This window comes from Pseudescherichia sp., assembly GCF_031998825.1.
In the GTDB taxonomy this organism is placed as follows: domain Bacteria; phylum Pseudomonadota; class Gammaproteobacteria; order Enterobacterales; family Enterobacteriaceae; genus Pseudescherichia.
In genome coordinates this window covers 1-57,671 of the sequence record NZ_DAMACX010000017.1, presented here as the reverse complement: position 1 = coordinate 57,671, position 57,671 = coordinate 1, and the positions used below count along the sequence as shown (strand labels likewise).

The window sequence follows — 57,671 nt, the reverse complement described above, 5'->3', positions numbered from 1 at the left end:
GAGCAGGTTGAGATCCAGCGATCTGATATCGTTGTTCATATACACAGGTCATAAGCGATAAGCATTTGCTCTGCATGCTAGTGGCTAATCCGGTGCCTGTCTAATCAATGTAAAACTACTTCAGAACCTGGCGAGAGCTACCCGCGCGGTCTACGGTTAAGTGACACTACAAGACAATATAGCGGGTAACCTTGCAATGGTGAGTGGCAGTAAAACGGTCGTTTCGCCCCATCGCGAAATTGAAGTAATGAGACAATCCATTGATGAACACCTGGCTAGCCTGCTTCCTGAAACCAATAGCCAGGATGTCGTCAGCGTTGCCATGCGTGAAGGGGCGATGGCGCCGGGCAAACGGATCCGTCCGCTGCTGATGCTGCTGGCCGCCCGCGATCTACGCTATCAGGGCAGCATGTCCACGCTGCTCGATCTCGCCTGCGCCGTTGAACTGACCCATACCGCGTCGCTGATGCTCGACGATATGCCCTGCATGGATAACGCCGAGCTGCGCCGTGGGCAGCCTACCACCCACAAAAAATTTGGCGAGAGCGTGGCTATCCTCGCCGCCGTTGGGCTGCTCTCTAAAGCCTTTGGTCTGATCGCCGCCACCCGCGATCTGCCGGGGGAGAGACGCGCCCAGGCGGTCAACGAACTCTCAAACGCGGTGGGCGTGCAGGGCCTCGTGCTGGGACAGTTTCGCGATCTCAACGATGCGGCGCTGGACTGTACTCCCGACGCTATCCTCAGCACCAACCATCTGAAAACCGGCATTCTGTTTAGCGCGATGCTACAGATCGTCGCCATCGCCGCTGCGTCGCCAGAGAGCACGCGGCAGACGCTGCACGCCTTCGCTCTCGACTTTGGCCAGGCCTTTCAGCTGCTGGACGATCTGCGTGACGACCACCCGGCGACCGGCAAAGATCGTAACAAGGACGCCGGGAAATCGACGCTAGTAAACCGGCTGGGCGCGGACGCGGCCCGACAAAAGCTGCGCGAGCACATTGACTCCGCCGACAGACACCTCACCTTTGCCTGTCCGCAGGGAAGATCCATCCGACAGTTTATGCATCTGTGGTTTGGTCATCACCTTGCCGACTGGTCACCGGTCATGAAAATCGCCTGATACCGCCCTTCGGTTCAAGCAGCACTCAACTATGGAACCACATTACAGGAGTAGTAATGAATGAAGGACGAGCGCCTTGTTCAGCGTAAAAACGATCATCTGGATATCGTCCTCGATCCCCGGCGCGCCGTAACCCAGGCCAGCGCAGGCTTTGAACGCTGGCGCTTTACCCATTGCGCCCTGCCGGAGCTGGATTTTAACGACATCACGCTGGAAACCACCTTTTTAAACCGTCAGTTACAAGCCCCGCTGCTGATCAGCTCGATGACCGGCGGCGTTGAGCGCTCACGCCATATTAACCGTCACCTTGCCGAGGCGGCGCAGGCGCTGAAGATTGCGATGGGGGTTGGCTCTCAGCGCGTCGCCATTGAGAGCGACGCTGGCCTTGGGCTGGATAAAACGCTGCGCCAGCTGGCCCCGGACGTGCCGCTGCTGGCGAACCTTGGCGCGGCACAGCTGACGGGCAGGAAAGGTCTCGACTACGCCCGGCGCGCCGTGGAGATGATTGAGGCGGATGCCCTGATTGTGCACCTCAACCCACTGCAGGAGGCGCTGCAGCCCGGCGGCGATCGCGACTGGCGCGGACGGCTGGCGGCTATTGAAACCCTGGTCCGTGAACTGCCCGTTCCGCTGGTGGTGAAAGAGGTGGGGGCAGGGATCTCCCGCGCGGTAGCCGGGCAGCTAGTGGATGTCGGCGTTGCCGTGATTGACGTCGCAGGCGCGGGCGGGACCAGCTGGGCCGCCGTTGAAGGCGAGCGGGCGGCGACCGAGCAGCAGCGCAGCGTCGCCAACGTCTTTGCCGACTGGGGGATCCCTACCGCCGAAGCGTTGGTTGAGATCGCCGACGCCTGGCCGCAGGTGCCTATTATCGCTTCAGGCGGTATTAAAAACGGCGTCGATGCGGCAAAAGCGCTACGGCTCGGAGCCTGCATGGTGGGCCAGGCCGCCGCCGTGCTTGGCAGCGCGGGCGTCTCTACGGAGAAGGTGATCGATCACTTTAACGTCATCATTGAACAGCTGCGGGTCGCCTGCTTCTGCACGGGCAGCAGTAGCCTCTACGATCTGAAGCAGGCGGATATGCGCTATTTGCGGGATGCGCCATGAGCCATTTTGCCATCGTGGCACCGCCGCTCTACAGCCACGCGGTGGCGCTGCATGCCCTGGCGCTGGAGCTGGCCCGGCGCGGCCACCGGGTGACCTTTCTTACCGGAAACGTCGCCTCGCTGGCAGAGCAGGAAACGGAGCGGGTAACGTTCTATCCGCTTCCCGCCAGCGTGCAGCAGGCCCAGCGCAGCGTACAGCAGCAGAGCAACGGCAACCTGCTGCGGCTGATCGCGGCCATGTCATCCCTGACCGATGTGCTTTGCCGACAGCTGCCCGCTATTCTGCAGCGGCTGGCGGTGGACGCGCTGATTGTCGATGAGATGGAGCCTGCCGGAAGCCTGGTCGCCGAGGCGCTGGGGCTGCCGTTTATCTCCATCGCCTGTGCGCTGCCGGTCAACCGCGAGGCGGGCCTACCGCTGCCAGTGATGCCGTTTCACTACGCCGAGGATAAGAAAGCCCTGCAGCGTTTTCAGGTCAGCGAACGTATCTACGATGCGCTGATGTACCCGCACGGACAGACGATCCTGCGCCACAGTCAGCGCTTTGGTTTGCCGGAGCGCAGGCGTCTCGACGAGTGCCTCTCGCCGCTGGCGCAGATCAGCCAGTCCGTTCCCCTTCTCGACTTCCCGCGCCGGGCGCTGCCGGACTGTTTCCACTACGTCGGGGCGCTGCGTTACCAGCCGCCACCGCAGGTGGAACGCCCGCCGCGCAGCACGCCGCGGATCTTTGCCTCGCTGGGTACGCTGCAAGGGCACCGTCTACGCCTGTTTCGGAAGATCGCCCGGGCCTGTGCCAGCGTGGGGGCGGAGGTGACCATTGCCCACTGCGATGGTTTGACGCCGGCTCAGGCCGACTCGCTCTACGCCTGCGGCGCGACGGAGGTGGCCAGCTTTGTCGACCAGCCGCGCTACGTTGCTGAGGCAAATCTGGTGATTACCCACGGCGGTCTCAATACCGTGCTGGATGCGCTGGCTGCCGCCACGCCGGTGCTGGCGGTGCCGCTCTCTTTCGACCAGCCCGCCGTGGCTGCCCGACTGGTCTATAACGGTTTGGGCCGCCGGGTGTCACGCTTTGCCAGACAGCAGACCCTGGCGGATGAAATTGCCCAGCTGCTGCGGGACGAGACCCTGCACCAGCGCCTGGCGACGGCCCGCCAGCAGCTTAACGACGCCGGAGGCACGCTGCGTGCGGCGACCCTAATTGAACAGGCCATGACAGGGAGCAAAAGCGTATCGTGAGGGATCTGATTTTAGTCGGCGGCGGGCTGGCCAACGGGCTGATCGCCTGGCGTCTGCGCCAGCGCTACCCGCAGCTCAACGTGCTGCTGATCGAGGCCGGGGAGCAGATTGGCGGGAACCACACCTGGTCATTCCACGAGGACGATCTTACCCCCGAACAGCACGCCTGGCTGGCCCCGCTGGTAGCCCACGCCTGGCCGGGCTATGAGGTGCAGTTTCCCCATCTCAGCCGTCGGCTCGCACGCGGCTACTACTCCATTACGTCAGAGAGCTTTGCCGAGGCTCTGCATCAGGCGCTGGGAGAGAACATCTGGCGTAGCTGTCCGGTGAGCGAGGTCTTACCTAACAGCGTACGCCTTGCCAGCGGCGAGGCGCTGCTTGCCGGGGCGGTGATTGATGGTCGCGGCGTGACCGCCAATCCGGCGATGCAGACCGGCTACCAGCTCTTTCTCGGCCAGCAGTGGCGGCTGAGCCAGCCCCACGGCCTGACCGTACCGATCCTGATGGACGCCACGGTAGAGCAGCAGCAGGGCTACCGCTTTGTCTATACCCTGCCGCTCTCTGCTGACACGCTGCTGATTGAGGACACGCGCTACGCCAACACCCCGCAGCTCGATAGCGATCTCCTGCGTCAGACCATTACCGACTATGCTCACAGCAAAGGGTGGTCGCTGGCCCAGCTTGAGCGCGAGGAGTCCGGCTGTCTGCCGATTACCCTGGCGGGCGACATCCAGGCGCTGTGGGCCGATGGGGCAGGCGTGCCGCGCTCGGGAATGCGGGCGGGGCTGTTCCACCCCACCACCGGCTACTCGCTGCCGCTGGCGGTCGCTCTGGCCGACGAGATCGCCGACAGCCCGCGTCTGGGCAGCGTCCCGCTCTATCAGCTCACCCGACAGTTTGCCGAACGCCACTGGCGCAGGCAGGGATTCTTCCGCCTGCTAAACCGGATGCTCTTTCTGGCGGGACGCGAGGAGAATCGCTGGCGGGTGATGCAGCGCTTCTACGGGCTGCCGGAGCCAACCGTAGGCCGCTTTTACGCCGGTCGGCTCTCTCTATTCGATAAGGCCCGCATTTTGACGGGCAAGCCGCCGGTTCCGCTGGGGGAGGCCTGGCGGGCGGCGCTGAACCATTTCCCTGACAGGCGAGAAAAAGGATGAAGAAAACCGTTGTGATTGGCGCAGGCTTTGGTGGCCTGGCGCTGGCGATCCGCCTGCAGGCGGCAGGGATCCCAACCGTGCTGCTGGAGCAGCGGGACAAGCCCGGCGGTCGCGCCTACGTCTGGCATGATCAGGGCTTTACCTTTGACGCCGGGCCGACGGTGATCACCGATCCCACTGCGCTCGAGGCGCTATTTACCCTCGCCGGCAAGCGGATGGAGGATTATGTCAGGCTGCTGCCGGTGAAACCCTTCTATCGGCTCTGCTGGGAGTCCGGGAAAACCCTGGACTACGCTAACGACAGCGCCGAGCTTGAGGCGCAGATTACTCAGTTTAACCCCCGCGACGTCGAAGGCTACCGGCGCTTCCTGGCTTACTCTCAGGCGGTGTTCCAGGAGGGCTATCTGCGCCTCGGCAGCGTGCCGTTTCTCTCGTTTCGCGACATGCTGCGCGCCGGGCCGCAGCTGCTTAAGCTTCAGGCGTGGCAGAGCGTCTACCAGTCGGTCTCGCGCTTTATTGAGGATGAGCATCTGCGGCAGGCCTTCTCTTTCCACTCTCTGCTGGTGGGCGGCAACCCCTTTACCACCTCGTCCATCTATACCCTGATCCACGCCCTTGAGCGGGAGTGGGGCGTCTGGTTCCCCGAGGGCGGCACCGGGGCGCTGGTCAACGGCATGGTGAAGCTGTTTACCGATCTGGGCGGGGAGATCGTGCTCAACGCGCGTGTTGAGGAGCTGGTGGTGACCGATAACCGCGTGAGCCAGGTGCGGCTGGCGGATGGCCGCACCTTTGATGCCGACGCCGTAGCCTCAAACGCTGACGTGGTGAATACCTATAAAAAGCTGCTCGGCCACCATCCGGTGGGGCAGAAGCGGGCGGCAGCGCTGGAGCGCAAGAGCATGAGCAACTCGCTGTTTGTGCTCTACTTCGGCCTGAACCAGCCCCATCCGCAGCTGGCGCACCATACCATCTGCTTCGGCCCGCGCTACCGGGAGCTTATCGACGACATCTTTACCGGCAGCGCGCTGGCGGATGACTTCTCTCTGTATCTGCACTCGCCCTGCGTGACCGATCCTTCGCTCGCCCCTCCCGGCTGCGCCAGCTTCTACGTGCTGGCCCCGGTGCCGCATCTTGGCAACGCGCCGCTGGACTGGGCGCAGGAGGGGCCGAAGCTGCGCGACCGTATTTTTGACTACCTGGAAGAGCGCTACATGCCCGGCCTGCGTAGCCAGCTGGTAACCCAGCGTATCTTTACCCCGGCGGATTTCCATGACACGCTGGATGCGCACTTGGGCTCGGCCTTCTCTATCGAGCCGCTGCTCACCCAGAGCGCCTGGTTCCGGCCCCATAACCGCGACAGCGATATCGCCAACCTCTATCTGGTCGGCGCAGGTACCCATCCCGGAGCGGGTATTCCCGGCGTGGTGGCCTCGGCGAAAGCCACCGCCAGCCTGATGATTGAGGATCTGCAATGAGCCAACCGCTACTGCTTGATCACGCCACGCAGACCATGGCCAACGGCTCGAAGAGCTTTGCCACTGCCGCGAAGCTGTTCGATCCCGCCACCCGTCGCAGCGTGCTGATGCTCTACACCTGGTGCCGTCACTGCGATGACGTCATCGATGACCAGACCCACGGCTTTGCCAGCGAGACTGCGGCAGAAGAGGAGGCGACCCAGCGCCTGGCCCGGCTGCGCAAGCTGACCCTGGCGGCGTTTGAAGGGGCAGAGATGCAGGATCCCGCCTTCGCCGCCTTTCAGGAGGTGGCGCTGACCCACGGCATTACGCCCCGCATGGCGCTCGATCACCTCGACGGCTTTGCGATGGACGTAGCCCAGACTCGCTATGTCACCTTTGAGGATACGCTGCGCTACTGTTATCACGTAGCTGGAGTTGTGGGACTGATGATGGCGAGGGTGATGGGCGTGCGGGATGAGCGGGTGCTGGATCGCGCCTGCGATCTCGGGCTGGCCTTTCAGCTGACGAATATCGCCCGGGATATTATTGACGATGCGGCTGTTGACCGCTGCTACCTGCCCGCCGAGTGGCTGCACGATGCCGGGCTGACGCCGGAGAACTATGCCGCACGGGAGAACCGGGCGGCGCTGGCGCGGGTGGCGGAGCGGTTAATTGACGCCGCCGAGCCGTACTACATCTCCTCGCAGGCCGGGCTGCATGACCTGCCGCCGCGCTGCGCCTGGGCGATCGCCACCGCCCGCAGCGTCTACCGGGAGATCGGTATTAAGGTAAAAGCGGCGGGAGGCAGCGCCTGGGATCGCCGCCAGCACACCAGCAAAGGTGAAAAAATCGCCATGCTGATGGCGGCGCCGGGCCAGGTTATTCGTGCGAAGACGACGAGGGTGACGCCGCGTCCGGCTGGTCTTTGGCAGCGTCCCGTTTAGGCGGGCGGCCATGACGCTTGCGCAGGATCGCCTGGAGGTCGGCAGGCTTACGGGCGTAAATAAAGCCGAAGGAGACGCAGCCCTCCCGTCCGCGCACCGCATGGTGCAGGCGGTGCGCGACGTAAAGCCGCTTCAGATAGCCCCGGCGCGGGATCCAGTGGAAGGGCCAGCGCTGGTGCACCAGGCCATCGTGCACCAGGAAGTAGAGCAGGCCGTAGATCGTCATGCCGCAGCCAATCCACTGCAGGGGCCAGATCCCCGCCGTGCCTGCGGCGATCAGCGCGATAGCCACCCCGGCGAAGACCACCGCAAAGAGATCGTTCAGCTCAAACACCCCCTTGCGCGGAGTGTGGTGCGACTCATGCCAGCGCCATCCCCAGCCGTGCATAATGTAGCGGTGGGTGAATGCGGCGATGCCCTCCATCGCAATAACGCTCAAGATGACGATCAGACTATTTACTAGCATAGCGGTGCGCGCTCCTGCGACTCAGACTGGCTTAATCAAAACCCTTAGCCTCTAAGCATAGTCGCAATCGCTGGGCGCGCGTCGGTATCAGGCCAAAGCCTGCTTGAGGTCTGCCAGCAGATCCTGCTCATCCTCAATGCCCACCGACAGGCGGATCAGCTGCGGCGTAATGCCGTTCGCCAGGCGCTGCGCCAGCGGGATCGAAGCGTGGGTCATGCTGAACGGCTGGCTCACCAGGCTCTCGACGCCGCCAAGGCTCTCGGCGAGGGTAAACAGCTTCAGTTTGCTAATGACCTCTGCCGCACGCTGATCGTCACCTTTGATCACGATGGAGATCATGCCTCCGGGCAGAGCCATCTGCTGGCGCGCCAAAGCATACTGCGGATGCGACGTCAGCCACGGGAACCACACTTTCTCCACCTGCGGCTGCTGCTCAAGCCAGCGAGCCAGCGTCAGGGCGTTGCTGCTGTGACGCTCGATGCGCAGGGCGAGGGTGCGGATCCCGCGTAGGGTCAGGAAGCTGCTGAACGGATCGAGCACGCCGCCCACCGCGTTTTGCAGGTAGCCCAGCTTCTCTGCCAGCGCCGGGCGATCGCCCACCACCGCCAGCCCGGCTACCACGTCGGAGTGGCCGTTGAGGTATTTGGTGGCCGAGTGCACCACGATATCAAAGCCCAGCGTCAGCGGGCGGTGGATCAGCGGCGAGGCGAAGGTGTTATCCGCCACGCTAATAACGTTGTGACGGCGGGCGATCTCAGCGATAGCCGCCAGGTCCGCCAGCTTAAGCAGCGGGTTGGTGGGCGTCTCTACCCAGATCATCCGCGTATCCGGCCGGATGGCGGCCTCCAGCCCGGCAAGATCGTCCGGCTTCACCCAGCTTACCTGTAGCCCGGTGCTGCGACGGCGCACGTTCTCAATCAGGCGGTAGGTGCCACCGTAAACGTCGTCAATCGCGACGATATGGCTATCTTTATCCAGCAGCTCCAGCACGGTTGAGATCGCCGCCAGGCCGGAGGCGAAGGCGTAGCCGCGCGTGCCGCTCTCCAGCTCGGCGATGGCGCTCTCCAGGGCATGGCGCGTCGGATTGCCGCTGCGGGAGTACTCGTAGCCGGTGTGCTGGCCTGGCGCGGGCTGGGCAAAGGTCGAGGTGGCATAGATAGGCGGCATCACCGCCCCGTGCTGGTCGTTAAAGGCGCCGCTGTGCACGCTGAGGGTCGCCAGCGCGCTAACCGGTGTGGCGGGCGCGGGCTGGTCATCATCCTGCAAGCCCTGCTGTTGTAGCCACTCATCGTTAAACATGCGGGAGAGGTACTTGTTGCCGCTGTCGCAGGCAAAGGTCACCACCCGCTTTGGCGTGGTCTGGTTCTGGCAGTAGCGCAGGGCGGCGGCCAGCAGCGTGCCGGTGGAGGAGCCAGCCAGCACGCCTTCCGTCTGTAACAGCTGGCGGGCAGTGGCAAAGGCCTCCGCATCCGATACCCGGTACGCCTGGCGGACGTTCTCCAGATGGGCAAGGGGAGGGATAAAGTCTTCCCCAATTCCTTCTACTCGCCAGGATCCGGCTTCGCCGTGCTGTCCGGTCTCAACCTGATCCGCCAGAATCGAGCCGATGGGATCGGCCAGCACAAACTCGGTGTGCGGCGAGTGTTTGGCAAACCACGCCTGCAAGCCGCCCAGCGTGCCACCGGAGCCAACGCCTACCACCACGGCGTCAATCCTACCCGCCAGCTGGTCGAACAGCTCCGGCGCGGTGGTGGTGGCGTGCGCCAGCGGGTTAGCCGGGTTGGAGAACTGATCGATATAGTAAGCCCCCGGCGTCTCCTCCGCCAGGCGGCGGGCGTAGTCCTGATAATACTCCGGGTGGCCTTTGGTCACGTCGGAGCGGGTAATAAGTACCTGAACGCCGAGCGCGCGCAGATGGTAGATCTTCTCCTGGCTCATCTTGTCCGGTACCACCAGCACCAGCTTGTAACCTTTCTGGGCGGCAATCAGCGCCAGTCCGAGACCGGTATTGCCTGCGGTAGCCTCAATAATGGTGCCGCCGGGATTCAGCAGGCCCCGGCGTTCGGCCTCGTTAATCATCGACAACGCGACGCGATCCTTTATTGAGCCGCCGGGATTCTGATTCTCCAGCTTGAGAAAAAGCTCGCACGAGCCGGTGTTCAGTTTGTGTAGCTGCAAAATCGGCGTCTGGCCGATAAGGTCGGTAATGGAGTGGAATACGGACATTTTTTGTCACCTGTTATGAGATGCGATAGCAGGAGGATAGGGCCGCAAAAAACAGCTTTTAAAGAATGATTCTCTGCTAAATAGAACGAAATGGCATATCTGTGCTATTTAGCCGTCAGGATGGAAAGCCATCTGGATATAACGCCGGATGGCGCTGCGCTTATCCGGCCTACAAAACAAAGGTTTAGAGCCTACCCTTGCTATCGCAGACCGTAAACCAGTGCTAATCTTATGCGCTTTTTCGATAACGGTTGCTGAATTAATCCTATAGACGCCAGGTCACGGTATGAGCCGCTTATACCTGCACGTTATATCTTATTCATTTTTTGTTATTTCAAAGATAATAACGCCTGTTTATCATCATTCAGACATCCATACTGCTAAACCGCCATAACGGATACACCAACGAAATGATCGTCCTGAGGAATATCTCTAAGATTTTTGACCACGGAAAGGTACCTATTACCGCCGTGGATAATGTGAACTTGACGGTTGAGCAGGGGCAAATTTACGGCATCATCGGCTACAGCGGCGCGGGGAAAAGTACTCTGATCCGCCTGCTCAATGGCCTGGAGAAGCCCACCGAGGGTAGCGTGACCATCAACGGTCAGGATATCTCCGCCGCGCGCGGTGAGAGCCTGCGCCAGGCGCGGCTGAAGATCAGCATGGTCTTCCAGCACTTCAACCTGCTCTGGTCGCGTACGGTAAATGAAAACATCGCCTTCTCGATGCAGATCGCGGGCGTGCCGAAAGCAAAAATCACCGCCCGGGTGGCGGAGCTGGTTGAGCTGGTCGGCCTGACGGGGCGCGAACACGCCTATCCGTCCCAGCTGAGCGGCGGCCAGAAGCAGCGCGTCGGCATCGCCCGTGCGCTGGCTAACAGCCCGGACGTGCTGCTGTGCGACGAAGCGACCTCGGCGCTGGATCCGCAGACCACCGATCAGATCCTCGATCTGCTGCTGGATATCAACCGCCGCTTTAAGCTGACCATCGTGCTGATCACCCATGAGATGCACGTGGTACGTAAGATTTGCGACCGCGTGGCGGTGATGGAGAACGGCAGAGTGGTGGAAGAGGGTGACGTACTGGATGTCTTTACCCGTCCGCAACAGCCGATCACCCGCCAGTTTGTGCGCCAGGTGAGCCAGTATGCGGAGGAGGAGACTTTTAATCCCGAGCTGGCTAACGACCTGGACGGTAGCGTCATCAAGCTGACCTTTACCGGCCACAGCACGCATAAGCCGATCGTGGGCGAACTGACCCTGCGCTACGGCCTGCCGTTCAATATTCTGCACGGCAAAATGACCCAGACGGCGCACGGCGTCTTTGGACAACTTTGGGTGCACGTGGTGGCAACCCAGGAACAACTAGGCAATATCCTCGCAGATCTGCAGAAAAGCGATATTGACGGCGAGGTGATCAAACATGGTTGAGAATTTATTCCCGCATCTGCGTCTGGAGCAGCTCTGGTCTGCCACGCAGGAGACACTCTACATGACGGCACTCTCCGGGGTAGCCACCTTTGTACTGGGGATCCTGCTCGGGCTGGCGCTGTTTTTAACCGCTAAGGGCGGGCTGTTCCAGAACAAGCCGCTCTACAGCGTGATCTCTATCGTGGTGAACGTGTTCCGCTCTATCCCGTTCATTATTCTGATCGTGCTGCTGATCCCCTTTACCAAGACTCTTATCGGTACCATTTTGGGTGCCAACGCCGCGCTACCGGCGCTAATCGTGGGGGCTGCGCCGTTCTATGCCCGTCTGGTAGAGATTGCGCTGCGTGAAGTGGATAAAGGCGTCATTGAAGCCACGCGCTCTATGGGTGCGCGCCTCAGTACGCTCGTGTTTCGGGTGCTGTTGCCTGAATCGTCGCCTGCGTTAGTGTCAGGCATCACCGTTACGCTGATCGCTCTGGTGAGCTACAGCGCTATGGCGGGTGTGATCGGCGCGGGCGGTTTAGGAAATCTTGCTTATCTGGAAGGATTCCAGCGTAACCACAACGACGTCACGCTGGTGGCGACGGTGACCATTCTGATCATCGTCTTCATCATCCAGTTCTGCGGCGACGTGATTACCTCACTGTTAGATAAACGCTAAACACAACAACAATTTGGGAACCAACATCATGAAAAAGACACTGACACTGATTGCCGCAGCAACCCTCAGCGCCCTGAGCTTCGCCTCCTGGGCTGATACCCTGACCGTGGGCGCGTCCAACGTGCCGCACGCAGAGATTCTCGAGCAGGCTAAACCTATCCTCGCAAAACAGGGTATCGATCTGGAGATCAAACCGTTCCAGGACTACATCCTGCCGAACACCGCGCTGGCCAGCCGTGACATCGACGCGAACTACTTCCAGCACATCCCGTACCTGAACAGCGTGCTGAAAGATCACGAAGGCGACAAAACCTATGACTTCGTCAGCGCAGGCGCGATCCACATCGAGCCGATTGGTATCTACTCTAAAAAGTACAAGTCGCTGAAGGATCTGCCGCAGGGCGGCAAAGTGATCATGCGTGATGCCGTGGCAGAAGAGGGCCGCATCCTCTCTATCTTCGAGAAAGAGGGCGTGATCAAGCTGAAGCCGGGCGTGAATAAAGTTAACGCGCGCATCAGCGATATCGTTGAGAACCCGAAAAAGCTGGAGTTCCTGCCGAACGTAGAAGGCTCCCTGCTGCCGCAGATGTATAACAACGACGAAGGCGATGCGGTGGTGATCAACGCCAACTACGCTATCGACGCCGGTCTGGACCCGGTGAAAGATCCGATTGCGGTAGAGAGCGGTGAGAACAACCCGTACGCCAACATCATCACCGTCCACCGTGGCGACGAGAAGAAGAAAGACGTTGTCGCGCTGGTGAACGTGCTGCACTCCAAAGAGATTCAGGAGTGGATCCGTACCAAGTACAAAGGCGCGGTGATCCCGGTTAACAACTGAGTTTGATTTATGTGTTAAAGAGGCCCGCTTAAGAGCGGGCTTTTTTACGTCAAAATTAATGCTTAAGAAAAGTATTATACGAATATAATAAAATAACGTATGTAACTATTTGTTAGCTAACTCAGCAATGCACTGATAAATAAGAAGTTTGACCTATTATAAAATATTTGTAATTGTGACGTTAATAGCTAGATGCTGTGATCTGCGTCGTTATTTATAGCCCAAAAGGCCTGGCTTTGTTGATATTCATCACGTCTTCACTTTCCTAATTTTTTGAAACAGCCAATTACGATCCCGATCACTAAAATAAAGTTATTTAAAAAATAAAATGCAATTCCATAAAAACGGAACATCATTTTAATTTTGAGGGTGGCTATGTTGAAGAATACTCTGATCCTTGCGTCTCTTATCGGTGCCTCTTTTGCTGCGCAGGCCGTGACTGTCGATCTGCGTCACGAATATATTGATAACGGCACCAACGCCGATCGCGTGGCGGTCTCTCACCGTTTTGATAACGGCCTGGGTTTTGGCGTCGAAGCAAAATGGAAATCCGGTGGTAACAATGCCGATCAACCATTAACCGAAATCGTTGGCAACGGTCACGAAGAATCCCTGAACTGGCGCTGGAAAGCGACAGATAATTTTGCTCTTAACCCGGGCATTAATATTGAAAGTAAAGATACCTTCTCTATCTATAAACCTTATCTGCATGCGCAGTATAGCTTTGACAGCGGCGTCTATATCGCTGGTCGCTACCGCTATGAGTACACCCGTAACCCGGACTCCGACGTTGTTGATAACAAAGTAAATAAATTCGATGCCTGGGTAGGCTGGGCGATGGGCGACTGGCGCACCGAGCTGAACTACGTCTACGCGAAAAGTACCGAAGACGTTATTCGTGAAAATAACAAAACCTATTCTAACGAATATAACGTTAAGCTCGCTTATAAATGGGATAAAAACTGGTCTCCGTATGGCGAAGTGGGTAACGTCGGCGTGCGAAATACCGACGAGCGCCAGACACGTTTCCGTGTCGGCGTAGCATATACCTTCTAAAAGAACCCTCATGAGAAGACCCCGGAGCAGTTGGCCGGGGTTTTTTCTTTATATTAATAGAAAGAAAAAGAAATAGAGTCGTGGATGAAATAGCACAGATAAAAAAAGGCCCTCCATACGGAGGGCAAGGCCAGTTACTAAACACACTCAATTATGCTTGTAGCCATTCACGCTGCTCGGGAAGCCGGGCAATATAGAGCGCAGGCTTACCGTCTTTGTCGGAGCTAAACAGAACCGCACTGTCGTCCGGCGTAAATGACGGATGTGGATGGGTCACCTGGCGACTATTTGCCACCGTGGCCCAGGAGGTATCGTGACGCGCTGCGCGGTAGTAGCGCTTCTCCGCTACGTCGAATACATAGATATAGGGATCGTTATCGATGCTGTAGCCGTCAGCATCATTGACGTCAACCGGCGAGCCTGAGCCGTCGCCCACCAGCAGGGTGCCGTCAAAGTTGCTCATCAGATGCGAACAGGCCGGCATGGCCATGATCGCCTCGTTAACCCCGGTAGTCGGATCAAAGCGGTAGACGGTGCGGCCCTGCTGCCCCTTCAGATAGGAGACATAAACCAGCGCCGAACCGTTCGGCACCCAGAACTCATGGGTGCAGCTCTCACCCTCGGCATGGGTCTTCACTTTACGGATATTGCTGCCGTCCTCATTCACCAGCCACATACGCGCATCAACCAGATCGTGCGGGCCTTCATGACAGAAAGCGACGGTGTTGTCGTCAAACGGACGGTAGATCGGATGACCCAGCCAGAGCTTCTCTTCATGAATAGTGGCGCTTTCACCGGTCTGCAAATCGACGCGCAGCAGGCGGCAGCGAGGCCCTTTGAGGAAGAAGTCGTGGAAAATTTTCCAGTCGTTGAGCGGCGTCCAGTCACTTTTGGCAATTTCGATACCGACCAGCTTGGTGCAGTCGCTGTTTGCTACCCAGGTACCGTAGCCAACCCACTCGTCCGGCACGCGGTAGACTTCACGCTCGGCCAGGGTTTCGAGGTTCACTTCCCGCAGGGTACGGTCGTTTTTAACGTAGTAGAGGGCAGTGTCATCCGGTGACAGGAAGCCGCCAAAGGTATTATCGCCCGCGCCCTCGGTCAGCTGTACCGCTTCGGCCTTGGCAATGTTCAGCAGATAGTAGTTCCAGTAACCATCGAATTCGCCTGCGAAGAGCAGGTGGCTGCCATCATTAAAGAAGCATTTCTGATAGAAGTAGTTGCGATGACAGGTGACTTCGGGAGGCGTTAAGCGGATCACTTCCGCACCCGTGTCCGGATCGCGGCTGACTTCATAGTTAAGCTTAACCCGCATACCTTTCGCCATACTTATCTCCTTGTTAAGAGGGCCTGTCACGATGTTTCGGCTAGCGTAATGACCCGAATGGATTATGAGTTTAAAAAGTAGGTGTTAAATTATCAAAACATCGTTTCAGTATGTGTGATTGGTCACGCACTTTAATAAGAAAAAAGTTGTGCGGAGATCAGTTTGAGGTAGAGGAAAACGCACGTCTTTGATTTATGACGATAAAAATCAACAAGATAGCCAAAATTCAAAGTTTCCATAAGCCATTGTTAAATAATGATTTTTCTGGGGACTGCGGAATGAGAACTCTCTGCAGACAGGTGTCAACGCCTAACAATCGTGATCCTAATTGCAATTTTCAAACGAAATGGCAGAAAAAATGAAACAATGTTTTATTTGCAATTGAAAACACGTTTTAGCCGGGATAATATGGCCGCCATACTACAAAACGGAACAGCGTTTCGACGCTCCGTTATGTGACGTTTGGTCAAAAACGATTTTGGAGGTAAATGTGGAAGTCAGACAAAGCATCCACAGCGCGCATGCTAAGACGCTGGATACTCAGGGGCTGCGCGACGAGTTCTTAGTTGAGCAGGTATTCGAGGCGGACGCTTACACCATGGTGTACAGCCATATCGACCGCATTATCGTTGGCGGCATCATGCCGGTGGCAAAAACCGTTGCCGTTGGCGGCGAAGTGGGCAAGCAGCTGGGCGTCAGCTACTTCCTTGAACGCCGCGAACTGGGCACCATCAACATCGGCGGGCCGGGCACCATCACCGTTGACGGCCAGTGCTACGAAATCGGCCATCGCGATGCGCTCTATGTCGGCAAAGGGGCACAAGAGGTGGTGTTTGCCAGCGTCGATCCGGCAAAACCGGCCAAGTTCTACTACAACTGCGCCCCGGCACATACCGCTTACCCAACCAAAAAAGTCACACCGGCGGACGTTGCTCCGGTGACCCTTGGCGATCCGCTCACCAGCAACCGTCGCACCATTAACAAATACTTCGTGCCGGACGTGCTGGAGACCTGCCAGCTGAGCATGGGCTTGACCGAGCTGGAGCCGGGCAACCTGTGGAACACCATGCCGTGCCATACCCATGAGCGTCGGATGGAGGTCTACTTCTACTTCAATATGGATGAGGACGCCTGCGTGTTCCATATGATGGGGCAGCCGCAAGAGACGCGCCACATCATCATGCATAACGAACAGGCGGTGATCTCACCGAGCTGGTCTATTCATTCGGGCGTCGGTACCCGCGCTTACACCTTCATCTGGGGGATGGTAGGCGAGAACCAGGTCTTTGATGATATGGACCACGTTGCCGTTAAGGATCTGCGCTAGTCGCGGAGAGCAAAGCAAACCCTGCCTGGCGAACAGGCGCAGATAGATTAAGGAACCACTATGATTCTGAATGCATTTTCTCTTGAAGGTAAAGTTGCGGTTGTCTCTGGCTGTGATACCGGCCTGGGCCAGGGTATGGCGCTGGGTCTGGCGGAAGCGGGCTGCGACATCGTCGGGATTAACATCGTTGAGCCGACCGAGACCATTGAGCGCGTCACTGCCCTGGGTCGTCGCTTCCTGAGCCTGACCGCTGACCTGCGTCAGATCGACGGCATCCCTGCGCTGCTGGAGCGCGCGGTGAGCGAGTTTGGCCATATCGACGTGCTGGTGAACAACGCGGGTCTGATCCGTCGTGAAGACGCGATCAACTTCAGCGAAAAAGACTGGGACGACGTGATGGATCTCAACATCAAGAGCGTGTTCTTTATGTCCCAGGCGGCGGCGAAGCACTTTATCGCCCAGGGCAACGGCGGCAAAATCATCAACATCGCCTCCATGCTCTCTTTCCAGGGTGGCATCCGCGTACCGTCCTACACCGCCTCTAAAAGCGGCGTGATGGGCATCACCCGCCTGATGGCGAACGAGTGGGCGAAGCACAACATCAACGTGAACGCCATCGCTCCGGGCTACATGGCAACTAATAACACCCAGCAGCTGCGTGCTGACGAGCAGCGCAGCGCTGAGATCCTCGACCGCATCCCGGCGGGCCGCTGGGGTCTGCCAAGCGATCTGATGGGTCCGGTGGTGTTCCTGGCCTCCAGCGCCTCAGACTACATCAACGGTTACACCGTGGCGGTAGATGGCGGCTGGCTGGCGCGTTAATTACCTCTGGCGTTGAAAAGTGTCGGGTGGCGCTGCGCTTACCCGACCTACAAGATCCTGCCACACGGCGGGATTTTTTATCGTCGTAAATCAGATAAATCCATATGCTCAATAACGAAATATCCATATCAAAATGCCAAATAAAGGCGCTTCCCTGCTTATTTATTAGCTAAAACATGATATTAAAATAATTTGATAATATTAAATATGGTTATGAAAGTGGAATATCCATCACATAAACTATATGCATAGCAATATTATCCATATCTATGACCGTTAACCCCTGACACCTTTCGCCATCCCTCTCTTACTTTCAATAGACGATTTACTACTTCAGGCAACAAAAGATGAGTTTACTGAGTCATAATGCACCGTCATTGCCGCGCGCGTTGCAGGATACGCGGCGCATGAATCTTTTTGTCTCTGTCTCCGCCGCCGTAGCCGGTCTGCTGTTTGGTCTGGATATCGGCGTGATCGCCGGGGCGCTCCCCTTTATTACCGACCACTTTACCTTGACCAGCCGCCAGCAGGAGTGGGTGGTGAGCAGCATGATGCTGGGGGCGGCCATCGGGGCGCTGTTTAACGGCTGGCTCTCGTTTCGTCTGGGGCGTAAATACAGCCTGATGGTAGGCGCGATCCTTTTCGTGGCTGGCTCCCTCGGGTCGGCCTTCGCCATCAACGTTGAGGTGCTGATCTTCTCGAGGGTGATCCTCGGCGTCGCGGTCGGCATCGCCTCCTATACCGCGCCACTCTACCTCTCCGAGATGGCGAGCGAGAACGTGCGCGGGAAGATGATCAGTATGTACCAGCTGATGGTCACGCTGGGGATCGTGATGGCCTTTCTCTCTGACACGGCGTTGAGCTACTCCGGTAACTGGCGCGCCATGCTGGGCGTGCTGGCCTTGCCAGCGCTGGTCCTGATTGCGCTGGTCATCTTCCTGCCAAATAGCCCGCGCTGGCTGGCGGAGAAGGGACGACATATTGAGGCGGAGGAGGTGCTGCGCATGCTGCGCGATACCTCCGAGAAGGCGCGGGAGGAGCTGAACGAGATCCGCGAAAGCCTGAAGCATAAGCAGGGCGGGTGGGGACTGTTTAAAGCCAACCCGAACGTGCGTCGGGCGGTATTTCTCGGCATGCTGCTGCAGGCGATGCAGCAGTTTACCGGCATGAACATCATCATGTACTACGCCCCGCGTATCTTTAAGATGGCCGGGTTTACCACCACCGAACAGCAGATGCTTGCCACCCTGGTGGTTGGCCTGACCTTTATGTTCGCTACTTTTATCGCCATCTTTATGGTGGATAAGGCCGGACGTAAGCCCGCGCTGAAGATCGGTTTTAGCGTCATGGCCTTTGGCACGCTGGTGCTGGGCTACTGCCTGATGCAGTTCGATAACGGCACCGCCTCGAGCGGTCTCTCCTGGCTCTCTGTCGGCATGACCATGATCTGTATCGCCGGATACGCCATGAGCGCCGCGCCGGTGGTGTGGATCCTCTGCTCGGAGATCCAGCCCCTGAAGTGTCGCGACTTCGGCATTACCTGCTCGACCACCACCAACTGGGTGTCGAATATGATTATCGGCGCGACCTTCCTGACGCTGCTTGATGCCATCGGCGCGGCGGGAACGTTCTGGCTCTATACCGCGCTGAATATTGCCTTTGTGGGCATTACCTTCTGGCTGATCCCGGAAACGAAGAACGTCACCCTTGAACATATTGAGCGTAAGCTGATGGCGGGAGAGAAGTTAAGAAATATCGGGGTATAAACCGTAGGCCGGGTAAGCGGAGCGCTACCCGGCACAACTGTAAAACCTAGCGCATCGCGCGTTTCAGGATACGTTCAGCCTGGCGCTGGAAGTCAGCCGCAGTCTCTTCCACGGTTTTCTGGCCGTAGTCGATGTACTGCAGCGAGGTACCAAACTGGGCCACCACCTGCGGATCGTCAAAGTAGGGCGATACCGTCAGCTTCGCAGGCAGAGACTGCGCCAGGCGCAGGCCGGCAACCGACGGATCCTCCTCTTTGATGGTGCCGTTCGCGGTCAGGGTCTCCACCGCCGCCTTGCTCAGCGGTACGCCGCGCTCAAGACCCAGCGTCTCGGCTCCCTCTTTGCTGTTCAGCAGGAAGTTAATCAGCTGCGCCGCCTCTTTCGGATGCTTGGTGGATTTACCAATCGACAGCATCTGGGCCGGTTTAAAGAACAGGCCGGCGTCGGTCGCGCCCGGCAGCATCGGATAGCTGCCCAGCTCCAGCTTCGCCGGTGGCTTCAGGTTGTCGGAGTATTTGGTGATGGTGGAGTTCCACATGTAGGTACCGCCCCATTCACCCTCGATCCACGGCTTCATCTCATACATGTTGCTCTTACCAAACGACGCGTAATATTTGGTATCCGGCATCACGTGGTTGTCGACCAGATCTTTATAGGTCTGGAAAAACTCCACCCACTGCTCTTTGCTGTAGGCGAATTTTTTGGTCTTCTCATCCACCGCCGGGATATTGTACTTCTGGATCATGTACGAGTTCAGCAGCGCCAGGGTGTCCTGGTGCTCCAGCACCACCGGGTAGTACTGCTTGCCCAGCTTGCTCTCAAAGGTCTTGCCCGCAGCCTTCAGCTCATCCCAGGTTTTCGGGTACGCAACGCCCGCTTTTTTCCAGGTCTCATTGTTAAAGTAGAAGACGCGTGCGGTCACGGAGATGGGGATCCCGTTCAGCTTGCCGTTGACGGTGGTCGACTGCAGCTCTTTCGGATCGAACTGGCTCAGATCGATCACGTCCTTCACCTGGTTGAGGTCGTAAAACCCGTCGCCGTTTTTGGAGAAGATCGGCAGCCAGTTCCAGTTGGTCTGCATCACGTCAGGCTCGGTGCCACCGGCGATCTGCGTCGTCAGGCGGGAGAGGTGGCCGTCCCAGCCGGTATATTCAGATTTTACGTTAATGTCCGGATGCTGCTTGTGGAACTCCTCGATCGCCTTCAGCGTCACCTGATGGCGGCCGTTGCCGCCCCACCAGGACATACGCAGGTCAACGTTATCCGCCGCCTGTGAAGGAAGGGCGCTCAGGCCTAATGTGGCGGAGATTGCTGCGCTTAAAAGCACTTTTTTCATTTTTATACTCCAGTTAGAGAGAGATGTTCTGTTCAGTTTTCGCGTCAAAGATATGACACTTATCCATGTCAAACGTAAACCAGACCTTGCGGTTAAGGCCCTTTTCAATCATCGGTTTAGCTTCGTCGGACGGTATGCGAGCGGTCAGCTCATAGTCGGCAACTTTGAGGTAGACAAAGAACTCGTGGCCCATGTTTTCGGTGCGCACCATCTCGCCGGAGCAGCAGCCTTCGGCAAAGGGTTCATCAGAGAGGGAGACAAATTCCGGACGCACGCCGAAGAACACCGACTGGTTCTGGTACGCGGCCACTTTCTCCTGCTGGCGAGCGTTCAGCGGCAGGCTCTCATCGCCGATGGTGATATGCAGGCGGCCCGCTTTATCAATTAGCTTGCCAGGCTTGATGTTCATCTCCGGCGCGCCGATAAAGCCCGCCACGAACATGTTTTTCGGGTAGTGGTAGAGGTTATCCGGGGTATCCACCTGCATGATGTGCCCCAGCTTCATCACGCAGATGCGATCGCCCATGGTCATCGCTTCGGTCTGGTCGTGGGTCACGTAGACGGTAGTGGCCGGTTTGCCAGAGCTTTTGAGCTGCTTATGCAGATCTGAAATACGGATGCGCATTGAGGCGCGCAGCTTAGCGTCGAGGTTAGAGAGCGGTTCGTCAAACAGGAACACGTCCGGCTTCTTCACAATCGCCCGGCCTACCGCGACACGCTGAGCCTGGCCGCCTGAGAGCTGGCGCGGCAGGCGCTCCAGCAACTCTTCCAGCTCAAGGATCTTCGCCGCTTCGTCCACGTACTTGTCGATCTGCTCTTTCGGCATCTTGCTCAGCTTGAGGCCAAAGGCGAGGTTCTCGCGCACCGTCATGTGCGGGTAGAGGGCGTAGTTCTGGAATACCATCGCAATCCCGCGCTCTTTCGGCGCGAGGTTGTTCACAATCTTCTCGCCGATGCGCACTTCGCCGCCGCTGATGGTCTCCAGTCCGGCCAGCATGCGCAGGGTCGTAGACTTGGCGCAGCCGGACGGGCCGACAATCACCATAAACTCTCCGTCAGCGATCTTCAGGTCGATACCATGTACCGCTTTAAAACCGTTGGAGTACACTTTTTCCAGCTTGTTGAAAATAACTTCAGCCATGATATTTCCCTCTTAACCTTTAATTCCACTGCTGGTCACGCCCTGTACGAAGTAGCGTTGAGCCAGGAAGAAGACAATGATGGACGGCAGAATGGAGATACTCGCCATTGCCAGAATTTCGTTCCACGGCGCGCCTTCGGTCACGTCGATGGACATTTTCAGCGCCAGGGCAATCGGATACTTATCCACGCTGTAGACGTAGATCAGCGGGCCGATAAAGTCGTTCATCGACCACATGAACTGGAACAGCGCCACCGAGATAATTGCCGGCTTCAGGATCGGCACCACCACGTACCAGAGCACCTGGGCAGAGTTACAGCCGTCGATCTGCGCTGCCTCTTCCATGTCACGCGGTACGCCGCGCAGAAACTGGATCAGCATGAAGACAAAGAAACCCTGGGTGGCAAAGGCCAGCGGCAAATAGAGCGGCATATAGCTGTTGAGCATGCCCATCTCACGGAACATCAGGTACTGCGGGATCAGCAGCACGGTGCTTGGCAGCAGCATGGTGGTGATCAGCGTGGCGAACCAAAACTTCTTCCACGGGATCTCGAAGCGGGCAAAGCCGTAGGCCACGATGGTGGAGGAGATAATGGTCAGGATCACTTTCGGGATCACATACTTGAATGTATTCAGCATGTAATGGCCGAAGTTATACTCGGTACCGGTTTTCCAGCCGTTAATGAACCCGTCCCAGGTGGCGTTGGCTGGCCACAGGCTCAGGGTGGTGAAGATCTCGTGGTTAGGCTTGAACGCCGCCGAGAACATCCACACCAGCGGGTAGAGCATCAGCAGGCCAACAAACAGCAAAATGACATAGCGGATCCACGCGCTGATCTTCTCGCGACGCAGCGTGCGGGCCACCTCACGTTCGGCGTGGCTCGCAGCCGGGGAAATTTGTTGAACGTCAGCCATTTTTGCCTCCCTTATCGGCGGAGTAGAAGACCCAGTATTTTGATGACTTAAAGGCAATGGAGGCGAAGACAGCCACCACCAGGAACAGTACCCACGCCAGCGCCGCGCCGTAGCCCATGTCGAAATACTTGAAGGCGGTGTCGTAGATGTAGAGCGAGAAGAGGTAGGTGTAGTAGGTCGGGCCGCCGCCGGTAATGACGTACGGGCCGGTAAACTCCTGGAACGCCTGAGTGGTCTGCATGATGAAGTTGAAGAAGATCACCGGGGTAATCAGCGGCACGGTCACCTTCATAAACATCTGCCATTTCGACGCGCCGTCGATCATCGCCGCCTCATACTGCGACTGCGGAACGTTTTGCAGCGCGGCGAGGAAGATCACCATCGCGGAACCAAACTGCCAGACGCGCAGCAGGGTCACGGACATCAGCGCCAGCGACGGCTCGCCCAGCCAGTTCACCGGATCGAGGCCGAAAACGCCGATAAAGCTGTTCAGCAGGCCGTCGATGGCAAACAGCGCGCGCCACAGCACGGCGATAGCAACGGAGCTGCCCAGGATGGATGGAATGTAGTAGGCGGTACGGAAAAAGCCGATGCCGCGTAATTTAAAGTTAAGAACAAAGGCAATCCCCAGCGCGAAGGCCAGCTTCAGCGGGATGGTTAAAAATACGTAGGCAAAGGTGACGCCCATTGATTTCCAGAACAGGGAGTCCTCGGTCAGCATGTAACGGTAGTTTTCAATCCCGTTAAATACCGGCGGACTCATTAAGTCATACTCAGTAAAACTGAGGAAAAACGAGGAAACGAAGGGAAAGGCCGTAAAGACGATCAACCCGATGATATAGGGCGATATCCAGGCCAATCCCAGCAGTCTGTTTTCATTCATATATACCTGCCTGGGTGTATGATTGCTTTTTAAAACGGTGTTTTAATTTATCTTATTGCGATTTATTTCTGCGTCATTCGATTAATTATGGAAATGTGATCAAAGTCGAAACGATGTTTCAATAAGGTGAGCCAGGTGACATTTCAGGTGAACACGAGCGGTAAGTGCCTGGATAAGTGAATGATTAACCCGCTAATGATTTGCTATAAATAAAAATGCCCTCGCGATGGAGGGCTTTAATTTATTGATACTGTGATCGTCTGCAAACCGCACCGCGCTCGCCGTAGGCCGGGCAAACGCAGTGCCGCCAGGCGTGGCAGCGTTAGCATGGTAACGCCCGGTGGCGCTACGCTTACCGGGCCTACAATGACTTAATATGCTGCGAGGAAATCCTCACGTACCGGCGTAAAGGTGTCGAGCAGGGTGCCTGCCTTTAAGCAGACGCAGCCGTGCACGATGTTCGGCTCTTTATAGAGGGTATCCCCGGCGCGAACGATATGTTTCTCATCGCCGATGGTAAATTCAAACTCACCGGACAAAACATAGGTAAGCTGTTCATGAGGGTGGTTATGCAGTGGGCCAACCGCGCCTTCGCTAAAATTTACCTCTACCGCCATCATTTTGCCCGCGTGGGCCAGAATGCGCCGGGTAACGCCGTTACCCAGATCGTCGAGCTGGGTCTGCTGGTGGAAAGTAAACATGAGAGCGTCCTGTAATAAATGGGTTAAGAGTAAAACAATGTTTCATTAAATTTATATCAGCCAGCGTTAAAAAGAAACGCGACGCCTAATAAGTGGAAAGCCGATCACAAGTTTGTTTTCACGGGCGGATAACAGGGGAGAGAGGCAAGATGAAAACCATAGGACTGCTGGGCGGGATGAGCTGGGAATCGACCATTCCCTACTACCGTCTGATCAATGAGGGAATAAAAGCCCGGCTGGGCGGCCTGCACTCCGCCAGCCTGCTGCTGCACAGCGTCGATTTTCATGAGATTGAGGCCTGCCAGTCGAGCGGTGACTGGGATAAGGCCGGGGATATTCTCGCCAGCGCCGCCGCAGGCCTTGAAAGCGCCGGAGCGGAAGGGATCGTACTCTGCACCAATACCATGCATAAGGTTGCCGACCAGATCGAAGATCGCTGCAACGTGCCGTTTTTGCACATCGCCGACGCTACCGCCCGGGCGATCCAGAAACAGAACCTGCAGCTGGTCGCGCTGCTGGGCACCCGCTACACCATGGAGCAGGATTTCTACCGCGGGCGAATGCGTGATGCCCACGGCATTGAGACCTGTGTCCCGGACGGGGAGGATCGCGCCAGGGTTAACCAGATCATCTTTGATGAACTATGCCGGGGCACCTTCAGCGAGCCGTCGCGGGCATACTTTATCGATCTGATTACCCGGATGGCGAACCAGGGGGCGCAAGGCGTGATCTTTGGCTGCACCGAGATTGGCCTGCTGGTCTCCCAGGATCAAAGCCCAATCCCGGTATTTGATACCGCCGCGCTGCACGCCGCCGACGTCGTCGACTTTATGCTGGATTAACGCTCCGCCAGCACCGCCTCTAACGGCGCGATAATTCGCGGCACCGCCTGCTGTAAGTGAGCGGAGAAGGCATCCACCAGCGCGGAGGCGGGGCGGTGCAGGGGGCGGATCAGGCTAACGGTAAAGGGTACGTCGATGCTGAAGGGCCTCACCACCACGCCGCTGCTGGCGTAATCGAGGGCGGTAAGGGGATTGACCACCGACACGCCGACCCCGGCGCGCACCATCGCGCAGACGCTGGCGGCGCTATGGGTCTCTACCACCATGCGGCGTTTTACCTGATGCTCAGTGAACAGCGCATCCAGCAGCTGGCGATAGCTGTCCGAGCGCGACAGGCTAATGTAGTTCTCGCCCTGAAAATCCTGCGGCGTGAGCACCTCATGCTGCGCCAGCGGATGCCCGGCGGGCAGAACGCATACCTCGTTCAGGGTCAGCAGCGGCGTGCGCTCGGTCCCGGCGGGCGTGCTGAGGGTTTCGGTCAGCCCAAGGTCATGTCGCTGCGCAGAGAGCCACTCCTCCAACAATGGCGACTCCTGTGGCACCACGTTGAGACTCACCTCCGGGTAGCGGGCAAGAAAAGGCTGCAGCAGCAGGGGCAGAAACGACTGGGAGAAGACCGGCAGGCAGACGATAGACAGCTCCCCCTGACGGAACTCCCGCAGGCTCTCGGCAGCGCTGACGATGCGATCCAGACCGTACCACGAGCGCTGCACCTCCTCAAACAGGCGCAGGCCCTGCACCGTTGGGTGCAGACGGCCCCGCGAACGTTCAAACAGCGTCAGGCCAATCACCTTTTCAAAGCGCGCCAGCTCCCGGCTGACGGTGGGCTGCGAGGTGTGCAGCAGGCGAGCGGCCTCGGTCAGGTTTCCGGCGGTCATCACGGCGTGAAAAATTTCGATATGGCGAAGGTTAACGGCGGGCATGGGTTTTCCTGCGGCGCAAGGTATATCAGATATGCATAGAATCGTAACATAACGATATTTTTTATTCCGTTCGGCCTGTGGCGTAATAGTGAAAAATCATTATGGAGTTCGCCATGCCACGCCCGTTAAACAATACCGATACCGCACTCACTGCCGCCAACCTGCACAGCCTGGTGACTGAATTTGGCTGCCCGGTCTGGGCCTACGACGCCGAGATTATCCGCAGCCGGATTGCGCAACTGGCGAAGTTTGACGTGGTGCGTTTCGCCCAGAAGGCGTGCTCCAATATTCATATTCTGCGTCTGATGCGCGAGCAGGGCGTCAAGGTGGATTCAGTATCGCTGGGCGAGATCGAACGCGCGCTGGCGGCGGGCTACCAGCCGCAGAGCGATGCGGATGAGATCGTCTTCACCGCCGATCTGATCGATCCGCCGACGATGGCCCGCGTGCATGAGCTACAGATCCCGGTTAACGCCGGCTCGGTGGATATGCTGGCCCAGCTGGGGGCGGTCTCTCCGGGCCACCGCGTCTGGCTGCGGGTTAACCCTGGCTTCGGCCACGGCCATAGCCAGAAAACCAATACCGGCGGCGAGAACAGCAAGCACGGGATCTGGTACAGCGATCTGCCCGCCGCGCTGGAGGTTATGCAGCGCTACCAGCTTAAGCTGGTGGGCATTCATATGCACATCGGCTCGGGCGTGGACTACGGCCACCTTGAGCAGGTCTGTGGCGCGATGGTCAGCCAGGTGATCGCGTTCGGCCAGGATCTGGAGGCAATCTCTGCCGGGGGCGGACTGTCGATCCCTTACCGCGAAGGGGAAGAGGCGATCGACACCGATCACTACTTTGGCCTGTGGAACAGTGCCCGGGAAAAAATCGCCGCCCATCTGGGGCATCCGGTGAAGCTCGAGATCGAGCCGGGACGCTTCCTGGTGGCCGAATCCGGCGTGCTGGTGGCTCAGGTGCGCAGCGTCAAAATGATGGGCAGCCGTCACTTTGTGCTAATTGACGCTGGCTTTAACGACCTGATGCGCCCGGCAATGTACGGCAGCTATCACCACATTAGCGCCCTCGCGGCAGACGGTCGCGATCTGGCCGCTGAACCGCTTATCGATACCGTAGTGGCCGGTCCGCTGTGTGAATCCGGAGACGTCTTTACCCAGCAGGCGGGCGGAGAAGTTGAAACCCGTGCTCTGCCTGCGGTAGCGCCGGGAGACTATCTGGTGCTGCACGATACCGGGGCCTACGGCGCATCGATGTCCTCCAACTACAACAGCCGTCCGCTGCTGCCGGAAGTGCTGTTTGACGGCGGCGCGGCGCGGCTGATCCGTCGTCGGCAGACCATCGACGAGCTGCTGGCGCTGGAGCTGCTGTAAGACAATGAGCGTGACGATCCTGCCTCTGTACGACGCGCCGCACTTTGCGGATCAGGTGACCGACTGGCTGTGGGCGGCCTTTGGCGAGACGCTGTCGCGAGACTTTTTTGCCAGCGTAATCGCCCATAGCCAGCGGCCCGAGGCGCTGCCTCTTACCTTTATCGCTACTGAGGGGGAGAAGCTGCTGGGTACGGTTGGGCTCTGGCGCTGCGATCTCATCAGCCGTCAGGATCTCTGGCCGTGGCTGGCGGCGCTCTACGTCGATGAGGCCGCGCGCGGGCAGGGGCTGGCGGGCAGGCTTCAGCAGCACGTGAAGGATTACGCTCGGGAGCAGGGCTTTACCCAGCTGCATCTCTACTCCGCCTGCCGCGATTTTTACGAGCGCTTTGGCTGGCACTACATCGGTGACGGCCTGGACTACCCGGCCACCACGGTGCACCTCTACCGCTGCGCGCTTTAGCTCTCCTGGAGGGTACCCACCGAGTGACGGCGCACCAGCGTCGGGCTAAAGAGATGGGTGATCTCCGGCAGAGGCTGCTCTTTCGCCAGCGCCAGGGCCAGCTCTGCGGCCTGGGTCGCCATCGTGACGATAGGGTAGCGCACGGTGGTCAAGCGCGGACGGACGTAGCGGGAGATCAGCACGTCATCAAAGCCTATCAGCGAGATCTCGCCCGGCACTTCAATGCCGTTGTCGTTTAACACACCCATCGCGCCGGCGGCCATCGAGTCGTTATAGCAGGCTACGGCGGTAAAATGTCTTCCCCGCCCGAGCAGCTCGGTCATCGCCTGCTCGCCGCCGCTCTCATCCGGCTCGCCCCAGGTCACCAGCCTGTCGTTACAGGGTAAGCCGTTCTCCCGCAGCGCATCGTAATAGCCCTGGAGGCGATCTTCCGCATCGGAAATAGCGTGGTTGGAGCAGAGGTAGCCAATTTTGGTATGCCCCTGCTGGATAAGATGCCGGGTCGCCAGCCATGCGCCGTAGCGATCGTCCAGCGCCACGCAGCGTTGCTCGTAGCCGGGCAGAATGCGGTTGATCAGCACCATGCCGGGCATCTGATCCATCAGCGCAGCTAACTCTTCATTGGGAATGCTTTTGGCGTGGACTACCAGCGCCGCACAGCGGTGGCGCATCAGCTGCTCAATAGCGCGCCGCTCCTTCTGTTCATTATGGTAGCCGTTACCAATCAGCAAAAAGTTACCGGTATGGTAGGCCACCTGCTCCACGGCTTTGACCATGGCACCAAAAAAGGGGTCAGAGACGTCGCCGACCACCAGTCCGATGGTCTCCGTTGACTGCTGGGCCAGGGCGCGAGCATTGGCATTGGGATGGTAGTTGAGTGAGGCCATGGCGCTTTGCACCGCCTGCCGTGAGGCGTCGCTGGCTTTGGGAGAGTTGTTAATGACGCGCGACACCGTGGCGACGGAGACACCTGCGAGCTTTGCAACATCCTTTATGGTCGCCATTCTGAACCTTCTTTAATGGGTAAACGTTTACACCTGATTAAGTGTTGCGGAAAAGCGCGGCGGGTTCAAGGCTCTTGCTCTTCTGAAGTGCGCAAACGTGAGCCAAAGCGCATGTACAGTGTGGAACCGTTACACCCGTGTTACCCAGCAAATAAAACAGAAAAAGGGTAATTCAAACCTTTAGTTACACTTTGCGATGAGCTGTTGCGATTGTTCCCTGGCATCCACCGGGGGGAGGGGCCACAATCAAGATCCCAGAGGTATTGATTGGTGAGATTTCAGTACGTATAGAGTACTCACTTTTTGCACCAACCTGCGCGGATGCGCAGGTTTTTTTTCGCCCCGATTTTGCTGCCCGCCACACTTCTCGTGTAATCTGCCACAATTCTTGCCATACCCCGAACGACTGAACAGGAAGTTAATGATGCTGGGCTTTTTCCGCACCCTCGTCCGTCTGCTCTACCGCGTCGAGCTCACCGGCGATACGCAGCCGCTGCGCGGCGAACGTGTACTCATCACCCCCAACCACGTCTCTTTTATTGACGGCATCCTGCTGGCGCTGTTTTTACCGGTGCGCCCGGTATTTGCGGTCTATACCTCAATTAGCCAAAGCTGGTACATGCGCGCCCTGTCGAGCCTGATTGACTTTGTGCCCCTCGATCCCACCAAGCCGATGTCGATCAAGCAGCTGGTGCGCCTGATCGAAAGCGGGCGCCCGGTGGTGATCTTCCCGGAGGGACGCATCTCGGTCTCCGGTTCGCTGATGAAAATTTATGACGGGGCCGCCTTTGTCGCGGCTAAATCGCGGGCAACGGTGATCCCGGTGCGCATTGAGGGGGCAGAGCTGACCTTCTTTAGCCGCCTGAAGGGGCTGGTGAAGCAGCGCCTCTTCCCGCGCATCAGCCTGCATATTTTGCCCCCAACCCAGCTGCCGATGCCGGACGCGCCCCGCGCCCGCGATCGTCGCCGTCTGGCGGGCGAGATGCTGCATCAGATCATGATGGAAGCGCGCATGGCCGTGCGCCCGCGGGAGACGCTGTTCGAAGCCCTGCTGGCGGCGCAGTACCGCTACGGCGCAGGCAAGAACTGCATCGAGGATATCAATTTCAAGCCCGATACTTACCGCAAGCTGCTGACCAAAACGCTGTTTGTGGCGCGCATCCTGGATAAGTACAGCGCCCAGGGCGAAACCATCGGCCTGATGCTGCCGAACGCGGGTATCGCGGCGGCGGTAGTCTTCGGTGCCATCGCCAGGGGACGCGTTCCGGCGATGATGAACTACACGGCGGGGGTGAAGGGCATGGGCAGCGCCATTACCGCCGCGCAGATCAAAACCATCTTTACCTCCCGCCAGTTTATGGAGAAGGGCAAGCTCTGGCATCTGCCGGAGCAGCTAACCCAGGTGCGTTGGATCTACCTGGAGGATTTGAAAGGTGAGGTGACTACAGCCGATAAGCTGTGGATCTTCGGCCACCTGCTGATGCCGCGCCTGGCGCAGGTGCCGCAGCAGCCGGAAGATGACGCGCTGGTGCTCTTTACCTCTGGCTCGGAGGGCAATCCGAAAGGAGTGGTGCACAGCCATAAAAGCATTCTCGCCAACGTGGAGCAGATCCGAACTATCGCCGACTTTACCGCGCGGGATCGCTTTATGTCGGCTCTGCCGCTGTTCCACTCCTTTGGCCTTACCGTGGGGCTCTTTACCCCGCTGCTGACCGGAGCAGAGGTCTTTCTCTACCCCAGCCCACTGCACTACCGTATCGTGCCGGAGCTGGTCTATGACCGTAACTGTACCGTGCTGTTTGGTACCTCGACCTTCCTTGGGCACTACGCCCGCTTCGCTAACCCCTACGACTTCTACCGCCTGCGCTACGTGGTAGCCGGGGCGGAAAAGCTGCAGGAGAGCACCCGCCAGCTCTGGCAGGACAAATTTGGCCTGCGCGTGCTTGAGGGCTACGGCGTGACCGAATGCGCGCCGGTGGTCTCCATCAACGTGCCGATGGCAGCGAAGCCGGGCACGGTGGGGCGTATTCTGCCGGGGATGGACGCGCGCCTGATGGCGGTGCCGGGCATTGAAGAGGGCGGCAGGCTACAGCTGAAGGGGCCAAACGTCATGACCGGCTACCTGCGCGTCGAGAACCCTGGGGTGCTTGAGCGCCCGGCGGCGGAGAACGCCGAGGGTGAGATGGAGCCCGGCTGGTATGACACCGGCGACATCGTGCGCTTCGACGAGCAGGGCTTTGTGCAGATCCAGGGCCGGGCCAAGCGCTTCGCCAAAATCGCCGGGGAGATGATCTCGCTGGAGATGGTCGAGCAGTTGGCATTGTTGGCCTCGCCGGACAAACTGCACGCCACGGTGGTCAAGAGCGACGCCAGCAAAGGCGAGGCGCTGGTGATGTTTACCACCGACAGCGAGCTGACCCGCGAGATGCTGCTCCAGCAGGCGCGCGCTCAGGGCGTACCGGAGCTGGCGGTGCCGCGCGATATCCGTTTCCTCAAGCAGCTGCCGGTGCTGGGCAGCGGCAAACCGGATTTTGTTACCCTGAAAAGCAAACTTGACGAGACGGAAGCGCAACATGCATGAGTCAGTGAGCACTAACAATTCTCTGCTGTCGAAGGGCATGCTGGCGGTTACCGTCGCCCAGTTCCTCTCGGCGTTTGGCGATAACGCCCTGCTATTTGCCACCCTGGCGCTGCTCAAGGCCGAGTTCTATCCCGACTGGAGCCAGCCGATCCTGCAGATGGTGTTTGTAGGCGCTTACATCCTCTTCGCCCCCTTTGTTGGTCAGGTGGCGGACAGCTTTGCCAAGGGGCGGGTGATGATGTTCGCCAACGGGCTGAAACTACTCGGCGCGCTGAGTATCTGCGTGGGTCTTAATCCTTTTATTGGCTATACGCTGGTGGGCATTGGCGCGGCGGCTTACTCTCCGGCCAAGTACGGTATCCTCGGCGAGCTGACCACCGGCGATAAGCTGGTGAAGGCCAACGGCCTGATGGAGTCCTCGACTATTGCCGCCATCCTGCTGGGTTCGGTGGCGGGCGGCGTGCTGGCAGACTGGCATGTGCTGGCGGCGCTCGGCGTCTGCGCCCTGGTCTACGCCGGGGCGGTGGTAGCGAACCTGCTGATCCCCAAACTGCCTGCGGCACGGCCTGGTCAGAGCTGGCGTTTTGCCCCGATGACCCAGAGCTTCTTTCACGCCTGTAAAACGCTGTGGCTGAATGGCGAAACCCGCTTCTCGCTGGTGGGCACCAGCCTGTTCTGGGGCGCAGGGGTAACGCTGCGCTTCCTGCTGGTGCTGTGGGTGCCGGTGGCGCTGGGCATTACGGATAACGCGACGCCAACCTATCTTAACGCTATGGTGGCGGTGGGGATTGTTGTCGGCGCGGGCGTGGCGGCGAAGCTGGTGACCCTGGAGAGCGTGGCCCGCTGCATGCCTGCCGGGATCCTCATCGGCGTGGTGGTAACGCTATTTTCGTTACAACATGCATTGCTGCCTGCCTACGGCCTGCTGGTGCTCATCGGCGTGCTGGGCGGATTTTTCGTCGTGCCGCTCAATGCGCTTCTGCAGGAGCGCGGGAAACGCTCCGTCGGGGCAGGCAACGCTATCGCGGTGCAGAACCTGGGCGAGAACGCGGCGATGCTGATTATGCTGGGGTTCTACTCACTGGCGGTAAAAGCGGGTGCGCCGGTAGTCGGCGTCGGGGTCGGCTTTGGTGTGCTGTTTGCGCTGGCGATCGCCGCCCTGTGGCTGTGGCAGCGCCGTCGATAAAAAACATGCCCGGCAGGCGTATTCCGCCGGGCAATTCACTTACGGTGCCGGGTAGGTGTACACCTTGTGCACCGCCTCAATCTCCGCTAATACCTCTTCGCTCAGCTCCAGATACAGGCTCTCCACGTTGGTCTTCAACTGATCCATGGTCGTGGCTCCCAGCAGGGTGCTGGCTACGAACGGCTGGCGACGGACAAAGGCCAGCGCCATCTGCGCTGCATCCAGGTTATGCCGTTTAGCGATATCCACATAGGCAGCGATCGCTTTTTGCGTCTGCTCGCCGCTGTAGCGCGTAAAGCGGCTAAAGAGCGTGTTGCGCGCCCCGGCGGGCTTCGCACCGTTCAGGTATTTACCCGTCAGGGTGCCGAAGGCCAGACAGGAGTACGCCAGCAGCTCTACGCCCTCAAACTGACTCACCTCTGACAGACCGACCTCAAAGCTGCGGTTCAGCAGGCTATAGGGGTTCTGGATAGTGACGATACGCGGCAGATCGTGCTTATCCGCCAGGTGCAGGTAGCGCATCACGCCAAACGCTGTTTCGTTGGAGACGCCGATGTAGCGGATCTTGCCCGCCCGCTGACACTCGGTTAGCGCTTCCAGCGTGTCGAGAATAGTCACGCCGGGCGCGGACTCGGCCCACTCATAGCCCAGCTTGCCGAAGCAGTTGGTTGGGCGCTGCGGCCAGTGAACCTGGTAGAGATCGAGATAGTCGGTCTGCAGACGTTTCAGGCTGGCGTCCAGCGCTTCACGGATGTTTTTGCGATCCAGCACCTGATTCTGGCGAATGCCGCTGTCGTTATTGCGGCTGGGGCCGCTCACCTTGGAGGCGATAACCAGCTTCTCACGGCTGCCATGCTTCGCCAGCCAGTTGCCGACGTAGGTTTCGGTTAAACCCTGGGTCTCCGGGCGCGGCGGCACCGGGTACATCTCTGCCACATCGATCAGGTTGATACCCTGGGCTACGGCGTAATCAAGCTGTGCATGGGCCTCGGCTTCGCTGTTCTGCTCACCAAAGGTCATTGTGCCCAGCCCCAGCGTGCTTATCTCAAGCGAGCTGTGAGGGATACGGTGATAATGCATAGCCGGCTTCCTTGTTTTTTAACAACGTCAGGGGCTTCCTGACAAAGGAATATAAACATGGCAGAGGGGAGGCAAAAGGGGAAGAGAAAAATCAAAAGGCCAGCGGATTGCTGACCTTAGCACTTAACGTTCGATAATTTGCGACACATCATCACGGTTAATCTGCATCTCGTTGCCCTGCTGATCGCGATAGCTGACCAGCCCGGTATCGTCATCAACGGCAGGCTTGCCTTCGGTGAGGATCATACGGCCATCTTTGGTCGCCATCACATAGTCGCTGCTGCATCCTGAAACTGCACAGGCTAAACCCACTGCGGAAATCACTACTGCCCATTTTTTCACGGTTGTTCTCCTTCTCAAGGCCAAAATCTGTATTGAGTGTAGTAATAACGCATGGATACGAAAGGAAAAAGCGGGAAAATCTTAAAAGACAGCGCGAAATAGCTGCGTTCACCACAGTTTACCCTACGCATAGCATGGTAATATTTCCGTGACGTAATTAACGTTACAGGTAACGGAGAGGAGAGATGGAGATACGCGTGAAAACGCTTGAGGAGAAGGTGGAGTCGTTGGTCACGGATGTCGCCGTGATTAAATCTAACTATGCAACAAAGGAGGACGTTTCAACCATCAGGGTAGAAATAGCACAGACTAACGTCAGGATTGCAGATGTAAAGGCCGAGCTTCATAACACGCTTAGAGCGCAGGTTACGACGATCGTTGGCTCAATGATTGCGATTACCGGCGTTGCTTCAGGCGTCATCATCAAATTTCTCGCCCATTAATGCAGCGATGGCTCCCCCGTAGCGGGGGAGCGAGAGATTACAGCGGATTCTTTTTGTTGCGCAACAGGTTCAGGGTCTCGACGGCGATCGAGAAGAACATGGCGAAGTAGATGTAGCCTTTCGGCACGTGGATGCCAAAACTCTCCAGCATCAGCGTAAAGCCGACCAGGATCAGGAACGACAGGGCCAGCATTTTTACCGACGGGTGACGATCGACAAACTCGCCGATAGGGCGGGCAGCAAACATCATCACGCCGACGGAGATCACCACCGCCGCCATCATAATGAAAAGATGATCCGACAGACCCACCGCCGTAATGACCGAGTCGAGGCTGAAGATAATATCCAGCATCATGATCTGTACGATGGCACCAAGGAAAGAGTGAACGTTGGTTTTCAGCCCCTCCTCTTCACCTTCGATGGACTCGTGGATCTCCTTGCTGGCTTTCCAGATCAGGAACAGACCGCCGAGCAGCAGGATCAGATCCCGGGCGGAGACCGCGTGATCGAAAACGCTAAACAGCGGCGTAGTCAGCCGGGTTACCCACGAGATAGAGGCCAGCAGCGCCAGACGCATCAGCATTGCACCCGCCAGGCCGATACGCCGGGCGTGGTTGCGCTGTGCGGTCGGAAGCTTAGCAACGACCAGAGAGAGGAAAATAATATTGTCGATTCCGAGCACAATCTCCAGCAGCGTCAGCGTACCGAGCGCGAGCCAGGCGTTGGGATCGGTTATCCATGCAAATAACATCGTAAAGTCCTGCCAAAAAAAGAAGCGCTAATTATAAGCCTGCGGCGGAAGAGGGCAAAAAAATTAATAACCCTGCAACAAAAAATGCCGCTCCAGCAGGGCGCGGGTAAAGTTCTTCTTCAGGTAGAAGCCTCGCGGCAGCGTGAGGATCGGCTGACCGTGCTGGCCCACCGCCTCGGTCAGCGCCTTGCTGTTCGCCGCCTTGGGCCGCAGCTGTAGCACCTCGCCATGGCGAGCGGTAATGCTCTCTACCTGGCCCAGCACGATAAGATCCATCAGCTCCTCCCAGTCCATCCGCAGCTGCTGCTCTTCCCGCTCGCTGGGGCTCCACAGCAGCGGCGAGCCAACCCGGCGGCTGGCGATGGGGATCTCCCGCGATCCCTCTACCGGGATCCACAGCACCCGCTTGAGCTTGTGGCGCACATGGCTGCTCTCCCAGGTGACGCCGCTGTTGCCGGTCAGCGGTGCGACGCAGACAAAGGTTGTCTCCAGCGGACAGCCCAGGCTATCCACCGGAATGGTTTTCAGCTCCACACCCAGTGCGGCAAAATCCTGCTCAGGCTTGCTGCCCGCGCTCGCCCCCAGCCAGCGCTCCAGCAGCACCCCGGTCCAGCCCTTGTCACGCTTGAAGTCTGCCGGCACCGGCAGGCCAGCCAGCGCACCTAGCTCGCCAAGGGTGAGCCCGGCCAGCCGTTGCGCCTGCTCCAGCAGGACACTTTCCGAAACGGGCGGCGAAGTAAAAGGGGAGAGCGGCAGCATATGAACAACCTCAGGTTAAAAAATGAACAGCAATAGTGCACAGGGGGTAATGCGTAAGATCTTTTCCCACAGCGATGAACAACACAATGATTTTTAGGGTTTTTTTCCCTTGTGCTCTGTTTGTTGCGCAACAGCTCGCAGGGTTTTCCAAATCTGGTCACTGACAATGAACAGGATCTTACACCATGTTATCCACAGAAAAGTGGGATAAGTGAGAAAAAGCGGCACTACTGTTTCCATTTACAGCCTTGACGTGCGAGCAAAATCGAATTTTCGTACAAATTGTGCTTAACTTAGTGGCACAATCTGTGGATAAAACCGACTCTGTTCGATCTTTCATCAGTTGCCGGATCGGCCATGTGATGCACATCACATATTGATCCCACGGGCGTAAAGATCGTGGTATAACCTAATGAATAGTCCCATATTATTTTTTTGAGTGATAAACAGATTATTCAGGGTCGTCTGGGTTTTCCCGGGGTAATTCCATACTTCTGCACAACTCTATCCACAGAAATCGTGAATAAAACCGCGGCTGGAGCCCTCATTCTGTTTATAACTCAGGTGATAATTGTGAGTTATTCAAATGTTATTCGGTTATAGCGTATTGAGAGAGTGGTTTACCGTACCTCACGAGTGTGAAACAATCGTTTAATTCAGGTTTATTTTGAGGTAGTCCGGTGATTGATGACGATGGCTACCGCCCAAATGTGGGTATCGTAATCTGTAATCGACAAGGCCAGGTGATGTGGGCCAGGCGCTTCGGTCAGCACTCATGGCAGTTTCCCCAGGGGGGTATCAACCCTGGTGAGTCCCCGGAGCAAGCTATGTACCGGGAGCTGTTCGAAGAGGTGGGGCTGAGCCGTAAGGATGTGCGTATTCTTGCTTCGACCCGCAGCTGGTTGCGTTACAAGTTACCAAAACGTTTGGTGCGTTGGGACACAAAGCCGGTTTGTATCGGCCAAAAACAGAAGTGGTTTCTTTTGCAATTGATCAGCAACGATGCGGATATCAATATGCAAACCAGCAGTACCCCTGAGTTTGATGGCTGGCGCTGGGTAAGCTACTGGTATCCTGTTCGTCAGGTCGTCTCGTTTAAACGCGATGTTTATCGTCGGGTGATGAAGGAGTTTGCAAGTGTGGTGATGGCGCTGACGGAGAGCACCCCAAAGCCACAACACTCTCCTGCCTGGCGACGTAAGAGAGGATAAGCCTTACATATCATGCTCACCCGGTTACGAGAAATAGTTGAGAAAGTTGCCAGCGCGCCGCGCCTTAACGAGGCGCTGGATATCCTGGTGACCGACATCTGTCTGGCGATGAACACCGAAGTCTGTTCGGTCTACCTCGCCGATCACGACAGACGCTGCTATTACCTGATGGCGACGCGCGGTTTGAAAAAGCCGCGCGGCCGCACCATTACGCTCGCATTCGATCAGGGTATCGTTGGCCTGGTAGGCAGGCTGGCGGAGCCGATTAACCTCGCCGACGCGCATAAACACCCCAGCTTCAAGTACATTCCCTCAGTAAAAGAGGAGCGGTTTCGTGCGTTTCTTGGCGTGCCGATTATTCAGCGACGCCAGCTGCTGGGCGTGCTGGTGGTGCAGCAGCGCGAGCTGCGCCAGTTTGACGAGAGCGAAGAGTCGTTTTTAGTCACGCTGGCAACCCAGATGGCTGCCATCCTCTCCCAGTCGCAGCTTGCCGCCCTGTTTGGTCAATATCGCCAGACGCGCATTCGTGCGCTGCCTGCCGCTCCCGGCGTGGCTATCGCCGAGGGTTGGATGGATGCCACGCTGCCGCTGATGGAGCAGGTCTACGAGGCCTCGACGCTGGACACCGGCCTTGAGCGTGAACGGCTCACCGGCGCGCTGGAAGAGGCCGCAGGCGAGTTTCGCCGCTACAGCAAGCGTTTCGCTGCCGGCGCACAGAAAGAGACGGCGGCCATCTTCGATCTCTATTCCCACCTGCTATCGGACGCCCGTCTCAGACGCGAGCTGTTTGACGAAGTCGATCGCGGTTTCGTGGCCGAGTGGGCGGTTAAAAAGGTCATTGGGCGCTTTGCTGAACAGTTTGCCGCCCTTTCCGACGGCTACCTGAAGGAGCGTGCCGGCGACCTGCGCACGCTGGGGCAGCGCCTGCTGTTCCATCTCGACGATAGCCTACAGGGACCCAATACCTGGCCCGAGCGCTTTGTGCTGGTTGCCGACGAGCTTTCCGCGACTACGCTGGCGGAGCTTCCCCACGATCGGCTGGTAGGGGTGGTGGTTCGCGACGGTGCGGCCAACTCTCACGCGGCTATTATGGTGCGGGCGCTGGGCATTCCAACGGTGATGGGGGCCGATATCCAACCTTCGGTACTGCACCGCCGCACGCTGGTGGTGGATGGCTACCGGGGCGAGATCCTGGTCGATCCCGAGCCGATCCTGCTCCAGGAGTATCAGCGTCTCATCACCGAAGAGAACGAGCTAAGCAAGCTTGCTGAGGATGAGGTTAACCTTCCCGCCCAGCTGAAAAGCGGCGATCGGGTTAAGGTGATGCTCAACGCGGGCCTTAGTCCTGAGCATGAGGAGCAGCTCGGCAGCCGCATCGACGGTATTGGCCTCTACCGCACTGAAATCCCGTTTATGCTGCAAAGCGGTTTTCCCTCGGAAGAGGAGCAGGTGGCCCAGTACCAGGGGATGCTGCAACTCTTTAACGAGAAGCCGGTTACCCTGCGCACGCTGGACGTCGGCGCGGATAAGCAGCTGCCCTATATGCCCATCAGCGAGGAGAACCCGTGCCTGGGCTGGCGGGGGATCCGTATTACGCTCGATCAGCCAGAGATCTTCCTGATTCAGGTCCGGGCCATGCTGCGCGCCAACGCCGCTACCGGTAACCTCAGCATTCTGCTGCCGATGGTCACCAGCATCGAAGAGGTAGACGAAGCTCGCCGCCTGATTGAGCGCGCCGGGCGGGAAGTTGAAGAGATGATCGGCTACGCCATCCCCAGACCGCGCATTGGCGTGATGCTGGAGGTGCCTTCGATGGTCTTTATGCTGGCGCATCTGGCAAGCAGGGTCGATTTTATCTCCGTTGGCACCAACGATCTCACCCAGTACCTGCTGGCGGTCGATCGCAACAACACCCGCGTGGCGAGCCTCTACGACAGCCTGCATCCTGCCGTTCTGCGGGCGCTGGCGACGATTGCCCAGGAGACGGAGCACCACGGAATCGATCTCTGCCTGTGCGGTGAAATGGCGGGCGATCCGATGTGCGTTGCGGTACTGATTGGCCTTGGCTATCGTCATCTGTCGATGAACGGCCGCTCGGTGGCTCGTGTTAAATACCTGCTGCGCCATATCGATCGCGAGGATGCCGAGACCCTGGCAAACCGCGCTTTGGAAGCCCAGTTCACCAGCGAGGTGCGTCATCAGGTAGCGGCCTTCATGGAGCGCCGTGGCATGGGTGGCCTGATCCGCGGCGGACGCTAGCGTTAGCGGCTGCGGGTAAAGGGAAGATACAGATCTTTTACAACTTCGCCCTAATCGCCCGCCTGGCTTATGCTATGATTCCCAGCTTTGGAGCGCCCCGTTAAGCGGACGCACATCTTAACCGCTGTCGATTTTTGGCGGAATAACAACACTTTGTGGTGACAGATGAATAATGGATATCTGCGTTTTCCCGATTTCGATCCGGTAATTTTCTCTATCGGACCGGTTTCGCTGCACTGGTACGGCATGATGTACCTGGTTGGCTTTATTTTTGCCATGTGGCTGGCTGGTCGCCGCGCAAATCGTCCCGGCAGCGGCTGGACGAAAAACGAAGTGGAAAACCTGCTCTATGCAGGCTTCCTGGGCGTCTTCCTTGGCGGACGCATCGGCTACGTGCTGTTCTACAACTTCCCGACCTTTATCCAGGATCCGCTCTATCTGTTCCGCGTCTGGGATGGCGGCATGTCCTTCCACGGCGGCCTGGTTGGCGTGATCGTGGTGATGATCATCTTTGCCAAACGCACTAAGCGCACCTTCTTCCAGGTCTCCGACTTTATTGCACCGCTGATCCCGTTTGGGCTGGGTGCCGGGCGGCTGGGTAACTTTATCAACGGCGAGCTGTGGGGCCGCGTCGATCCGAGCTTCCCGCTGGCGATGCTCTTCCCTAACTCCCGCGCGGAAGATATGGCGCTGCTGCCTTCGCACCCGGAGTGGCAGACTATTTTTGACACCTACGGCGTACTGCCGCGCCACCCTTCACAGCTCTATGAGCTGGCACTGGAGGGGGTTGTGCTGTTTATCATCCTTAACCTGTTTATTCGCAAGCCGCGCCCGATGGGGTCGGTATCAGGTCTGTTCCTGATCGGCTATGGCGCATTCCGCATTATCGTGGAGTTCTTCCGCCAGCCGGACGCGCAGTTTACCGGCGAGTGGGTGCAGTACATCAGCATGGGCCAGATCCTCTCTATCCCAATGATTATTGCGGGCGCGCTGATGATGGTCTGGGCGTACCGCCGTCGCCCGCAGCAACACGTCTCCTGAGGAATCATGAAACAGTATTTAGAACTGATGCAAAAAGTGCTGGATGAAGGCACGAAGAAAAACGACCGTACCGGCACCGGCACGCTTTCCATTTTTGGCCATCAGATGCGCTTTAACCTGCAGGAGGGCTTCCCGCTGGTGACCACCAAGCGCTGCCACCTGCGCTCAATCATTCATGAGCTGCTGTGGTTCCTGCAGGGCGATACCAACGTCGCCTACCTGCATGAAAACAACGTCACTATCTGGGACGAGTGGGCCGACGAGCAGGGTAACCTCGGCCCGGTCTACGGCAAACAGTGGCGCGCATGGCCGACGCCCGACGGTCGCCACATCGACCAGATCGCGACCGTGCTGAACCAGCTGAAGACTGATCCGGACTCCCGGCGGATCATCGTCTCTGCCTGGAACGTCGGCGAGCTGGACAAAATGGCGCTGGCCCCGTGCCACGCGTTTTTCCAGTTCTACGTTGCGGATGGCAAGCTCTCCTGTCAGCTCTACCAGCGCTCCTGCGATGTCTTCCTCGGCCTGCCGTTTAATATCGCCAGCTACGCGCTACTGGTGCATATGATGGCGCAGCAGTGTGATCTGGAGGTGGGTGACTTCGTCTGGACCGGCGGCGATACCCATCTCTACAGCAACCACATGGAGCAGACGCATCTGCAGCTGACCCGTGAGCCGCGCGCGCTGCCGAAGCTTGTGATCAAGCGTAAGCCGGACTCGCTGTTCGACTACCGCTTCGACGACTTTGAGATCGAAGGCTACGATCCGCACCCTGGGATTAAAGCCCCGGTCGCTATCTAACGCTGACAGCCTGCCACAGCCGGCGCGTTAATGCGCCGGTTTTTTCTCTCTATCATTCCGTTCTGCGACCCGCTTTCCCGCTGCGATGTAACCCTCTGCAAATCACACTATTTCTCTCGTAGCGCCTCGTAAAAGTAATCATCTCGCCTCGCATGCGTTGCATTTTGGGTGCAGAGTGCGGCAATGAAAAAAGAGCAGGGTTACACCCTTATTGAAACCACAGTGGCGATGATTGTTCTGGCGATGCTGGGCGCGTCGGGACTGTACGGCTGGCAGAGTTACCAGGCGCATCAGCGGCTGTGGCAAACCGCCTGGCAGGTGCGTGACTATCTGGAGTTGCTGCGGGACGATGCCAACTGGCACAACCGGGATCGTAAGGTATCGGTGAAGCAGGAGAGCGGCCGCTGGTGCCTGCTGGCGTCGGCTGACGCGCAGGCAACCTGTGGTGCGGATAATCCCTTTGCGCTACATCCGCGCTGGCCAGAGGTGGCGCTGGTGGATATCACCCCCTCGCTCGGCTTTTACGGGCTGCGCAATACGGCATGGGCCGGACATATCACGCTGCGTAGCGAGGCGGGGGAGTGGCAAATCATTGTATCAAACTGGGGGCGGATAAGAGTATGCCAGCGTACAGACAGCGGCGCTTGCAGCTGACCGAGGGTGGTTTCTCTCTACTGGAGGTGCTCATCGCGATGACCATCGGCAGCGTACTTTTGCTCAGCGCGGCCCGCTTTTTACCTGCGCTACAGGCAGCAATGCTGCACCAGGCCCGGCAGCAAACGTTGGAGGAGGCGCTTTGGCAGCATCTTTTCACGCTAGGAAAGCATCTCCAACGGGCCGGCTACTGTCGGGGCGAGTGCATTGGGCAGCCGCTAGTCATTGGCCGTCAGGGAGCCTGCGTTATCGTGCAGTGGGATGCCAACGGCAACGGCCGGTGGGAGCACTCGCCCCTCTCCGAGGCGGAGCAGACCGGCTTTCGCCTGCAGAACGGCGTGCTGGAGACGCGGCAGGGGGCAGAGAGCTGTGAAGAGAAGGGGTGGGATAAAGTTACCGATCCCGCTACGGTCAGCGTACAGCGCTTCACGGTGAGCCGCCAGCTGCAGGGCGTTTTGGCCCCCGCGCTGACGGTAACGCTGGCGGCGGCTCCCCTTGACCATCCCCAGGAGGTCATTAGCGCGACCTATAGCGTGGTGGGGTACAACTTATGAAAAGTGAAATCTGTGAGAGATGAAAGGGGGATCTCATCCCTGGCGCTGGTTCTGCTAATTCTGCTGCTGGGCAGCCTGATGCTCACCGGTTTAAACCAGCGCCAGCACACCCATACGCAGCGCATCACCAGTGAAAGCCGGGCGCTGCGTCATTTGGCCGATGCTCACTCGGCGCTGGAGTGGGGACGGATGCAGGTCTGGCAGATGCAGCCCGCCGTGCAGTGTCGGGAACATCAGCGCCAGCCGTGGCGGGTGTGCCTGCGTATTTTTGCCGACCGGACGCTGGTGCTGATTGCCGAAAGCGGGAGTGAAACCCTGTGGCGCAGCGGGGTGATACGCGAGAGCAACGTGACGTTTTCGCCTCACGGCTGGAGCGATTTCTGTCCCTTCAAGGAGATAGCCCAATGCCAGATGCCGTAGCTTCCCAGAGAGGCTTTAGCCTGCCGGAAACCTTGCTGGCAATGGTGCTGCTGGTCATGGTTGTCACGGCGCTGACAGGGTATCATCGCGTGCTGCTGGAGGGCTTTACCGCCTGGAGCCACTATCGCTACCTGTGGCGCTACGGCTGGCAGCAGGCGCAGCTTCGGCCCGCACCGTTACCATCGGGCTGGCAGGTCAGCCGGGTACAGACAACGGACGCCGGATGTGTCAGCATCAGCGTAACCATCACCTCGCCAGTGGGCAGGCAGGGGAAGATGACGCGGTTACATTGCCCAGTTTATAAGTAGTCAGGAGCGTTTATGTTAAGGGTCTATCACTCCAATCGTCTGGATGTGTTGGAAGCGTTGATGGAGTTTATCGTTGAGCGTGAACGGCTCGACGATCCCTTTGAGGCCGAAATGGTGCTGGTACAGAGTACCGGCATGGCGCAATGGCTACAGATGACGCTCTCGCAAAAGTTTGGTATCGCCGCCAATATCGACTTCCCGCTCCCGGCGAGCTTTATCTGGGATATGTTTGTCCGTGTACTGCCGGACATTCCGAAAGAGAGCGCCTTTAATAAACAGAGCATGAGCTGGAAGCTGATGACCCTGCTGCCGCAGATGCTGGAGCAGGAGGCGTTCACTATGCTTCGCCACTACCTCAATGACGACGACGACAAGCGCAAGCTGTTTCAGCTTTCGTCTCGGGTGGCCGATCTCTACGATCAGTATCTGGTCTTTCGTCCGGAGTGGCTGACCCGCTGGGAAGAGGGTGGTCTGATTGACGGCCTCGGTGAGGCGCAGATCTGGCAGGCGCCGCTCTGGCGTGCGCTGGTGGAGCACACCGCCGCGCTGGGGCAGCCGCACTGGCATCGTGCCAACCTCTATCAGCGTTTTATCAACGTGCTGGAGTCCGCCACGACGCCGCCCGCCGGGCTGCCCTCCCGGGTGTTCATCTGCGGCATTTCAGCCCTGCCGCCGGTCTATCTCCAGGCGCTGCAGGCGCTGGGCAAGCACGTGGATATTCACCTGCTGTTTACCAACCCCTGCCGCTACTACTGGGGGGATATCAAAGATCCGGCGTTTCTCTCCCGGCTAATTGCCCGCCAGCGTAAGCACCACCTTGATGCCCATCCGGTGGCCCTGTTCCGTGAAGATCAGCCGGTAGAGGGCCTGTTTAACAGCGAAGGCGAGCAGGAGGTGGGTAACCCGCTGCTGGCCTCATGGGGCAAGCTGGGGCGCGACTACATCTATCTGCTGGCCGGAATGGATCGCTACGACGATCTCGATGCCTTCGTTGATATTACGCCCGGTGCGCTACTGCAAAACCTGCAGTATGACATTCTGGAGTTAAAAAACAGCGCCGTCGCCGGCGTGACGGCCCAGGAGTATGAGCGCAGCGATGCCAAGCGCAGGCTGGAGCGGGAGGATCGCAGCGTAGCGGTGCACGTCTGCCACAGCCCGCAGCGGGAGGTCGAGGTGCTACACGATCGCCTGCTGGCGATGCTGGAGGAGGATCCCGAGCTCTCCCCACGCGACATCATTGTGATGGTGGCGGATATCGACAGCTACAGCCCCTTTATCCAGGCGGTATTTGGCAGCGCCAGCGGAGAGCGCTATCTACCCTATGCCATCTCCGACCGCCGCGCCCGCCAGTCGCACCCGGCGCTGCAGGCCTTTATCAGCCTGCTTTCGCTGCCGGACAGCCGCTTCCAGTCGGAAGACGTGCTGGCCCTGCTGGATGTGCCGGTGCTCGCCGCACGGTTTAATATCGATGAAGAGGGGCTGCGCTACCTCCGTCAGTGGGTCAACGAGTCCGGCGTGCGCTGGGGCATGGACGACGACAACGTGCGCGAGCTGGCCCTGCCCGCTACCGGCCAGCACACCTGGCAGTTCGGCCTGACGCGCATGCTGCTTGGCTACGCGATGGAGAGCCGCCAGGGCGAGTGGCAGTCGGTGCTGCCCTACGATGAGTCCAGCGGCCTGATTGCCGAGCTGGTGGGCCATCTGGCCTCGCTGCTGATGCAGCTCAGGCTGTGGCGCAAAGGGCTGGCGCAGGATCGCCCGCTGGCGGAGTGGCTACCGGTCTGCCGCGACATGCTCAACGACTTTTTCCTGCCGGATCCCGATACCGAAGCTGCGCTGGCGCTGATTGAGCAGCAGTGGCAGGCGGTTATCACCCAGGGCGTGGGCGCACACTATGACGAGGCGGTGCCGCTCTCCCTGCTGCGCGACGAGCTGGCGCAGAGGCTTGACCAGGAGCGCATTAGCCAGCGCTTCCTTGCGGGGCCTATCAACATCTGTACGCTGATGCCGATGCGTTCGATCCCCTTCAAAGTGGTCTGCCTGCTGGGGATGAACGACGGTGTCTATCCGCGTGCGCTGGCCCCGCTCGGCTTTGATTTGATGAGCCAGAAACCGATGCGCGGCGATCGCAGCCGTCGGGACGATGACCGCTACCTCTTCCTGGAGGCGCTTATCTCTGCGCAGCAAAAGCTCTACATTAGCTATATCGGGCGTTCGATTCAGGATAATAGCGAACGGTTCCCGTCGGTGCTGGTGCAGGAGCTGGTGGACTACATCGGGCAGAGCCACTATCTGCCTGGCGATGAAGAACTCACCTGCGACGAGAGCGCGCAGCGGGTGGTAGATCATATTACCCACCTGCATACGCGAATGCCGTTTGATGCAGAAAACTTTATTGCTGATGAGCTGCAAAGCTACGCCCGGGAGTGGTTGCCCGCCGCCAGCCAGCAGGGGGTGGCGCATGCCACCTTTATTCAGGAGCTGGAGGAGGAGCCTCTGGAGACGCTGCCGTTTGAGCAGCTTCAGCGCTTCTGGGCGCATCCGGTGCGAGCCTTCTTCCAGATGCGTCTGAAGGTGAACTTCCGTCCTGAAGCAAGCGATATTCCCGACGCCGAGCCGTTTATTATTGATGGCCTGGACCGCTACCAGCTCAACCAGGCGCTGCTCAACACCCTGGTGGAGGAGGAGGACGTCGAGAAGCTCTTCCGCCAGTATCGTGCGGCAGGCCAGCTGCCCTACGGCGCGTTTGGTGAAATTGTCTGGGAGACCCAGCACCAGGAGATGCAGCAGCTGGCGTCACGGGTTCACGAGCACCGCAAGCCCGCCGAGAGCATGGAGATCGAGCTTGACTGCGGCAAGGTGCACCTGACCGGCTGGCTACAGCATGTGCAGGAGGATGGCCTGCTGCGCTGGCGTCCTTCGATGCTGAAGGTCTCGCAGGGTTTGCAACTTTGGCTGGAACATCTTGTCTACTGTGCCAGCGGCGGAACGGGAGAGAGTCGGCTATTTGTCCGCAATGATAAAGCCTGGCACTTCCCACCCCTGAAGCAGGATGAGGCGCTCAAGTACCTTGAGGCGCTGGTTGAAGGCTATCGGGAAGGGATGAAAAAACCGCTGCTGTTGCTACCCGAAAGCGGTGGCGCGTGGATAAAAGCCTGTTATGACGCAACGAATGATGCGATGTTAAAAGACGAGGAGACGCTCGCTAAGGCGCGGAGCAAATTCCTGCAGGCCTATGAAGGCAACATGATGGTTAGCGGCGAGGGCGAGGACGTATGGTATCAACGCCTGTGGCGCACCCTCGAACCTGAGAACTATACCAAGATAGTTAAACAGGCAGAGCGTTATCTGCTGCCGCTCTTTCGCTTTAGTCAGTCCTGATGAGGTGTATAAAAATTGCGCAGTGGAAAGGCTTCCATTATGATGCGCAGCGAATCACGGACTGATTGGATATGCCGGTCTCACCGGCACTGGTTTGTTAATGATGAGGTTCGTGAATGCCCAGCAGCACCTTGTTCAAAGCGTTAGTCTTATTTGTCGCCCTTTGGGCACCGTTAAGTCAGGCAGACACCGGTTGGCAGCCCGTTCAGGAAACAATTCGTAAAAGCGATAAGGATACCCGCCAGTATCAGGCTATTCGCCTCGATAACGGCATGGTGGTCCTGCTGGTTAACGATCCGCAGGCGGTGAAATCCCTCTCTGCGCTGGTGGTGCCCGTTGGCTCGCTGCAGGATCCCGAGGCGCATCCCGGTCTGGCGCACTATCTGGAGCACATGACCCTGATGGGCTCTACCCACTATCCGCAGCCGGATAGCCTGGCTGAGTTTTTAAAACTGCACGGCGGCAGCCACAATGCCAGCACCGCACCCTACCGTACCGCGTTCTATCTGGAAGTCGAGAACGACGCGCTGGATGGGGCCGTGGATCGGCTGGCGGATGTCATCGCCTCGCCGCTGCTTGATAAAAAGTATGCCGAACGCGAGCGTAACGCGGTCAACGCTGAGCTGACGCTGGCCCGCTCCCGGGACGGGATGCGCATGGCACAGGTGAGCGCGGAGACCATCAACCCGGCGCATCCGGCTTCGCGCTTCTCCGGCGGTAACCTGGAGACCCTGAGCGACAAACCAGGCAGCCCGGTGCAGGAGGCGCTGCTGGCCTTCCGCGACAAATACTACTCGGCGAACCTGATGAAGGCGGTGGTCTATAGCAACCGTCCGCTGCCGGAGCTGGCCGCCATCGCCGCGAAAACCTTTGGCCGCGTGCCGAACAAAAGGTTGGACCTGCCGAAAATTGACGTGCCGGTGGTGACCGATGCGCAGAAAGGGCTGATCCTTCACTACGTACCGGTGATGCCGCGTAAGGTGGTGCGGGTTGAGTTCCGCATCGATAACAATACGCCGCAGTTCCGCAGTAAAACCGACGAGCTGATTACCTACCTGATTGGCAACCGCAGTCCGGGCACGCTCTCTGACTGGTTACAACAGCAGGGTCTGGCCGAGGGTATCCGCGCCGACTCTGACCCCATCGTTAACGGCAACAGCGGCGTGCTGGCTATTTCTGCGACCCTGACCGACAAAGGGCTGGCGCACCGTGATGAGGTGGTTGCGGCCATTTTTAGCTATCTCCAGCTGCTGCGTGAGCAGGGCGTGGACAAGCGCTACTTTGACGAGCTCTCCCACGTGCTGGATCTCGACTTCCGCTACCCCTCCATTACCCGGGATATGGACTACGTCGAGTGGCTGGCGGATACCATGATCCGCGTACCGGTTGAGCATACCCTCGACGCGGTAAACATTGCTGACCAGTTTGATGCCGAGGCCGTTAAGTCGCGTCTGGCGATGATGACGCCGCAGAACGCGCGCATCTGGTACATCAGCCCGCAGGAGCCGCACAATAAAACCGCCTATTTTGTCGACGCGCCTTATCAGGTCGATAAAATTAGCGCCCAGACGTTTGCCGACTGGCAGCAGAAATCCAGCGCCATCGCGTTGAAGCTACCGGAGTTGAACCCCTATATTCCGGATGATTTCACGCTGCAAAAGCCAGCGAAAAACTACACCCATCCCGAGCTGATTGTGGATGATCCCACCCTGCGGGTGGTCTACATGCCGAGCCGCTACTTTGCCAGCGAACCGAAGGCAGACGTCAGCGTAGTGCTGCGCAATCCGCTGGCGATGGACAGCGCCAAAAACCAGGTGATGTTCGCCCTGAATGACTACCTGGCGGGGATCGCCCTGGATCAGCTGAGCAACCAGGCCTCCGTCGGGGGGATTGGCTTCTCTACTAACGCCAATAACGGCCTGATGCTTAATGCCAACGGCTATACCCAGCATCTGCCACAGCTCTTCAGTGACCTGCTGGCGGGCTACTTCAGCTATACGGCAACTGAGGATCAGCTGGCGCAGGCGAAGTCCTGGTATGCGCAGATGATGGACTCCGCCGAGAAGGGCAAAGCCTACGAGCAGGCAATCATGCCTGCGCAGATGCTCTCTCAGGTTCCCTATTTCCAGCGTGAAGAGCGCCGGGCGCTGCTGCCTGAGATCACCCTGAAAGACGTGATGGCCTATCGCGATCGGCTGAAAAGCAACGCGCGTCCGGAGTTCTTAGTCGTCGGCAATATGAGCGAGACGCAGGCGAAAGATCTGGCCCATCATGTGCAGGATCAGCTTGCGGCGAAGGGAAACCAGTGGTGCCGCAACCGCGACGTGCTGGTAGACAAAAAGCAGGGGATAATCTTTGAAAAAGCGGGCAGCACCAGCGACTCGGCGCTCGCCGCCGTGTTTGTCCCGCCGGGCTATGACGAGTACAGCAGCTCGGCCTACAGCGCGATGCTGGGGCAAATTATCCAGCCGTGGTTCTACAACCAGCTGCGTACCGAAGAGCAGCTCGGCTATGCGGTGTTTGCCTTCCCGATGAGCGTTGGCCGCCAGTGGGGCCTGGGCTTCCTGTTACAGAGCAGCGATAAGCAGCCGTCGGCGTTGTGGGCGCGTTACCAGGCCTTCTTCCCAACGGCGGAGGATCGGCTGCGGAAGATGAGCGCAGAGGAGTTTACCCAGCTCCAGCAGGCGGTCATAGCCCAGGTCACTCAAGCCCCGCAAACGCTGGGTGAAGAGGCAGCGCAGATCAGCAAAGATTTCGATCGGGGTAATATGCGCTTTGATTCCCGTGATAAAGTTGTCGCTGAGATTAAACAGCTGACGCCGCAGAAGCTTGCCGATTTCTTCCACCAGGCGGTGGTCGATCCGCAGGGGATGGCGATCCTGTCCCAGGTCTCCGGCACACCGAGTGATAAATCCGGGTATGTACACCCTGAAGGCTGGAAGGTATGGGACAACGTCAGCGCGCTGCAGCGCACGCTGCCCCTGATAAGTGAGAAATAATGAGTAACCCCGCTGAGACGCTGGACCCCCTGCGCTTACCCTTACGCGGTGAGCGCCTGATTGAAGCCTCTGCGGGCACCGGGAAAACCTACACCATCGCCGCCCTCTACCTGCGCCTGCTGCTGGGACTGGGCGGCGAGAGCGCTTTTTCGCGTCCGCTTACCGTAGAAGAGCTGCTGGTGGTGACCTTTACCGAAGCCGCCACCGAAGAGCTGCGCGGCCGTATCCGCAGTAATATTCATGAGCTGCGCATCGCCTGCCTGCGAGAAAGCAGCACCGATCCGCTCTATGCTCGTCTGCTTGACGATATTCCCGATAAGCAGCAGGCGGCGAGCTGGCTCATGTTAGCCGAGCGGCAGATGGATGAGGCCGCGGTCTTTACCATCCACGGCTTCTGTCAGCGCATGCTGAGCCTTAATGCCTTTGAGTCTGGAATGCTTTTCCAGCAGCAGCTAATTGAGGATGAGTCCCTGCTGCGCGCGCAGGCCTGCGCCGATTTCTGGCGTCGCCACTGCTACCCGCTGCCCCGCGACATTGCCGAGGTGATCCACGCCTCGTGGAAGGGGCCGCTGGAGCTGCTGAATGCGATTAACCGCTATCTGCAGGGTGAGGCACCGGTAATCAAATCCCCGCCGCCTGCGGATGAAACGCTGGCCTCGCGGCATGCCAAAATCATCGCCCGAATTGATGCTATCAAACAGCAGTGGCTTGCGGCAGTCGGGGAGCTTGATCCCCTGATTGAAAATTCAGGCATTGATCGACGCAAGTTTAACCGGGGCAACCAGGGCAAGTGGATCGAGAAGATTAGCGCCTGGGCGGAGGAGGCTACCCGAACCTATCTGCTGCCGGATGCGCTGGAGAAGTTCTCCCAATCGTTTTTAACCTCGCGTACCAAGGCGGGCGGCGTCGTGCCGGAGCACCCGCTGTTTGTCGCCATTGAGGGCCTGCTGGCCGAGCCGCTAACCCTTAGCGATCTGGTGCTGACCACCGCCATGCGGGAGATTCGTGAGGCGGTGGCCCGTGAGAAGCGCCGTCGCGGCGAGTTAGGCTTTGATGACATGCTGAGCCGCCTCGACCAGGCGCTAAACAGTGAAAACGGCGAGGCGTTGGCGACCGCGATCCGCCAGCGTTTTCCGGTCGCAATGATCGATGAATTTCAGGATACCGATCCCCAGCAGTACCGTATTTTTCGCCGTATCTGGCAGCAGCAGCCGGATACCGCCCTGCTGCTGATTGGCGATCCTAAGCAGGCGATCTACGCCTTTCGCGGCGCGGATATCTTCACCTACATGAAAGCACGTGGTGAAGTAAGCGCCCACTATACACTCGATACCAACTGGCGTTCCGCTCCCGGCATGGTGGCGAGCGTGAATACGCTCTTCAGCCAGATGGACAATGCCTTTATGTTCCGCGAGATCCCCTTTATGCCGGTGAAGGCGGCGGAAAGAAACCAGCCTCTGCGTTTCGAACTGCACAGTGAAACCCAGCCCGCCATGAACCTGTGGTTGATGGAGGGCGAAGGCGTTGGTATCGGGGACTACCAGGCCTTTATGGCCCAGCTCTGCGCGGCACAGATCCGCGACTGGCTGGTGGCGGGTCAGCAGGGTAGCGCCCTGCTGCATGACGGAAAACGCTCCCGGCCGGTGCAGGCCTCCGACATTACCGTGCTGGTGCGCAGCCGTCACGAGGCGGCGCTGATCCGCGACGCCCTGACGCTGCTGAACATCCCCTCGGTCTACCTCTCCAACCGCGACAGCGTCTTTGAGACGCCGGAGGCGCAGGAGCTGCTGTGGCTTATCCAGGCGGTGCTGACCCCCGAGCGGGAGAGCACCTTGCGTAGCGCCCTGGCGACGGGGATGCTCGGCCTGACTGCCCAGGATATTGAACGGCTCAATAAAGATGAAGAGGCCTGGGACCGGGTCGTTGAGGAGTTTGACGGCTACCGTCAGACGTGGCAGAAGCGCGGCGTCATGCCAATGCTGCGCACCCTGATGGCCCAACGCAATATTGCGGAGAACCTGCTGGCGACCTCTGGTGGCGAGCGGCGTCTGACCGATATCCTGCACATCAGCGAGCTGTTGCAGGAGGCGGGGGCGCATACCGAGAGCGAGCATGCGCTGGTGCGCTGGCTGGCGCAGCATATCGCCGAGCCGGACAGCAACGCCGCCAGCCAGCAGCTCAGGCTGGAGAGCGACAAGCACCTGGTGCAGATCGTCACCATCCATAAAGCGAAAGGGCTGGAGTATCCGCTGGTCTGGCTGCCGTTTATCGCCAACTATCGGGCGCAGGACCAGGCTTTTTATCACGACCGTACCTCCTTTGAAGCGGTGCTGGATCTTAGCCAGGCAGACGAGAGCATTGAGCTGGCCGAGGCGGAGCGGCTGGCAGAGGATCTGCGCCTGCTCTACGTGGCGCTGACGCGCTCCGTCTGGCACTGTAGCCTCGGTATTGCGCCGCTGTTTCGCCGTCGAGGTGAGAAGAGCGGCGAGAGCGATTTTCACCACAGCGCGTTAGGCAGGCTGATCCAGCAGGGTGAGCCGCGCGATGCTGCAGGCTTGCGTCACTGCCTGGAGGCGCTGTGCGGGGACGATATCGTGCTGAGCACTCCCGGCACGCCGGACAACACGCGCTGGGAGTACACCTTCTCCCTGCCGCCGTCGCTGCGCGCCCGGCACATTGACCGCCCCGTCCTCGACGACTGGCGGGTGACCAGCTACTCCGGCCTGCAGCAGCGCGGGCACGGTATCGCCCAGGATCTGCTCCCGCGACTGGACGTGGACGCCGCTGGCGAGCGCCAGGTGGACGAAGCACCTGCCTTAACGCCGCATGCGTTCCCACGCGGGGCGTCGCCGGGCACCTTCTTACACGGGCTGTTTGAAGATATTGATTTCACCCAGCCGGTGACCGAAGAGTGGGTGAGCGAGCAGCTCCAGGCGGGCGGTTTTGACGAGCAGTGGCAGCCGGTGCTGCTGGCGTGGATCAACGCCGTTCTGCGTGCGCCGCTTATTGAATCAGGATTGTCGTTAAGTCAGCTCACCGCGAAAGATAAGCAGGTGGAGATGGAGTTCTATATTCCGATCGCCCAGACCCTGACCTCAGAGAAGCTGGATGCGGCGATCCGTCGCTACGATCCGCTCTCGGCGGGCTGCTCGCCGCTGGATTTTCGCGACGTGCGCGGGATGCTAAAAGGCTTTATCGACCTTGTTTTCCGTCACAACGGGCGTTTCTACCTGCTGGACTACAAGTCCAACTGGCTGGGTGAGAGCAGCGAGGCCTACACTCGGGAGGCGATGGCGGCTGCTATGCAGTCACACCGCTACGATTTACAGTATCAACTTTATACTCTGGCGCTGCACCGCTATCTTCGTCACCGCATTGCGGACTACGATTATGAGCGCCACTTTGGCGGCGTAATCTACCTGTTCCTGCGCGGCGTCGATGAGCAAAAAAGCGAGCAGGGCATCTACCGCACCCGCCCGGATGTGCGGCTGATTAACGAGATGGATGCCCTGTTTAGCGGTAAAGAGTCAGAAGAGAATTATCAGGAGACCGCACGGTGACGATGCAAACTCTGCTTATTGAGGCGCTGGCCCAAAGGCTGTTTCGTCCGCTGGACGTCCAGTTTGCCCTGACCGTGGCCGGACACGACGAGCCAGCGGTAACCCTGGCGGCGGCGATACTTAGCCGCGACGCGGGCGAGGGTCATGTCTGCCTGCCGCTCTCCCGACTGGCGGCAGAGGCCGAAGATAAAAGCCATTCGCTGCTGATGGCGCTGTTTGCCGAGGCGGGGGCGCCCTGCGACTGGGCAGGCATTTTACAGCGATCCGACGCCGTCAGCGACGGCCAAACCCCTGCGCCGATGGTGCTGGCCGGGGATCGCCTCTACCTGAACCGCATGTGGTGCAACGAGCTTACCGTAGCGAGTTTCTTCAGCGAGGTTAACCAGCCGCTGAGCGTGGATGAAAACCAGCTGCGCCAGATCCTGGACGGACTTTTTCCCTCAACGGAGGGGATCAACTGGCAGAAGGTAGCCGCAGCGGTGGCGCTGACCCGACGGATCTCGGTGATCTCCGGCGGGCCCGGCACCGGTAAAACCACTACGGTGGCGAAGCTGCTGGCGGCGCTGGTGCAGATGGCGAACGGCGGGCGCTGCCGCATCCATCTGGCTGCCCCGACCGGGAAAGCCGCGGCGCGCCTGACGGAGTCGTTAGGCGCAGCCCTGCGTCAGCTGGCATTGACCGACGATCAGAAAAAACGCCTGCCGGTGGAGGCCAGCACGCTGCACCGCCTGCTGGGTGCCCAGCCGGGAAGCCAGCGTCTGCGCTATCACGCCGGGAATCCGCTGCACCTTGACGTGCTGGTGGTAGATGAGGCATCGATGATTGACCTGCCGATGATGTCGCGGCTGATCGATGCGCTGCCCGCCCATGGCCGGGTGATTTTCTTAGGCGACCGCGATCAGCTGGCCTCGGTAGAGGCGGGCGCGGTGCTGGGAGATATCTGCGCGTGGGTTAACGCGGGCTTTACCCCGGGGCGAGCGGAGCAGCTCTCCCGCTTGACGGGCATGGACGTTCCCGGCGGCGAGCCGGGCGGGGCAGGCGCATTGCGCGACAGCCTCTGCCTGCTGCAAACCAGCTATCGTTTCGGCAGCGACTCCGGCATTGGTCAGCTGGCGGCGGCGGTAAACCGGGGTGATAAGAAGAGTACCCGCTCGGTGTTCAGCCAGGGCTTTAGCGACATTGAGCACAAGCCACTTCAGGCGCGTGATGACTACCAGGCACTGTTAGACGATGCGCTGGCGGGCTACGCCCGCTATCTGCAGCTGGTGCGAGATGAGGCGGAGCCAAAGGCGATCCTCGCAGCATTCAGCGAGTACCAGCTGCTCTGCGCCCTGCGCGAGGGGCCGTTTGGCGTGGCCGGTCTGAACGAGCGGCTGGAGCAGACCCTGGCGAACCAGCGGCGGATCACGCGGACGCCACACTCGCGCTGGTTTGATGGACGCCCGGTGATGATCTCCCGCAACGACAGCGCGCTGGGGCTGTTTAACGGCGATATCGGCGTGGCGCTGAACCGGGGGCAGGGAACGCGCGTCTGGTTCCCGCTGCCGGACGGCACCATTAAATCGGTACAGCCCAGCCGTCTGCCGGAGCATGAAACGGCCTGGGCGATGACGGTACATAAATCACAGGGTTCGGAGTTTGACCACGCCGCGCTGATCCTGCCGGGGCAGATGGTGCCGGTAGTGACCCGGGAGCTGGTCTATACCGCCATTACGCGCGCCCGTCGCCGGCTGTCGCTCTATGCCGACGAACGTATTCTGGTGCAGGCTATTGCCACCCGTACCGAACGACGCAGCGGTCTCGGTGACATCTTTGCTCAGGTAAAATAGAGAGTTCCCTACCCAGACGGGTAGGGAAGGGCCTGCTTAGGTGAGGTCGGCCATCAGCACCTTTGAGCGGCGCTGATAGTTATACATCTGCTTCTTGCTCTCCGGCAGCAGGTCGATATCTACCGGCGTAAAGCCGCGCTCCTGGAACCAGTGAATGCTGCGGGTGGTCAGCACAAACAGTTTGCTGAGGCCCATCTGGCGTGCCTGAAGGGCAACACGCTCCAGCAGCGCTTCGCCGCGCGACGAGCTGCGGTAGTCCGGATGCACCGCCACGCAGGCCATCTCGCCAATCTTCTCTTCCGGGAAGGGGTAGAGCGCGGCGCAGGCGATGGTCAGGTTGTCGCGCTGAATAATCGTGAATTTGTCGATCTCCATCTCCAGCTGCTCACGGGAGCGGCGAACGAGGATCCCCTGCTGCTCCAGAGGGCGGATCAGCTCCAGAATGCCGCCGATATCGTTGATGGTAGCGCGGCGGATCTGCTCGGCGCTCTCCATCACAATCTGCGTACCAATACCGTCGCGGGAAAAAAGCTCCTGCAACAGCGCGCCATCTTCCTGGTAGCTAATCAGGTGGCTGCGACGCACGCCGCTGCGGCAGGCCTTCACCGCCCCGCGCAGGAAGCGCACCGTGCCGGAGTGGTAGTCCTGCCGCGCCTCCAGCTCTTCCACTCGGGTCTGGGCATCATTCGGGAACAGCTCAGAGACAATGTTTCCCTCATCGTTGATCACTCCCTGCGAGGAGCAGAAGCCGATCATCTTCTCTGCCTTCAGCTTGATAGCGAGCTGGGTGGCCACCTCTTCTGAGGTGAGGTTAAAGCTCTCGCCGGTGACCGAGACCGCTACCGGCCCCAGCAGCACAATCGCGCCGCCGTCGAGCTGACGGTGGATCGCCTCTTCATCGATGCGACGAATACGCCCGCTGTGGCAGTAGTCGACGCCGTCATCCACGCCCAGCGGCTGGGCAATGATAAAGTTGCCGCTCACCACGTTGATATGCGCCCCCTGCAGCGGCGTATTGTTCAGGCTCATCGAGAGACGAGCGGTAATATCAAGCTGTAACAGCCCCGCCGCCTGCTTGACCAGCTCCAGGGTTTTCGCGTCGGTGACGCGGGTATGCTTGTGATAGATAGGTTCGTGGTGGTGCTCCGCCAGGTTAGCGTCGATCTGCGGGCGTGCGCCATAGACAACGACCAGGCGAATGCCGAGGCTGTGCAGCAGCCCAATATCGTTGACGATGCTGGAAAAGTTCTCATGCTCGATGGCTTCACCGCCCAGCATGATGACAAAGGTTTTTCCCCGATGGGCATTAATATAGGGAACAGAGTGGCGGAATCCCTGTACCAGTTCGGTTCGACGCTCCTTCACCACGGCACTACCCTCATTGCATGATTATTCGTAATTTCTGTATTTTTATTCTTTTATTGCCGTGGGCGCAAGTCAAAATTTCATCGGGATGTGAGAAAAAATCTTTCTGTCGCCGCCGCTGTTAAATCAATGTTTACCCTTTTGTTGATGACAGTTTATGCATCATTCGTTAAAGTTTTTCGTCAAGCAGGCCGTTTTAATAATAATTGTCAGATTTTTTGCTCGGGAGAGGCATGTCAGGATCCAACTCAGCTCTTAGCCGTCGCCAGCTGTTACAAGGCGCTGGCGCTCTGTGGTTGCTTAGCGTAAGCAAGGCAGGTTTAGCCGCGGTTAGTCAGGTTATCGCCGTCCGCGTCTGGCCCGCATCGACCTATACGCGCATTACCGTGGAGTCGAACCGGGTGCTGAAATACCGCCAGTTCGCCTTAAGCAACCCGGAACGGCTGGTGGTGGATATCGAAGGAGTTAACCTCAATTCGGTGCTAAAAGGGGTAGGAACGCAAATCCACGGCGACGATCCCTTTATCAAGTCCGCCCGTGTCGGCCAGTTCGATCCCACTACCGTGCGCATGGTGTTTGAGCTTAAGCAGAACGTGAGCCCACACCTCTTTTCGCTGGCCCCGGTGGCGGAGTTCAAAGAGCGTCTGGTGATGGATCTCTACCCGGTTAACGGGCAGAATGAACAGGATCCGCTCCTGGCGCTGCTGGAGGATTACAACAAAGGTAATCTGGATAAGCAGGTGCCGCCTGCCCAGAGCGGTCCGCAGCCGGGCAAGGCCGGGCGCGACCGACCGGTGGTGATCATGCTCGATCCCGGCCACGGGGGAGAGGATCCAGGGGCGATCGGCAAATATAAGACCCGTGAAAAAGACGTGGTGCTACAGATTGCCCGCCGACTGCGCGCATTGATTGATAAAGAGGCTAATATGAAGGCCTACATGACGCGCAACGAGGATGTCTTTATTCCACTGAAGGTGCGGGTCGCTAAGGCGCAGAAGCAGCGCGCCGATCTCTTTGTCTCTATCCACGCCGACGCCTTTACCAGCCGGGCCGCCCGCGGCTCGTCGGTCTTTGCGCTGTCAACGAAAGGGGCGACCAGTACGGCGGCAAAATACCTCGCTCAGACGCAGAACGCCGCCGACCTGATCGGTGGCGTAAGCAAGAGTGGCGATCAGTATCTGGATCACACCCTGTTTGATATGGTGCAGTCCCTGACCATCAACGACAGCCTGAAGTTTGGCAAAGAGGTGCTGAACCGTCTCGGCAGCGTCAATAAGCTGCATAAAAACCGGGTCGATCAGGCAGGTTTTGCGGTACTGAAAGCGCCGGATATTCCGTCTATCCTGGTAGAGACGGCCTTTATCAGTAACGTAGAAGAGGAGCGTAAGCTCAGAACCTCGGCGTTTCAGCAGGAGGTCGCGGAGTCGATTCTGGCAGGGATCAAGGCGTACTTTGCTGATGGTGTGACGTTGGCCCGCAGGGGCTAACGTTTTTTCCGGGCGGTTTTTCCAGGAGATTTGCCGGGAGGCAGAAACAAAAAAACACCCGTCAGGGTGTTTATTGTTGAAGTGGTTGCGGGGGCCGGATTTGAACCGACGACCTTCGGGTTATGAGCCCGACG

At 58.7% G+C, this 57,671-nt stretch carries 48 protein-coding genes and 1 pseudogene (1 of these 49 running past the window's edge); 32 read left to right on the top strand and 17 right to left on the bottom strand.

The window, feature by feature from the left end; translation table 11 throughout:
* Positions 1–39: the 5' end (the start) of a LysR family transcriptional regulator gene (locus RTP97_RS10125; RefSeq protein ID WP_312413190.1), read on the bottom strand. 861 nt of this gene lie to the left of the window's left edge; 39 of the gene's 900 nt are visible here — the first part of the coding sequence; it begins with the start codon at positions 37–39; its stop codon lies beyond the left edge, outside the window.
* A 208-nt stretch (positions 40–247) separates the two neighbouring features.
* Between RTP97_RS10125 and RTP97_RS10120 the strand changes: the two genes are divergently transcribed.
* Genes RTP97_RS10120 through crtB form a run of 6 tightly spaced genes read left to right on the top strand, consistent with a single transcriptional unit; the run spans position 248 to position 7,020 of the window.
* Positions 248–1,120 carry a polyprenyl synthetase family protein gene (locus RTP97_RS10120; RefSeq protein WP_312413187.1) on the top strand — a complete coding sequence of 291 codons (873 nt, stop codon included), beginning with the start codon at positions 248–250 and terminating at the stop codon, positions 1,118–1,120.
* Positions 1,121–1,180: 60 nt separating this feature from the next.
* Entirely contained in the window at positions 1,181–2,224 is a 1,044-nt protein-coding gene (gene fni, locus RTP97_RS10115; RefSeq protein WP_312413184.1) for a type 2 isopentenyl-diphosphate Delta-isomerase, read from the top strand.
* Positions 2,221–3,462, top strand: a complete 1,242-nt coding sequence (locus RTP97_RS10110) for a glycosyltransferase (RefSeq protein WP_312413183.1) — start codon at positions 2,221–2,223, stop codon at positions 3,460–3,462. Before fni ends, RTP97_RS10110 begins: the two co-directional genes overlap by 4 nt.
* Positions 3,459–4,619, top strand: coding sequence for a lycopene beta-cyclase CrtY (gene crtY / locus RTP97_RS10105; RefSeq protein WP_409455936.1), 1,161 nt, complete (start codon positions 3,459–3,461; stop codon positions 4,617–4,619). The genes RTP97_RS10110 and crtY overlap by 4 nt, the downstream gene beginning before the upstream one ends.
* Positions 4,616–6,094 (top strand): phytoene desaturase, encoded by a 1,479-nt coding sequence (locus RTP97_RS10100; protein WP_312413182.1) that lies wholly within the window; start codon positions 4,616–4,618, stop codon positions 6,092–6,094. Before crtY ends, RTP97_RS10100 begins: the two co-directional genes overlap by 4 nt.
* Positions 6,091–7,020: a 15-cis-phytoene synthase CrtB gene (crtB, locus tag RTP97_RS10095; protein ID WP_312413180.1), complete on the top strand. Its 930-nt coding sequence runs from the start codon at positions 6,091–6,093 to the stop codon at positions 7,018–7,020. The genes RTP97_RS10100 and crtB overlap by 4 nt, the downstream gene beginning before the upstream one ends.
* Here the strand turns inward: crtB and RTP97_RS10090 are convergent.
* The 3 genes and pseudogenes from RTP97_RS10090 to RTP97_RS10080 all read right to left on the bottom strand — a co-directional run.
* Positions 6,956–7,486: a sterol desaturase family protein gene (locus RTP97_RS10090; protein ID WP_312413177.1), complete on the bottom strand. Its 531-nt coding sequence runs from the start codon at positions 7,484–7,486 to the stop codon at positions 6,956–6,958. The two genes, crtB and RTP97_RS10090, sit on opposite strands and share 65 nt — an antisense overlap.
* Positions 7,487–7,573: 87 nt before the next feature.
* Positions 7,574–8,752, bottom strand: a complete 1,179-nt coding sequence (locus tag RTP97_RS10085) for a PLP-dependent aspartate aminotransferase family protein (protein WP_312413234.1) — start codon at positions 8,750–8,752, stop codon at positions 7,574–7,576.
* A pseudogene (locus tag RTP97_RS10080) lies at positions 8,750–9,712 on the bottom strand (PLP-dependent cysteine synthase family protein); the annotation flags it as partial. The pseudogene RTP97_RS10080 and the gene RTP97_RS10085, both read right to left, overlap by 3 nt.
* Positions 9,713–10,122: 410 nt before the next feature.
* Between RTP97_RS10080 and RTP97_RS10075 the strand changes: the two are divergent.
* The 4 genes from RTP97_RS10075 (at position 10,123) to RTP97_RS10060 (ending at position 13,703) form a co-directional block, all read left to right on the top strand.
* Positions 10,123–11,145 (top strand): ATP-binding cassette domain-containing protein, encoded by a 1,023-nt coding sequence (locus RTP97_RS10075; protein ID WP_312413174.1) that lies wholly within the window; start codon positions 10,123–10,125, stop codon positions 11,143–11,145.
* The gene (locus tag RTP97_RS10070; protein WP_312413173.1) at positions 11,138–11,806 is read left to right on the top strand and encodes a methionine ABC transporter permease; all 669 of its coding nucleotides are present in this window, start codon (positions 11,138–11,140) and stop codon (positions 11,804–11,806) included. Before RTP97_RS10075 ends, RTP97_RS10070 begins: the two co-directional genes overlap by 8 nt.
* A gap of 28 nt (positions 11,807–11,834) precedes the next feature.
* A complete protein-coding gene (locus tag RTP97_RS10065) occupies positions 11,835–12,647 on the top strand; it encodes a MetQ/NlpA family ABC transporter substrate-binding protein (protein ID WP_222888758.1) in 813 nt (270 codons plus the stop codon).
* 375 nt (positions 12,648–13,022) lie between these two features.
* Positions 13,023–13,703 carry an oligogalacturonate-specific porin KdgM family protein gene (locus tag RTP97_RS10060; RefSeq protein ID WP_312413169.1) on the top strand — a complete coding sequence of 227 codons (681 nt, stop codon included), beginning with the start codon at positions 13,023–13,025 and terminating at the stop codon, positions 13,701–13,703.
* 151 nt (positions 13,704–13,854) lie between these two features.
* Here RTP97_RS10060 and RTP97_RS10055 read toward each other — a convergent pair whose 3' ends face one another.
* Positions 13,855–15,030, bottom strand: coding sequence for an oligogalacturonate lyase family protein (locus tag RTP97_RS10055; protein WP_312413166.1), 1,176 nt, complete (start codon positions 15,028–15,030; stop codon positions 13,855–13,857).
* Positions 15,031–15,520: 490 nt separating this feature from the next.
* On the opposite strand from RTP97_RS10055, the gene kduI reads away from it, so the two are divergent.
* The 3 genes from kduI (at position 15,521) to RTP97_RS10040 (ending at position 18,945) form a co-directional block, all read left to right on the top strand.
* A complete protein-coding gene (gene kduI / locus RTP97_RS10050; RefSeq protein WP_312227825.1) occupies positions 15,521–16,357 on the top strand; it encodes a 5-dehydro-4-deoxy-D-glucuronate isomerase in 837 nt (278 codons plus the stop codon).
* A gap of 60 nt (positions 16,358–16,417) precedes the next feature.
* On the top strand, positions 16,418–17,179 hold the full coding sequence (kduD, locus tag RTP97_RS10045) for a 2-dehydro-3-deoxy-D-gluconate 5-dehydrogenase KduD (RefSeq protein ID WP_042387961.1): 762 nt from the start codon (positions 16,418–16,420) through the stop codon (positions 17,177–17,179).
* Between the two features lie 347 nt (positions 17,180–17,526).
* Positions 17,527–18,945, top strand: coding sequence for a sugar porter family MFS transporter (locus tag RTP97_RS10040; RefSeq protein ID WP_312212876.1), 1,419 nt, complete (start codon positions 17,527–17,529; stop codon positions 18,943–18,945).
* A 46-nt stretch (positions 18,946–18,991) separates the two neighbouring features.
* Here the strand turns inward: RTP97_RS10040 and RTP97_RS10035 are convergent, their stop codons facing one another.
* The 5 genes from RTP97_RS10035 to RTP97_RS10015 all read right to left on the bottom strand — a co-directional run bounded on the left by RTP97_RS10035 (position 18,992) and on the right by RTP97_RS10015 (position 23,921).
* Positions 18,992–20,281, bottom strand: a complete 1,290-nt coding sequence (locus tag RTP97_RS10035) for an ABC transporter substrate-binding protein (RefSeq protein WP_312413162.1) — start codon at positions 20,279–20,281, stop codon at positions 18,992–18,994.
* 13 nt (positions 20,282–20,294) lie between these two features.
* Positions 20,295–21,422 (bottom strand): ABC transporter ATP-binding protein, encoded by a 1,128-nt coding sequence (locus RTP97_RS10030; RefSeq protein WP_312413159.1) that lies wholly within the window; start codon positions 21,420–21,422, stop codon positions 20,295–20,297.
* A gap of 12 nt (positions 21,423–21,434) precedes the next feature.
* Positions 21,435–22,337 carry a carbohydrate ABC transporter permease gene (locus RTP97_RS10025; RefSeq protein WP_312413157.1) on the bottom strand — a complete coding sequence of 301 codons (903 nt, stop codon included), beginning with the start codon at positions 22,335–22,337 and terminating at the stop codon, positions 21,435–21,437.
* The gene (locus RTP97_RS10020; RefSeq protein WP_042387955.1) at positions 22,330–23,220 is read right to left on the bottom strand and encodes a carbohydrate ABC transporter permease; all 891 of its coding nucleotides are present in this window, start codon (positions 23,218–23,220) and stop codon (positions 22,330–22,332) included. The genes RTP97_RS10025 and RTP97_RS10020 overlap by 8 nt, the downstream gene beginning before the upstream one ends.
* 371 nt (positions 23,221–23,591) lie before the next feature.
* A complete protein-coding gene (locus RTP97_RS10015; RefSeq protein ID WP_312413156.1) occupies positions 23,592–23,921 on the bottom strand; it encodes a cupin domain-containing protein in 330 nt (109 codons plus the stop codon).
* A 149-nt stretch (positions 23,922–24,070) separates the two neighbouring features.
* On the opposite strand from RTP97_RS10015, the gene RTP97_RS10010 reads away from it, so the two are divergent.
* Positions 24,071–24,763 (top strand): aspartate/glutamate racemase, encoded by a 693-nt coding sequence (locus RTP97_RS10010; protein ID WP_312413154.1) that lies wholly within the window; start codon positions 24,071–24,073, stop codon positions 24,761–24,763.
* Here RTP97_RS10010 and RTP97_RS10005 read toward each other — a convergent pair.
* Complete coding sequence (locus RTP97_RS10005) at positions 24,760–25,686, bottom strand: LysR family transcriptional regulator (protein WP_312413153.1); 927 nt, start codon at positions 25,684–25,686, stop codon at positions 24,760–24,762. The genes RTP97_RS10010 and RTP97_RS10005 overlap by 4 nt on opposite strands.
* Before the next feature lie 113 nt (positions 25,687–25,799).
* On the opposite strand from RTP97_RS10005, the gene lysA reads away from it, so the two are divergent.
* Complete coding sequence (lysA, locus tag RTP97_RS10000) at positions 25,800–27,062, top strand: diaminopimelate decarboxylase (RefSeq protein WP_312413151.1); 1,263 nt, start codon at positions 25,800–25,802, stop codon at positions 27,060–27,062.
* A gap of 10 nt (positions 27,063–27,072) precedes the next feature.
* Positions 27,073–27,522: a GNAT family N-acetyltransferase gene (locus RTP97_RS09995; RefSeq protein WP_312413232.1), complete on the top strand. Its 450-nt coding sequence runs from the start codon at positions 27,073–27,075 to the stop codon at positions 27,520–27,522.
* Here RTP97_RS09995 and galR read toward each other — a convergent pair.
* Entirely contained in the window at positions 27,519–28,526 is a 1,008-nt protein-coding gene (galR, locus tag RTP97_RS09990) for an HTH-type transcriptional regulator GalR (protein ID WP_312212860.1), read from the bottom strand. The two genes, RTP97_RS09995 and galR, sit on opposite strands and share 4 nt — an antisense overlap.
* A gap of 421 nt (positions 28,527–28,947) precedes the next feature.
* Between galR and aas the strand changes: the two genes are divergently transcribed.
* A complete protein-coding gene (gene aas / locus RTP97_RS09985; RefSeq protein ID WP_312413148.1) occupies positions 28,948–31,107 on the top strand; it encodes a bifunctional acyl-ACP--phospholipid O-acyltransferase/long-chain-fatty-acid--ACP ligase in 2,160 nt (719 codons plus the stop codon).
* Positions 31,100–32,293 carry a lysophospholipid transporter LplT gene (gene lplT, locus RTP97_RS09980; RefSeq protein ID WP_312413145.1) on the top strand — a complete coding sequence of 398 codons (1,194 nt, stop codon included), beginning with the start codon at positions 31,100–31,102 and terminating at the stop codon, positions 32,291–32,293. The genes aas and lplT overlap by 8 nt, the downstream gene beginning before the upstream one ends.
* Before the next feature lie 39 nt (positions 32,294–32,332).
* Here lplT and RTP97_RS09975 read toward each other — a convergent pair whose 3' ends face one another.
* Positions 32,333–33,373, bottom strand: coding sequence for an NADP(H)-dependent aldo-keto reductase (locus RTP97_RS09975; protein ID WP_312413144.1), 1,041 nt, complete (start codon positions 33,371–33,373; stop codon positions 32,333–32,335).
* 123 nt (positions 33,374–33,496) lie between these two features.
* The gene (locus RTP97_RS09970) at positions 33,497–33,715 is read right to left on the bottom strand and encodes a YgdI/YgdR family lipoprotein (RefSeq protein ID WP_312413143.1); all 219 of its coding nucleotides are present in this window, start codon (positions 33,713–33,715) and stop codon (positions 33,497–33,499) included.
* Positions 33,716–33,912: 197 nt separating this feature from the next.
* Between RTP97_RS09970 and RTP97_RS09965 the strand changes: the two genes are divergently transcribed.
* Positions 33,913–34,158, top strand: a complete 246-nt coding sequence (locus RTP97_RS09965) for a hypothetical protein (RefSeq protein ID WP_312413141.1) — start codon at positions 33,913–33,915, stop codon at positions 34,156–34,158.
* Between the two features lie 37 nt (positions 34,159–34,195).
* Here the strand turns inward: RTP97_RS09965 and RTP97_RS09960 are convergent, their stop codons facing one another.
* On the bottom strand, positions 34,196–34,909 hold the full coding sequence (locus RTP97_RS09960; protein WP_312212849.1) for a TerC family protein: 714 nt from the start codon (positions 34,907–34,909) through the stop codon (positions 34,196–34,198).
* Between the two features lie 63 nt (positions 34,910–34,972).
* A complete protein-coding gene (gene mutH, locus RTP97_RS09955) occupies positions 34,973–35,668 on the bottom strand; it encodes a DNA mismatch repair endonuclease MutH (RefSeq protein ID WP_312413139.1) in 696 nt (231 codons plus the stop codon).
* 680 nt (positions 35,669–36,348) lie between these two features.
* Here mutH and rppH point away from each other — a divergent pair.
* The 12 genes from rppH to recD all read left to right on the top strand — a co-directional run bounded on the left by rppH (position 36,349) and on the right by recD (position 54,685).
* On the top strand, positions 36,349–36,879 hold the full coding sequence (gene rppH / locus RTP97_RS09950) for an RNA pyrophosphohydrolase (RefSeq protein ID WP_312212845.1): 531 nt from the start codon (positions 36,349–36,351) through the stop codon (positions 36,877–36,879).
* Between the two features lie 12 nt (positions 36,880–36,891).
* Positions 36,892–39,138 carry a phosphoenolpyruvate--protein phosphotransferase gene (gene ptsP / locus RTP97_RS09945; RefSeq protein WP_312413137.1) on the top strand — a complete coding sequence of 749 codons (2,247 nt, stop codon included), beginning with the start codon at positions 36,892–36,894 and terminating at the stop codon, positions 39,136–39,138.
* A gap of 165 nt (positions 39,139–39,303) precedes the next feature.
* A complete protein-coding gene (gene lgt, locus RTP97_RS09940) occupies positions 39,304–40,179 on the top strand; it encodes a prolipoprotein diacylglyceryl transferase (protein ID WP_312413135.1) in 876 nt (291 codons plus the stop codon).
* A 6-nt stretch (positions 40,180–40,185) separates the two neighbouring features.
* Positions 40,186–40,980 (top strand): thymidylate synthase, encoded by a 795-nt coding sequence (gene thyA / locus RTP97_RS09935; protein ID WP_312413133.1) that lies wholly within the window; start codon positions 40,186–40,188, stop codon positions 40,978–40,980.
* A 183-nt stretch (positions 40,981–41,163) separates the two neighbouring features.
* Positions 41,164–41,634, top strand: a complete 471-nt coding sequence (locus tag RTP97_RS09930; protein ID WP_312413131.1) for a prepilin peptidase-dependent protein — start codon at positions 41,164–41,166, stop codon at positions 41,632–41,634.
* Complete coding sequence (locus RTP97_RS09925; RefSeq protein WP_312413230.1) at positions 41,625–42,188, top strand: prepilin peptidase-dependent protein; 564 nt, start codon at positions 41,625–41,627, stop codon at positions 42,186–42,188. The genes RTP97_RS09930 and RTP97_RS09925 overlap by 10 nt, the downstream gene beginning before the upstream one ends.
* Positions 42,189–42,200: 12 nt before the next feature.
* On the top strand, positions 42,201–42,608 hold the full coding sequence (locus RTP97_RS09920; RefSeq protein ID WP_312413129.1) for a DUF2509 family protein: 408 nt from the start codon (positions 42,201–42,203) through the stop codon (positions 42,606–42,608).
* Positions 42,593–42,916, top strand: a complete 324-nt coding sequence (locus RTP97_RS09915; protein WP_312413128.1) for a prepilin-type N-terminal cleavage/methylation domain-containing protein — start codon at positions 42,593–42,595, stop codon at positions 42,914–42,916. The genes RTP97_RS09920 and RTP97_RS09915 overlap by 16 nt, the downstream gene beginning before the upstream one ends.
* Positions 42,917–42,928: 12 nt before the next feature.
* Positions 42,929–46,297, top strand: coding sequence for an exodeoxyribonuclease V subunit gamma (gene recC / locus RTP97_RS09910; protein ID WP_312413127.1), 3,369 nt, complete (start codon positions 42,929–42,931; stop codon positions 46,295–46,297).
* A gap of 116 nt (positions 46,298–46,413) precedes the next feature.
* Positions 46,414–49,296 (top strand): pitrilysin, encoded by a 2,883-nt coding sequence (gene ptrA, locus RTP97_RS09905; RefSeq protein ID WP_312413126.1) that lies wholly within the window; start codon positions 46,414–46,416, stop codon positions 49,294–49,296.
* On the top strand, positions 49,296–52,856 hold the full coding sequence (gene recB, locus RTP97_RS09900; protein WP_312413125.1) for an exodeoxyribonuclease V subunit beta: 3,561 nt from the start codon (positions 49,296–49,298) through the stop codon (positions 52,854–52,856). Before ptrA ends, recB begins: the two co-directional genes overlap by 1 nt.
* Entirely contained in the window at positions 52,853–54,685 is a 1,833-nt protein-coding gene (gene recD / locus RTP97_RS09895) for an exodeoxyribonuclease V subunit alpha (RefSeq protein WP_312413124.1), read from the top strand. Before recB ends, recD begins: the two co-directional genes overlap by 4 nt.
* A 36-nt stretch (positions 54,686–54,721) precedes the next feature.
* Here recD and argA read toward each other — a convergent pair whose 3' ends face one another.
* Positions 54,722–56,053: an amino-acid N-acetyltransferase gene (gene argA, locus RTP97_RS09890; protein ID WP_312212824.1), complete on the bottom strand. Its 1,332-nt coding sequence runs from the start codon at positions 56,051–56,053 to the stop codon at positions 54,722–54,724.
* Positions 56,054–56,283: 230 nt separating this feature from the next.
* Between argA and amiC the strand changes: the two genes are divergently transcribed.
* Positions 56,284–57,537, top strand: coding sequence for an N-acetylmuramoyl-L-alanine amidase AmiC (gene amiC, locus RTP97_RS09885; protein ID WP_312413122.1), 1,254 nt, complete (start codon positions 56,284–56,286; stop codon positions 57,535–57,537).
* Positions 57,538–57,671: the final 134 nt, after the last annotated feature.

Bases quoted from the DNA above. Each gene is read 5' to 3' on its own strand.
- RTP97_RS10005 (WP_312413153.1), bottom strand. From the start codon at position 25,686: ATGCCCGCCGTTAACCTTCGCCATATCGAAATTTTTCACGCCGTGATG.
- RTP97_RS10090 (WP_312413177.1), bottom strand. From the start codon at position 7,486: ATGCTAGTAAATAGTCTGATCGTCATCTTGAGCGTTATTGCGATGGAG.
- ptsP (WP_312413137.1), top strand. From the start codon at position 36,892: ATGCTCACCCGGTTACGAGAAATAGTTGAGAAAGTTGCCAGCGCGCCG.
- RTP97_RS10120 (WP_312413187.1), top strand. From the start codon at position 248: ATGAGACAATCCATTGATGAACACCTGGCTAGCCTGCTTCCTGAAACC.
- RTP97_RS10055 (WP_312413166.1), bottom strand. From the start codon at position 15,030: ATGGCGAAAGGTATGCGGGTTAAGCTTAACTATGAAGTCAGCCGCGAT.
- RTP97_RS10020 (WP_042387955.1), bottom strand. From the start codon at position 23,220: ATGAATGAAAACAGACTGCTGGGATTGGCCTGGATATCGCCCTATATC.
- lgt (WP_312413135.1), top strand. From the start codon at position 39,304: ATGAATAATGGATATCTGCGTTTTCCCGATTTCGATCCGGTAATTTTC.
- RTP97_RS10060 (WP_312413169.1), top strand. From the start codon at position 13,023: ATGTTGAAGAATACTCTGATCCTTGCGTCTCTTATCGGTGCCTCTTTT.
- RTP97_RS10100 (WP_312413182.1), top strand. From the start codon at position 4,616: ATGAAGAAAACCGTTGTGATTGGCGCAGGCTTTGGTGGCCTGGCGCTG.
- RTP97_RS09930 (WP_312413131.1), top strand. From the start codon at position 41,164: ATGAAAAAAGAGCAGGGTTACACCCTTATTGAAACCACAGTGGCGATG.
- aas (WP_312413148.1), top strand. From the start codon at position 28,948: ATGATGCTGGGCTTTTTCCGCACCCTCGTCCGTCTGCTCTACCGCGTC.
- RTP97_RS10075 (WP_312413174.1), top strand. From the start codon at position 10,123: ATGATCGTCCTGAGGAATATCTCTAAGATTTTTGACCACGGAAAGGTA.
- galR (WP_312212860.1), bottom strand. From the start codon at position 28,526: ATGGCGACCATAAAGGATGTTGCAAAGCTCGCAGGTGTCTCCGTCGCC.
- RTP97_RS10040 (WP_312212876.1), top strand. From the start codon at position 17,527: ATGAGTTTACTGAGTCATAATGCACCGTCATTGCCGCGCGCGTTGCAG.
- ptrA (WP_312413126.1), top strand. From the start codon at position 46,414: ATGCCCAGCAGCACCTTGTTCAAAGCGTTAGTCTTATTTGTCGCCCTT.
- RTP97_RS09960 (WP_312212849.1), bottom strand. From the start codon at position 34,909: ATGTTATTTGCATGGATAACCGATCCCAACGCCTGGCTCGCGCTCGGT.
- RTP97_RS10010 (WP_312413154.1), top strand. From the start codon at position 24,071: ATGAAAACCATAGGACTGCTGGGCGGGATGAGCTGGGAATCGACCATT.
- RTP97_RS10065 (WP_222888758.1), top strand. From the start codon at position 11,835: ATGAAAAAGACACTGACACTGATTGCCGCAGCAACCCTCAGCGCCCTG.
- fni (WP_312413184.1), top strand. From the start codon at position 1,181: ATGAAGGACGAGCGCCTTGTTCAGCGTAAAAACGATCATCTGGATATC.
- RTP97_RS10035 (WP_312413162.1), bottom strand. From the start codon at position 20,281: ATGAAAAAAGTGCTTTTAAGCGCAGCAATCTCCGCCACATTAGGCCTG.
- thyA (WP_312413133.1), top strand. From the start codon at position 40,186: ATGAAACAGTATTTAGAACTGATGCAAAAAGTGCTGGATGAAGGCACG.
- recB (WP_312413125.1), top strand. From the start codon at position 49,296: ATGAGTAACCCCGCTGAGACGCTGGACCCCCTGCGCTTACCCTTACGC.
- RTP97_RS10025 (WP_312413157.1), bottom strand. From the start codon at position 22,337: ATGGCTGACGTTCAACAAATTTCCCCGGCTGCGAGCCACGCCGAACGT.
- RTP97_RS10030 (WP_312413159.1), bottom strand. From the start codon at position 21,422: ATGGCTGAAGTTATTTTCAACAAGCTGGAAAAAGTGTACTCCAACGGT.
- mutH (WP_312413139.1), bottom strand. From the start codon at position 35,668: ATGCTGCCGCTCTCCCCTTTTACTTCGCCGCCCGTTTCGGAAAGTGTC.
- RTP97_RS10015 (WP_312413156.1), bottom strand. From the start codon at position 23,921: ATGTTTACTTTCCACCAGCAGACCCAGCTCGACGATCTGGGTAACGGC.
- amiC (WP_312413122.1), top strand. From the start codon at position 56,284: ATGTCAGGATCCAACTCAGCTCTTAGCCGTCGCCAGCTGTTACAAGGC.
- RTP97_RS10070 (WP_312413173.1), top strand. From the start codon at position 11,138: ATGGTTGAGAATTTATTCCCGCATCTGCGTCTGGAGCAGCTCTGGTCT.
- RTP97_RS09915 (WP_312413128.1), top strand. From the start codon at position 42,593: ATGCCAGATGCCGTAGCTTCCCAGAGAGGCTTTAGCCTGCCGGAAACC.
- RTP97_RS10110 (WP_312413183.1), top strand. From the start codon at position 2,221: ATGAGCCATTTTGCCATCGTGGCACCGCCGCTCTACAGCCACGCGGTG.
- kduD (WP_042387961.1), top strand. From the start codon at position 16,418: ATGATTCTGAATGCATTTTCTCTTGAAGGTAAAGTTGCGGTTGTCTCT.
- lplT (WP_312413145.1), top strand. From the start codon at position 31,100: ATGCATGAGTCAGTGAGCACTAACAATTCTCTGCTGTCGAAGGGCATG.
- lysA (WP_312413151.1), top strand. From the start codon at position 25,800: ATGCCACGCCCGTTAAACAATACCGATACCGCACTCACTGCCGCCAAC.
- recC (WP_312413127.1), top strand. From the start codon at position 42,929: ATGTTAAGGGTCTATCACTCCAATCGTCTGGATGTGTTGGAAGCGTTG.
- crtB (WP_312413180.1), top strand. From the start codon at position 6,091: ATGAGCCAACCGCTACTGCTTGATCACGCCACGCAGACCATGGCCAAC.
- RTP97_RS09975 (WP_312413144.1), bottom strand. From the start codon at position 33,373: ATGCATTATCACCGTATCCCTCACAGCTCGCTTGAGATAAGCACGCTG.